This is a genomic window from Prochlorococcus marinus str. MIT 9401, from assembly GCF_000760095.1.
GTDB lineage: Bacteria > Cyanobacteriota > Cyanobacteriia > PCC-6307 > Cyanobiaceae > Prochlorococcus_A > Prochlorococcus_A marinus_I.
In genome coordinates, this window is the sequence record NZ_JNAR01000011.1 from 1 (window position 1) to 57,671 (window position 57,671).

The 57,671-nt window shown below is 32.4% G+C and carries 55 protein-coding genes, 1 tRNA gene and 1 pseudogene (1 of these 57 running past the window's edge); 22 read left to right on the forward strand and 35 right to left on the reverse strand.

The window, feature by feature from the left end:
- A pseudogene (locus EV01_RS0108860) lies at nt 1-893 on the reverse strand (glutamine--fructose-6-phosphate transaminase (isomerizing)); the annotation flags it as partial.
- Nucleotides 894-974: 81 nt separating this feature from the next.
- Nucleotides 975-1,220 carry a photosystem I iron-sulfur center protein PsaC gene (gene psaC / locus EV01_RS0108865; protein ID WP_007099573.1) on the reverse strand — a complete coding sequence of 82 codons (246 nt, stop codon included), beginning with the start codon at nt 1,218-1,220 and terminating at the stop codon, nt 975-977.
- Between the two features lie 133 nt (nt 1,221-1,353).
- Here psaC and acpP point away from each other — a divergent pair, with 133 nt between their 5' ends.
- From acpP to tkt, 3 genes are read left to right on the forward strand one after another with little or no spacing between them, the layout of a single operon-like run.
- Entirely contained in the window at nt 1,354-1,593 is a 240-nt protein-coding gene (acpP, locus tag EV01_RS05275) for an acyl carrier protein (protein ID WP_002808065.1), read from the forward strand.
- Nucleotides 1,594-1,599: 6 nt separating this feature from the next.
- Nucleotides 1,600-2,844 carry a beta-ketoacyl-ACP synthase II gene (fabF, locus tag EV01_RS05270; protein ID WP_032517941.1) on the forward strand — a complete coding sequence of 415 codons (1,245 nt, stop codon included), beginning with the start codon at nt 1,600-1,602 and terminating at the stop codon, nt 2,842-2,844.
- A gap of 43 nt (nt 2,845-2,887) precedes the next feature.
- Nucleotides 2,888-4,894, forward strand: a complete 2,007-nt coding sequence (gene tkt / locus EV01_RS05265; RefSeq protein ID WP_032517943.1) for a transketolase — start codon at nt 2,888-2,890, stop codon at nt 4,892-4,894.
- A gap of 12 nt (nt 4,895-4,906) precedes the next feature.
- On the opposite strand, the gene thiC is transcribed toward tkt, so the two are convergent.
- The 5 genes from thiC to ruvB form a co-directional block, all read right to left on the reverse strand.
- Nucleotides 4,907-6,277 (reverse strand): phosphomethylpyrimidine synthase ThiC, encoded by a 1,371-nt coding sequence (gene thiC, locus EV01_RS05260; protein WP_032518509.1) that lies wholly within the window; start codon nt 6,275-6,277, stop codon nt 4,907-4,909.
- A gap of 203 nt (nt 6,278-6,480) precedes the next feature.
- The gene (locus tag EV01_RS0108870) at nt 6,481-6,696 is read right to left on the reverse strand and encodes a DUF3188 domain-containing protein (RefSeq protein ID WP_032517946.1); all 216 of its coding nucleotides are present in this window, start codon (nt 6,694-6,696) and stop codon (nt 6,481-6,483) included.
- A complete protein-coding gene (locus EV01_RS05255) occupies nt 6,693-7,877 on the reverse strand; it encodes an amidohydrolase (RefSeq protein WP_032517947.1) in 1,185 nt (394 codons plus the stop codon). Before EV01_RS05255 ends, EV01_RS0108870 begins: the two co-directional genes overlap by 4 nt.
- A gap of 3 nt (nt 7,878-7,880) precedes the next feature.
- Nucleotides 7,881-8,669 carry a tetratricopeptide repeat protein gene (locus EV01_RS05250; RefSeq protein ID WP_032517948.1) on the reverse strand — a complete coding sequence of 263 codons (789 nt, stop codon included), beginning with the start codon at nt 8,667-8,669 and terminating at the stop codon, nt 7,881-7,883.
- Nucleotides 8,656-9,714: a Holliday junction branch migration DNA helicase RuvB gene (gene ruvB, locus EV01_RS05245; protein ID WP_032517949.1), complete on the reverse strand. Its 1,059-nt coding sequence runs from the start codon at nt 9,712-9,714 to the stop codon at nt 8,656-8,658. Before ruvB ends, EV01_RS05250 begins: the two co-directional genes overlap by 14 nt.
- Before the next feature lie 52 nt (nt 9,715-9,766).
- Here ruvB and smpB point away from each other — a divergent pair, with 52 nt between their 5' ends.
- Nucleotides 9,767-10,261, forward strand: coding sequence for an SsrA-binding protein SmpB (gene smpB / locus EV01_RS05240; RefSeq protein ID WP_032517951.1), 495 nt, complete (start codon nt 9,767-9,769; stop codon nt 10,259-10,261).
- Nucleotides 10,262-10,285: 24 nt separating this feature from the next.
- Here smpB and EV01_RS05235 read toward each other — a convergent pair whose 3' ends face one another.
- The 6 genes from EV01_RS05235 to EV01_RS05210 all read right to left on the reverse strand — a co-directional run bounded on the left by EV01_RS05235 (nt 10,286) and on the right by EV01_RS05210 (nt 15,407).
- Nucleotides 10,286-10,534: a hypothetical protein gene (locus EV01_RS05235; RefSeq protein WP_011377252.1), complete on the reverse strand. Its 249-nt coding sequence runs from the start codon at nt 10,532-10,534 to the stop codon at nt 10,286-10,288.
- 28 nt (nt 10,535-10,562) lie between these two features.
- Nucleotides 10,563-12,101, reverse strand: a complete 1,539-nt coding sequence (gene lysS / locus EV01_RS05230; protein WP_032517952.1) for a lysine--tRNA ligase — start codon at nt 12,099-12,101, stop codon at nt 10,563-10,565.
- A 50-nt stretch (nt 12,102-12,151) separates the two neighbouring features.
- Nucleotides 12,152-12,898, reverse strand: a complete 747-nt coding sequence (rpaB, locus tag EV01_RS05225; RefSeq protein WP_032517953.1) for a response regulator transcription factor RpaB — start codon at nt 12,896-12,898, stop codon at nt 12,152-12,154.
- A 184-nt stretch (nt 12,899-13,082) separates the two neighbouring features.
- Nucleotides 13,083-13,601 carry a hypothetical protein gene (locus tag EV01_RS05220; protein WP_032518080.1) on the reverse strand — a complete coding sequence of 173 codons (519 nt, stop codon included), beginning with the start codon at nt 13,599-13,601 and terminating at the stop codon, nt 13,083-13,085.
- A complete protein-coding gene (mreC, locus tag EV01_RS05215; protein WP_032517954.1) occupies nt 13,601-14,350 on the reverse strand; it encodes a rod shape-determining protein MreC in 750 nt (249 codons plus the stop codon). Before mreC ends, EV01_RS05220 begins: the two co-directional genes overlap by 1 nt.
- A 4-nt stretch (nt 14,351-14,354) precedes the next feature.
- On the reverse strand, nt 14,355-15,407 hold the full coding sequence (locus EV01_RS05210; RefSeq protein WP_032517955.1) for a rod shape-determining protein: 1,053 nt from the start codon (nt 15,405-15,407) through the stop codon (nt 14,355-14,357).
- 131 nt (nt 15,408-15,538) lie between these two features.
- Here EV01_RS05210 and EV01_RS05205 point away from each other — a divergent pair, with 131 nt between their 5' ends.
- On the forward strand, nt 15,539-15,910 hold the full coding sequence (locus EV01_RS05205; RefSeq protein WP_032517956.1) for a single-stranded DNA-binding protein: 372 nt from the start codon (nt 15,539-15,541) through the stop codon (nt 15,908-15,910).
- Here the strand turns inward: EV01_RS05205 and EV01_RS05200 are convergent.
- Entirely contained in the window at nt 15,907-16,566 is a 660-nt protein-coding gene (locus tag EV01_RS05200; RefSeq protein ID WP_032517957.1) for a DedA family protein, read from the reverse strand. The two genes, EV01_RS05205 and EV01_RS05200, sit on opposite strands and share 4 nt — an antisense overlap.
- A 2-nt stretch (nt 16,567-16,568) precedes the next feature.
- Complete coding sequence (gene ahcY, locus EV01_RS05195; RefSeq protein WP_032517958.1) at nt 16,569-17,987, reverse strand: adenosylhomocysteinase; 1,419 nt, start codon at nt 17,985-17,987, stop codon at nt 16,569-16,571.
- 51 nt (nt 17,988-18,038) lie between these two features.
- On the opposite strand from ahcY, the gene tsaE reads away from it, so the two are divergent.
- On the forward strand, nt 18,039-18,476 hold the full coding sequence (gene tsaE / locus EV01_RS05190) for a tRNA (adenosine(37)-N6)-threonylcarbamoyltransferase complex ATPase subunit type 1 TsaE (protein ID WP_032517959.1): 438 nt from the start codon (nt 18,039-18,041) through the stop codon (nt 18,474-18,476).
- Here tsaE and EV01_RS05185 read toward each other — a convergent pair.
- Complete coding sequence (locus tag EV01_RS05185; protein ID WP_032517960.1) at nt 18,434-19,432, reverse strand: carbohydrate kinase family protein; 999 nt, start codon at nt 19,430-19,432, stop codon at nt 18,434-18,436. The two genes, tsaE and EV01_RS05185, sit on opposite strands and share 43 nt — an antisense overlap.
- Nucleotides 19,433-19,520: 88 nt before the next feature.
- Between EV01_RS05185 and EV01_RS05180 the strand changes: the two genes are divergently transcribed.
- A complete protein-coding gene (locus EV01_RS05180; RefSeq protein ID WP_032517961.1) occupies nt 19,521-20,435 on the forward strand; it encodes an alpha/beta fold hydrolase in 915 nt (304 codons plus the stop codon).
- On the opposite strand, the gene EV01_RS05175 is transcribed toward EV01_RS05180, so the two are convergent.
- The 6 genes from EV01_RS05175 to gyrB form a co-directional block, all read right to left on the reverse strand.
- A complete protein-coding gene (locus EV01_RS05175; protein ID WP_032517962.1) occupies nt 20,420-21,418 on the reverse strand; it encodes an RpoD/SigA family RNA polymerase sigma factor in 999 nt (332 codons plus the stop codon). The genes EV01_RS05180 and EV01_RS05175 overlap by 16 nt on opposite strands.
- A 101-nt stretch (nt 21,419-21,519) precedes the next feature.
- Nucleotides 21,520-22,926 (reverse strand): magnesium transporter, encoded by a 1,407-nt coding sequence (gene mgtE / locus EV01_RS05170; protein ID WP_032517963.1) that lies wholly within the window; start codon nt 22,924-22,926, stop codon nt 21,520-21,522.
- 43 nt (nt 22,927-22,969) lie between these two features.
- Entirely contained in the window at nt 22,970-23,299 is a 330-nt protein-coding gene (locus tag EV01_RS05165; protein WP_032517964.1) for a CrcB family protein, read from the reverse strand.
- A 1-nt stretch (nt 23,300) separates the two neighbouring features.
- The gene (locus tag EV01_RS05160; RefSeq protein ID WP_032517965.1) at nt 23,301-23,666 is read right to left on the reverse strand and encodes a fluoride efflux transporter FluC; all 366 of its coding nucleotides are present in this window, start codon (nt 23,664-23,666) and stop codon (nt 23,301-23,303) included.
- A 3-nt stretch (nt 23,667-23,669) separates the two neighbouring features.
- Nucleotides 23,670-23,999, reverse strand: a complete 330-nt coding sequence (locus EV01_RS05155) for a hypothetical protein (protein ID WP_032517966.1) — start codon at nt 23,997-23,999, stop codon at nt 23,670-23,672.
- Entirely contained in the window at nt 23,996-25,963 is a 1,968-nt protein-coding gene (gene gyrB, locus EV01_RS05150) for a DNA topoisomerase (ATP-hydrolyzing) subunit B (RefSeq protein ID WP_032518508.1), read from the reverse strand. The genes EV01_RS05155 and gyrB overlap by 4 nt, the downstream gene beginning before the upstream one ends.
- Nucleotides 25,964-26,112: 149 nt before the next feature.
- Here gyrB and miaA point away from each other — a divergent pair, with 149 nt between their 5' ends.
- The 4 genes from miaA (at nt 26,113) to cysE (ending at nt 29,446) form a co-directional block, all read left to right on the forward strand.
- Nucleotides 26,113-27,012: a tRNA (adenosine(37)-N6)-dimethylallyltransferase MiaA gene (gene miaA, locus EV01_RS05145; RefSeq protein WP_032517968.1), complete on the forward strand. Its 900-nt coding sequence runs from the start codon at nt 26,113-26,115 to the stop codon at nt 27,010-27,012.
- Nucleotides 27,013-27,064: 52 nt separating this feature from the next.
- Complete coding sequence (gene infC / locus EV01_RS05140) at nt 27,065-27,637, forward strand: translation initiation factor IF-3 (protein WP_032517969.1); 573 nt, start codon at nt 27,065-27,067, stop codon at nt 27,635-27,637.
- Between the two features lie 75 nt (nt 27,638-27,712).
- Nucleotides 27,713-28,699, forward strand: coding sequence for a GntR family transcriptional regulator (locus EV01_RS05135; protein WP_032517970.1), 987 nt, complete (start codon nt 27,713-27,715; stop codon nt 28,697-28,699).
- 12 nt (nt 28,700-28,711) lie between these two features.
- The gene (cysE, locus tag EV01_RS05130) at nt 28,712-29,446 is read left to right on the forward strand and encodes a serine O-acetyltransferase (protein ID WP_032518081.1); all 735 of its coding nucleotides are present in this window, start codon (nt 28,712-28,714) and stop codon (nt 29,444-29,446) included.
- Nucleotides 29,447-29,454: 8 nt separating this feature from the next.
- Here the strand turns inward: cysE and secA are convergent, their stop codons facing one another.
- Nucleotides 29,455-32,286, reverse strand: coding sequence for a preprotein translocase subunit SecA (gene secA, locus EV01_RS05125; RefSeq protein WP_072013472.1), 2,832 nt, complete (start codon nt 32,284-32,286; stop codon nt 29,455-29,457).
- Nucleotides 32,287-32,469: 183 nt separating this feature from the next.
- On the opposite strand from secA, the gene EV01_RS05120 reads away from it, so the two are divergent.
- Entirely contained in the window at nt 32,470-32,925 is a 456-nt protein-coding gene (locus tag EV01_RS05120; RefSeq protein ID WP_032517971.1) for a GNAT family N-acetyltransferase, read from the forward strand.
- Nucleotides 32,926-32,981: 56 nt separating this feature from the next.
- On the opposite strand, the gene EV01_RS05115 is transcribed toward EV01_RS05120, so the two are convergent.
- The 4 genes from EV01_RS05115 to psbZ all read right to left on the reverse strand — a co-directional run bounded on the left by EV01_RS05115 (nt 32,982) and on the right by psbZ (nt 34,315).
- A complete protein-coding gene (locus tag EV01_RS05115) occupies nt 32,982-33,413 on the reverse strand; it encodes a nuclear transport factor 2 family protein (protein WP_032517972.1) in 432 nt (143 codons plus the stop codon).
- 45 nt (nt 33,414-33,458) lie between these two features.
- Nucleotides 33,459-33,530: transfer RNA gene (locus EV01_RS05110), tRNA-Gly, on the reverse strand.
- A gap of 61 nt (nt 33,531-33,591) precedes the next feature.
- Nucleotides 33,592-34,068 carry a 6,7-dimethyl-8-ribityllumazine synthase gene (ribH, locus tag EV01_RS05105; RefSeq protein ID WP_032517973.1) on the reverse strand — a complete coding sequence of 159 codons (477 nt, stop codon included), beginning with the start codon at nt 34,066-34,068 and terminating at the stop codon, nt 33,592-33,594.
- Between the two features lie 49 nt (nt 34,069-34,117).
- Nucleotides 34,118-34,315 (reverse strand): photosystem II reaction center protein PsbZ, encoded by a 198-nt coding sequence (gene psbZ, locus EV01_RS05100; protein WP_002807211.1) that lies wholly within the window; start codon nt 34,313-34,315, stop codon nt 34,118-34,120.
- 141 nt (nt 34,316-34,456) lie between these two features.
- Between psbZ and mutS the strand changes: the two genes are divergently transcribed.
- The gene (gene mutS, locus EV01_RS05095; protein ID WP_032517974.1) at nt 34,457-37,198 is read left to right on the forward strand and encodes a DNA mismatch repair protein MutS; all 2,742 of its coding nucleotides are present in this window, start codon (nt 34,457-34,459) and stop codon (nt 37,196-37,198) included.
- Nucleotides 37,199-37,229: 31 nt separating this feature from the next.
- Here the strand turns inward: mutS and EV01_RS05090 are convergent, their stop codons facing one another.
- A complete protein-coding gene (locus EV01_RS05090; protein WP_032517975.1) occupies nt 37,230-37,853 on the reverse strand; it encodes a precorrin-8X methylmutase in 624 nt (207 codons plus the stop codon).
- Between the two features lie 58 nt (nt 37,854-37,911).
- Between EV01_RS05090 and holA the strand changes: the two genes are divergently transcribed.
- Nucleotides 37,912-38,913, forward strand: a complete 1,002-nt coding sequence (gene holA, locus EV01_RS05085) for a DNA polymerase III subunit delta (RefSeq protein WP_032517976.1) — start codon at nt 37,912-37,914, stop codon at nt 38,911-38,913.
- A gap of 39 nt (nt 38,914-38,952) precedes the next feature.
- Nucleotides 38,953-40,713 (forward strand): aspartate kinase, encoded by a 1,761-nt coding sequence (locus EV01_RS05080; protein WP_032517977.1) that lies wholly within the window; start codon nt 38,953-38,955, stop codon nt 40,711-40,713.
- A 7-nt stretch (nt 40,714-40,720) separates the two neighbouring features.
- Here the strand turns inward: EV01_RS05080 and uvrB are convergent, their stop codons facing one another.
- Both uvrB and EV01_RS05070 read right to left on the reverse strand, forming a co-directional pair.
- Nucleotides 40,721-42,760 carry an excinuclease ABC subunit UvrB gene (gene uvrB, locus EV01_RS05075; protein WP_032517978.1) on the reverse strand — a complete coding sequence of 680 codons (2,040 nt, stop codon included), beginning with the start codon at nt 42,758-42,760 and terminating at the stop codon, nt 40,721-40,723.
- Nucleotides 42,761-42,789: 29 nt separating this feature from the next.
- The gene (locus EV01_RS05070) at nt 42,790-43,566 is read right to left on the reverse strand and encodes a DUF561 domain-containing protein (RefSeq protein WP_032517980.1); all 777 of its coding nucleotides are present in this window, start codon (nt 43,564-43,566) and stop codon (nt 42,790-42,792) included.
- Between the two features lie 85 nt (nt 43,567-43,651).
- Between EV01_RS05070 and tilS the strand changes: the two genes are divergently transcribed.
- The gene (gene tilS, locus EV01_RS05065) at nt 43,652-44,668 is read left to right on the forward strand and encodes a tRNA lysidine(34) synthetase TilS (protein WP_032517981.1); all 1,017 of its coding nucleotides are present in this window, start codon (nt 43,652-43,654) and stop codon (nt 44,666-44,668) included.
- Here tilS and EV01_RS05060 read toward each other — a convergent pair.
- From EV01_RS05060 to EV01_RS05050, 3 genes are all read right to left on the reverse strand, one after another.
- Complete coding sequence (locus tag EV01_RS05060) at nt 44,658-46,646, reverse strand: ribonuclease J (protein WP_032517982.1); 1,989 nt, start codon at nt 46,644-46,646, stop codon at nt 44,658-44,660. The genes tilS and EV01_RS05060 overlap by 11 nt on opposite strands.
- A gap of 77 nt (nt 46,647-46,723) precedes the next feature.
- On the reverse strand, nt 46,724-47,629 hold the full coding sequence (gene dapA, locus EV01_RS05055; protein WP_032517983.1) for a 4-hydroxy-tetrahydrodipicolinate synthase: 906 nt from the start codon (nt 47,627-47,629) through the stop codon (nt 46,724-46,726).
- Entirely contained in the window at nt 47,626-48,657 is a 1,032-nt protein-coding gene (locus EV01_RS05050; protein ID WP_032517985.1) for an aspartate-semialdehyde dehydrogenase, read from the reverse strand. Before EV01_RS05050 ends, dapA begins: the two co-directional genes overlap by 4 nt.
- A gap of 122 nt (nt 48,658-48,779) precedes the next feature.
- Here EV01_RS05050 and tig point away from each other — a divergent pair, with 122 nt between their 5' ends.
- The 4 genes from tig to EV01_RS05030 all read left to right on the forward strand — a co-directional run bounded on the left by tig (nt 48,780) and on the right by EV01_RS05030 (nt 54,216).
- Complete coding sequence (tig, locus tag EV01_RS05045; RefSeq protein ID WP_032517986.1) at nt 48,780-50,213, forward strand: trigger factor; 1,434 nt, start codon at nt 48,780-48,782, stop codon at nt 50,211-50,213.
- Nucleotides 50,214-50,278: 65 nt separating this feature from the next.
- Nucleotides 50,279-50,923: an ATP-dependent Clp endopeptidase proteolytic subunit ClpP gene (gene clpP, locus EV01_RS05040; RefSeq protein WP_032517987.1), complete on the forward strand. Its 645-nt coding sequence runs from the start codon at nt 50,279-50,281 to the stop codon at nt 50,921-50,923.
- Between the two features lie 103 nt (nt 50,924-51,026).
- Entirely contained in the window at nt 51,027-52,394 is a 1,368-nt protein-coding gene (gene clpX / locus EV01_RS05035; protein WP_032517988.1) for an ATP-dependent protease ATP-binding subunit ClpX, read from the forward strand.
- A 58-nt stretch (nt 52,395-52,452) separates the two neighbouring features.
- On the forward strand, nt 52,453-54,216 hold the full coding sequence (locus EV01_RS05030; RefSeq protein WP_032517989.1) for a DNA polymerase III subunit gamma/tau: 1,764 nt from the start codon (nt 52,453-52,455) through the stop codon (nt 54,214-54,216).
- Nucleotide 54,217: 1 nt separating this feature from the next.
- On the opposite strand, the gene EV01_RS05025 is transcribed toward EV01_RS05030, so the two are convergent.
- Both EV01_RS05025 and EV01_RS05020 read right to left on the reverse strand, forming a co-directional pair.
- Complete coding sequence (locus EV01_RS05025; protein ID WP_032517990.1) at nt 54,218-55,519, reverse strand: glycosyltransferase family 2 protein; 1,302 nt, start codon at nt 55,517-55,519, stop codon at nt 54,218-54,220.
- 27 nt (nt 55,520-55,546) lie between these two features.
- The gene (locus EV01_RS05020; protein WP_032517991.1) at nt 55,547-57,085 is read right to left on the reverse strand and encodes a SpoIID/LytB domain-containing protein; all 1,539 of its coding nucleotides are present in this window, start codon (nt 57,083-57,085) and stop codon (nt 55,547-55,549) included.
- A 91-nt stretch (nt 57,086-57,176) separates the two neighbouring features.
- Here EV01_RS05020 and rpmI point away from each other — a divergent pair, with 91 nt between their 5' ends.
- On the forward strand, nt 57,177-57,374 hold the full coding sequence (gene rpmI, locus EV01_RS05015; protein ID WP_011819271.1) for a 50S ribosomal protein L35: 198 nt from the start codon (nt 57,177-57,179) through the stop codon (nt 57,372-57,374).
- A 28-nt stretch (nt 57,375-57,402) separates the two neighbouring features.
- A protein-coding gene (gene rplT / locus EV01_RS05010) for a 50S ribosomal protein L20 (protein ID WP_032517992.1) crosses the window boundary here: on the forward strand, nt 57,403-57,671 show its 5' portion. It continues 79 nt past the right edge of the window; only the first 269 of its 348 coding nucleotides appear in the window; it begins with the start codon at nt 57,403-57,405; its stop codon lies off the right edge, out of view.

Genomic DNA, 57,671 nt, shown 5'->3' on the forward strand with positions numbered 1-57,671 from the left:
GGATAGTTGATTTGATATTGACCATTATCTATATTTTTAGTTAAATAATTTTCCAGCCAGTTTTTTGCAGTCTCAGGCTGATCATATATCTCTTTTAACATGTAATGCTTGAAATTCATCTTATCCATTATTTGATCTGAGACTTTTAAAGAAACTGGATTTCGATATTGTCTCTCGTTATTTGAGTCATATATTTCAATTCCAAGTGGAGTTAGTAAAGCTATTTCTTCATCCTCCATAGGCAGAATAATATTCGTAAAGTTTGCAATAGCTGGAGTATCACTAGCACAAATAAATTCTCCTTCACCCAAACCAATAATCAAGGGCGCTTGTTTTCTTGCAACTACCAAAGAAGTAGGAGCTCCAGCCCATAAAACTGCCAAGGCATAAGATCCTTCTAAATCAGATATTACATTTCTCACAGCTACTAGTAATGTTGAACCATTATTCTCGAGATTAAGTTTATTTAATACATTCAACTCTCTTCGAATTAGATGGGGAATTACTTCAGTATCTGTATCAGAATTAAAAATAATACCCTCTTTCTCTAATTTATTTTTTAAATCTTGAAAATTTTCAATAATACCATTTTGAACCACAGCTATGGTTCCTGAACTATCAGTATGAGGATGAGCATTTTTGACCTCAGGCTTACCATGAGTTGCCCATCTAGTGTGTCCGATCCCGACAGTACCAGGAATATTCTGATAATTAAGATTACTTATTAAATTCTTCAGTTTTCCCTCTGCCTTATTACAAGAAATACAATTTGTCTCCGAATTGATTATTGCAATTCCTGCAGAATCATAACCTCTATATTCAAGTTTTTCTAAACCATTCATTAATAATGGTAAAGCTTTTTTATATCCAGTTACAGCGACTATTCCGCACATACGAATTTTTTTTTTCAATTATATTGAAATAAAATGCGTAATTATTAAAAAATGGACTCTCTTAAAACTGCACTATAAAAACTAATATGCTAAGCCCATGCTTCTTGAAGTCTCATCTCCTAAATAAACACGAATACTTAAGAAATCTGTTGGACATGCCGTTTCACATCTTTTGCAACCTACACAATCTTCTGTTCTAGGAGAAGAAGCTATTTGGCCAGCTTTACAGCCGTCCCAAGGAACCATTTCTAAAACATCAAGTGGGCAAGCCCTTACACATTGGGTACAACCAATGCAAGTGTCGTAAATTTTAACTGCGTGTGACATGTAAAAATTGTCTTTTGAACCTCGTTTTATAATACTATTGTCTTACAAAGAAATTAAAAAAATTAAGATATACTTCACTCTTGTTAACTCTAGGGCATAAAATCATATAGATAATTAGTAAATTTCAGAAACTATGTCACAAGAAATCCTTGAAAAAGTCTGTTCTATTGTTTCAGAACAATTAAGTGTTGAAGCAGGAGAAGTAAAATCAGATTCAAATTTCCAAAATGATTTAGGTGCAGATTCTTTAGATACAGTTGAACTCGTGATGGCTTTAGAAGAAGCATTTGATATTGAAATCCCTGATGAGGCAGCTGAAGGGATTGCAACTGTTGGCGATGCAGTAAAATTCATCGAAGAAAAAAAAGGTTAATAAAGAATGCCAAATTTCCATCGAGTAGTTATTACTGGTATCGGAGCAGTTACTCCAATTGGTAACAACATTGATGAATATTTAGTCGGTCTTCAAACAGGCACTAATGGTGTCTCAGATATTACTCTCTTTGATCCTGAACAACATCCTTGCAAGTTTGCAGCAGAAGTTAAAAATCTTCAATCTGAAAATTTTATAGAAGCAAAAGAATCCAAAAGATGGGATCGTTTTTCCCAGTTTGGAGTTATTGCAGCGAAGCAAGCCTTTACTGATTCTGGACTTGAAATTACTGAAGCTAATGCATCAAGAATTGGAGTAATTATTGGTTCTGGTGTTGGAGGCTTACTAACTATGGAAAGTCAAGCTCAAATATTGAGTCATAAAGGGCCTAAAAGAGTAAGTCCATTTACAGTCCCAATGATGATTCCAAACATGGCAACTGGATTGGCTGCAATCGCTTTAGGTGCAAAAGGACCAAGTTCCTCTGTTTCAACCGCTTGCGCTGCTGGTTCAAATGCAATTGGTGATTCGTTTAGATTACTCCAACTTGGAAAAGCAGATGCAATGATTTGTGGAGGAGCAGAAGCAAGTATCACGCCTCTTGGAGTAGCTGGTTTTGCCAGTGCAAAAGCTCTTTCTTCTAGAAATGACAGTCCTCAAACTGCTAGCAGACCTTTTGATGCAGAAAGAGATGGATTTGTTATTGGAGAAGGATCTGGAATTCTTGTTTTAGAAACTTTAGAAAATGCAAAGAAAAGGAATGCGAGAATTTATGCAGAAATAATTGGGTATGGAACAACATGTGATGCTCATCATATTACTGCTCCATCTCCAGGCGGAATTGGAGGCGCCAAAGCTATCAAATTAGCAATAGAAGACGCTAGTCTTAGCCTTGAAAAAGTTGATTACATTAATGCTCATGGAACAAGTACATCAGCTAATGATAAAAATGAAACTTCTGCAATTAAATCTATTTTTAGAGACAGATCTTACCTCATTCCTGTAAGCTCTACTAAGTCGATGACTGGTCATCTCTTAGGAGGCTCAGGAGGTATAGAAGCTGTAGCTTGTATACTTTCTTTGACACATAATTTTATCCCTCCTACAATTAACTACGTCAATCCAGATCCTGAATGTGATCTTGATTATGTACCAAATAATGCAAGAGAAACTCAAGTAAGAGCTGCTCTTTCTAACTCTTTCGGCTTTGGTGGTCACAATGTTTGCCTTGCTTTTAGCAAAATGAATTGAAGACAACCAATTCTGTATTTCCAACTTAACTTTTTTTAAAACAATGGTCGCTGCATCTGTTTCATTAGAATCACTTTGTGTAAATAGTATAAGAATGCTTGCTGTAGATGCAGTAAATAAATCTAATAGTGGACATCCTGGATTGCCAATGGGGTGTGCTCCTATGGGTTATGCATTATGGCAAAACATTCTTAATCACAACCCTAATAACCCAAAATGGTTCAATAGAGACCGTTTTGTATTATCAGCTGGTCATGGCTGTATGCTGTTATATTCTTTGCTTCATTTGACAGGATACAAATCAGTTTCCATAGAAGATATTAAAGAATTTAGGCAATGGGGATCAAAAACTCCTGGACATCCAGAAACATTTGAAACTGAAGGAGTTGAAGTTACAGCTGGGCCTCTTGGAGCAGGAATTTCAAATGCAGTTGGTTTAGCAATAGCTGAAACTCACTTAGCAGCTAAATTTAATAAGCCTGATTGCAATATCGTTGATCACTATACTTACGTAATAATGGGTGATGGCTGTAATCAAGAAGGCATCGCATCAGAGGCCTGCTCATTAGCTGGGCATCTTAAGCTTGGAAAATTAATTGCACTCTATGACGATAATCAAATTACAATTGATGGGAGAACTGATGTTTCCTTCACCGAAGACGTTTTAAAAAGATACGAAGCTTATGGATGGCATGTACAACATGTTGAAGATGGGAATCATGATATCAAGGGAATAACTGAAGCTATCGAAAAAGCAAAATTAATTACAAACAAACCTTCAATTATAAAAATCTCTACAACCATAGGTTATGGTTCGCCTAATAAATCAGACACGGCTGGAATTCATGGAGCAGCTGTTGGAGAAGAAGAAGCTAAATTAACTAGAGAGTTTCTAAACTGGGAATATCCTCCATTTGAAATACCAGATGAAGTATATGAACATTTTAGAAAATCAATAAATAAAGGCGAAAACTTAGAGAAAGAATGGGAATCTAAATTTGAAGAATATCAAAAAAAATATCCGTCAGAAGGAGCAGAGTTAAATAGGATGCTAAAAGGGCAATTACCTGAGAATTGGGACTCCGATCTTCCTTCTTATACTCCTGAAAATAAAGGGCTAGCAACCAGAAAACATTCACAAATATGTTTAGGTGCTTTAGGACCTAATCTGCCTGAATTAATTGGAGGATCCGCAGATTTAACTCACTCCAACTATACAGATATAAAGGGAGAAACTGGATCATTTCAGCATCATAGTCCTGAAAAAAGATATTTACATTTTGGTGTGCGAGAACACGCCATGGCGGCCATACTTAATGGCATCGCCTATCATAATAGTGGTCTTATTCCTTATGGCGGAACATTCCTTGTTTTCGCTGATTATATGAGAGGTTCAATGAGGCTTTCAGCCCTAAGCGAATTAGGAGTTATTTATGTATTAACTCATGACTCAATTGGTGTTGGAGAAGATGGTCCAACACATCAACCTATCGAGACTATCCCTTCTCTCCGAGCTATGCCAAACATGCTAGTTTTTAGACCAGGAGACGGGAATGAGACGAGTGGGGCTTATAAACTTGCTATTCAAAATCGAAAAAGACCTTCAGCACTTTGTCTAAGTAGACAAGGTATGCCAAATCAAGAAAATACCTCAATTGATAAAGTTGCATTTGGCGGTTATGTAGTTTCTGATTGTGAAGGAACGCCAGATCTAATATTTATTGGTACTGGAAGCGAACTAAATCTTTGTATTGAAGCAAGTAAGGAAATTTCTAAATTAGGTAAAAAAATTAGAGTTGTATCTATGCCTTGTGTAGAACTTTTCGAAGAACAAGAGGAAACTTACAAAGAGAGTGTTTTACCTAATAGTGTGAAAAAGAGAGTTGTGGTTGAAGCAGCCCATTCGTTTGGTTGGCATAAATATACAGGTTTTGATGGGATTTGTATAACTATGGATAGGTTTGGTGCATCAGCGCCAGGTGGAGAATGTATGAATAACTTTGGATTTACTGTCGAAAATGTAGTTAATAAGACGAAAGAAATTCTATAAATATTTTGATTGCTACACTGAAGTATTACATTCTTCAAGTTTACCTTTTAATTGATCAAGAGACTCATCAGAAATTTTTGAATTCATTGGACAATGTTTAGGTCCACACATAGAACAAAATTCAGCTTTTTTAAAGATTTCTTCAGGTAATGTCTCATCATGATATTGCTTTGCTCGTTCTGGATCTAATGACAGTTCAAATTGTTTATTCCAATCAAAGTTATACCTTGCATGACTAAGTTCATCATCTCTATCACGAGCTCCAGCCCTATGTCTTGCTATATCAGCAGCATGGGCAGCTATCTTATAAGCAATTAATCCTTCTCGCACATCTTCTGCATTGGGGAGACCTAAATGTTCTTTTGGGGTTACATAACATAACATAGATGTTCCATACCAACCAGCCATCGCTGCTCCAATAGCACTTGATATATGGTCGTAACCAGGAGATATATCTGTTACCAATGGGCCAAGGACATAAAAGGGAGCTTCTGAACATTCCTCCATTTGCTTTCTAACATTAAACTCAATTTGATCCATAGGTACATGACCAGGACCCTCAACCATAACTTGTACATTATGTGCCCACGCTCTTCGAGTAAGCTCTCCTAAGGTCTTCAATTCAGCTAATTGAGCATCATCAGACGCATCATGCAAACATCCAGGTCTGAGTGAATCTCCTAAAGAAAAAGTGCAATCATATTTCTTGAAAATCTCACATATATCATCAAACCTTGTATATAGTGGATTTTGCTTAAAATGATGCAACATCCATTGAGCCAAAATCCCCCCTCCTCTACTTACAATTCCAGTAATTCTTCCTTTTACTTTTGGCAAATGCTCTATTAATAATCCAGCATGTATAGTTTGATAATCTACGCCTTGCTGGCAATGTTTTTCAATAATATGAAGAAAATCATCTTCAGTTAGTCTATCTATTGAGCCATGTACGCTTTCTAAAGCTTGATATACAGGAACTGTTCCTATCGGAACAGGTGATTCGTGAATAATTGCTTGTCTTACTTCATCTAAATTTACTCCTCCTGTAGAAAGGTCCATCACCGTATCAGCACCATATTTAACAGCTAGCTTAAGTTTTTCTACTTCTTCATTGATATCACTTGCATTAGGGGAAGCACCAATATTTGCATTAACTTTACATCTGGAAGCAATACCTATAGACATTGGCTCAAGATTCAAATGATTAATATTAGCTGGAATGATTAATCTTCCTCTTGCTACCTCTTCCATAATTAAAGAAGAAGGTAGATTCTCTTTTTTAGCAACAAAATCCATCTCTTCAGTAATATAACCGCTCCTTGCAAAGTTCATCTGTGTTACATTGTCTTTCCCAAGGCGAGGCTTAATCCAGGAACTTCTCATAATTTATGAATTTTTAAAAGTGTTATTACTAAAGTTTGATCAAATTTCCACTTCCCTGGATCAAGATTAAGGATTCAAGATTCAGGTTCAAAGGGTATGATCTCAGCTAAGTTAAATTTCTTAGCACCCCTAGTATTAATATTATTATTAGCTCTTTTCTAAAAAATAGTCATCACATATTGCGTAAAAATAAATAAAGTATTTTATTTACCTTTCTGATAAGACTTTATCCTTGTTAAGATATTTTTTCTATCTAATCTTCTTTGTATATCTTTCCCCAAAATAATTGAAATGCCCATTAAACCGATAGGCAAATAGAATATCTTATTATCACCTTCCTTTGAAATAAAGCCAACAGCAGATATCACTATCATAAAGGGAGCCACAAAAGACAGAATTAATTCCTTATTAATTTTCATTTATCACCAGTATTAATTATTTCATTATTTAATTTTACAATGGATTCTGTTATCACTTTAATCCCAACAGCAATAGCTCTTTCATCTGGATCAAATTTAGAACTATGCAGTGGCGCGCATCTATTTGAGTTAGAAACACCAAGCCTAAACATAGCTCCAGGCGTTTCATTCAAAAACTCGGCGAAATCTTCAGCACCTAATGACGGTTTATGTAATTCAATAACATTTTCTTGTCCCAAAACCTTAATTCCCGAATCTCTTAGGACTTTATTAATTTTAAAATCATTATTAACTGGTGGAGTGATTTCTCTAAAAATTATTTTTGCTTCTGCTCCACAACTGCTAGCTAAAGAAGAGATATTTTCACTGAGCCAATTACCAATATTCTTAAATAATTTAAGATTAGTACATCTAACGGTACCAATTAAATTAACCTTTTCTGCAAGGACGTTGAATGCATTTCCACCATTTATCTTACCGAAAGTTATTACTACAGGATCTAAAGGATCTAATTGACGTGTTATTGATTCTTGAATGCCCGATATAACTTTAGCAGCGGCCCAAATAGCATCAACCCCTTCATGAGGTCGAGCACCATGGCCTGATTTACCTTTAATCTCTATCTTTAGCTCTCCAGCTGCTGCAGTTAAACTTCCCTCTTTTATCCCAATAGTCCCTACAGATAAATCGGGGTAGACATGAACCCCAAAAATATGGGTTAAACCATTAGTTGCACCATCCTTAATCATCCATCTAGCTCCACTAGCAATTTCTTCGGCGGGCTGAAAAATTATCCGGGTGCCATAATTAAGTTTTAAATCCTTAACAATATTTGCTACTCCTAATCCAATAGTTATATGTAAATCATGGCCACATGCATGCATAACACCATCAACTTTTGAAGAAAAACTTAACTTAGTTTCTTCAACTATTGGTAAAGCATCCATGTCAACTCTTAAACCTATCATAGGTTTATCTAAGGGCCCAAAATCAGCAACAATTCCAGTCCTACCAACTGATTCTCTAACTTTCCAACCAATTTTTTTTAAGTAACCACTTATCAAAATCGCCGTTTGATTTTCAAGTCCACTTAATTCAGGATGTGCATGGATATGTCTTCTAATATTAATTAATTCATCATTAAACGAATCAATTTTATTTAAAAACTGATCTCTATTCATTACTTATTTTAAATCTATAAAGTTCATTAAATCTTTAGTTGGTTTTGGAGGCCATCTTCTTACTTTTTTTAACCATTCCTCATCACTATACCTAGGATCTAATTCGGTTACTGCTATCCAATTACTTTCTGCCTTACCAGATTCACCCTTAGACCAATATAAAGCTGTTAAAGCTGCCCTAGCATCTGCAAAAGTAGGATATCTTCTAATTAATTTTTTTAATTCTTCTTCCGATTCATACAAATTTCCCAACTGGAAATCTGCTAAAGCCATACTCGACCTTGCCATAGCAAATCCAGGATTATATAAAGAAGCTTTTGAAAATAAATCTCTTGCTTTTTCCCATTGTGATATTGAGCCTTCAACATTAGCCAAATTATACAATGCAGAGAAATTTGTACTATCTTGAGCGATAACAAACATATAATCTTTTTTCGCTTCCAACCATAAACCCAATGCTTCCTCTGCTATACCTTTATTAATATAAGGATCTATTTCACTAGGATTTAAATTTATTGCCTTATTTTGGTCATCGATTGATCCCTCTACATCTCCCATTACAAGTCTTACATTGCCTCTATTACTCAAAGCTGCAGCATCATCTGGATAAGAAGCGAGATAGCGATTCCATTCTTGTAAAGCGATATTAAATTTTCCTCTTGAACTTAAATCTAATGCATTCTGAAACAAATTCTCTCTTAAAGATAATGAATAGCATGGTGCGATATAAAAAATATTGATAAAAACAAAAATTAATACAAAACAAACCTTAACTTTTTTAAAAGTTATCATTCTTTGAATCAATGTACTGTTTCCCTAAAGCAGTAAGCAATCTCCCTCTAGGAGTTCTTGTGAGGAAACCAATTTGGATTAAATATGGCTCAACTACAAATTCTAACATTGAAGAATCCTCACCTAAGCGAGCTGCGATTGCATCGAGGCCAGTTGGAATATTATTGTTTTGGTTTAGAAAAGATAAATATTGTCTATCTATGGCATCCAATCCTTTATCGTCTATTTGGTAAGAATTTAAAGCATTTTTAATTAATTTAACAGAAATATCATTAGTTTTCTTAACAACTTGAGCATAATCTCTAACTCGTCTTAATAATCTCAAAGCAATTCTAGGAGTTCCTCGAGATATCTTTGCTAAATCATATGATGCTTCATCATCTAAATTAAGTTTGATTAATTGGGAGAATTTAACAATTATTTGTTTTAATTCATCAGATGTATAAAATTCAATTTTCTGAGATATGCCAAATCGATCTCTTAGAGGAGCACTAATTGAGGCTAATTTAGTTGTCGCGCCGATCAGAGTAAACCTAGGAAGATTAATTGTTCTGCAACGTGCTCCTCTATTAGCTCCCATAGTTAAATCAATTCTAAAATCCTCCATTGCCGAATATAACAACTCTTCAGTTAATTTATTTAAGCGATGTATCTCATCAATAAATAAAACTTCACCTTCTTTTAATCCAAGCAGTAACCCTACAATATCTCTAGGTCTTTCAATTGAGGGTGCAGTGACTATCCTACATTTTGTTTGCATTTCATGGGCTATTAAGACAGCGAGGGTGGTCTTACCTAAACCAGGCTGTCCATATAAAAGAGTATGCTCCATAGGTTCTTTCCTGTAAATAGAAGCATCTATAGCTATTCTTAAAGAGGACTTAAGTTTTTCTTGGCCAATAAATTCTTTTAGACTAAGAGGCCTAGCTAAATTAAGATTATTATTTCTTCTGTCTTCTGGAATGATTTTTGAATCAACTAGCCTAAGTTCTTTTTTACTAAAAGAAAAGTCATTATTACCTATATTGGAGGAAATTATTGCCATAATGAAAGGTTAATTGCAATTGTTCTGAGTAGAAAGATTTTTAACAAATAAAATGGCAAAAAATTCAAATAAAGCTCAAAAAAATAAAAAAAAAGAAAATAATTATAGACATTTAGCTGAGAATAGATACGCAAAATTTCAATATGCAATATCTGAAACAATCGAAGCTGGAATTGAACTTTTAGGGACTGAAGTAAAGTCAATTAGAAATGGAAAAGCAAATTTAAGAGACGGATACTGTTCATTCAGAGATGGTGAAATTTTATTATTAAATGTTCACATTTCACCACACAAAAATGTGGGTTCTTTTTTTAACCATGATCCATTAAGAAGCAGAAAGTTATTATTACATAAAAAAGAAATAATAAAACTGAAATCCAATGCTGAAAAAAAAGGAATGACTATTGTGCCATTATCTCTTTATTTAAAAGGATCATGGATAAAACTAACTATTGGGGTTGGTAAAGGTAAAAAGTTACATGACAAAAGACAAGACGAAAAACAAAAAACTATGAAAAAAGAAATAAACTCTGCACTAAAAAGATAAAAATATTATTCAGACTTATCCAAACTATGAATCTAAACTTACTGAACTTGGGGGAGGAGAAGGGTCTGGATCCGCAATTAACATATGCTGTAAAACAGTTTCAGGTCTCTCACTATCTCTCCAGCGAATTTTGTACGCAGGCATTTTTGTGCCCCTACTTGTAGTTTGCTCTACTGGTTCAATAACCCATCCTCTTCTTGATCGGCCTTGAGGATTTCTTTTTACTACTGCATCCGCGTGTTTGAAACGGAAACCAACACGTTCACCACTCATTTAAAAAATTCGTATTGGATTGATTTATTTATTTTACTTCATGCAAGGGTAATTTTTCATTTTTTTTCGAAGTTATTTCTGGTTTTAATAATGGGAATGGGATTACGTCCCTAATTGATGGACTGTCCGTAATTATCATAATAAGTCTATCAATGCCTATGCCTAATCCCCCAGTCGGAGGCATGCCAATCTCTAATGCATTCAAAAAATCCTCATCTATGCAATGAGCTTCAAGATCTCCTTCATCTCTCAGAGATTGCTGTAATTGCATTCTTTGTCTTTGATCAACTGGATCTATTAACTCACTAAAAGCATTTGCCAGCTCACGACCAACAATAAACAATTCAAATCTCTGAACCATTTCTTTATTATCAAGATGAGGTCTAGCTAAAGGAGAAATTTCAACAGGATAATCGATAACAAAAGTTGGTTCAATAAGATGTGACTCTACTTTTTGCTCAAAGACCTCATTTAAAAGTCTTCCCATAGTATTTACTTTATTAGAAAATTCAACATTTATACTTTTAACAACTTTTTTTGCTGCTTGAAAGTTTCCATTGAAAGAATCAAAATCAATCCCTGTGTATTTTTTTACAATATCTTTCATAGAAATTCTTGTCCAAGGTTTAGAAAAATCTATTGACTGATTTTGATAATTTATAACCAAAGAACCACATGCATCTGCTACAACATCTTTTATCAATTCCTCTGTTAAATCCATCATATCGATATAGTTAGAAAAAGCCTGATAAATTTCAACTGAAGTAAATTCAGGATTATGCTTTGTACTTATACCTTCATTACGGAAAATTCTTCCTAATTCATAAACTTTCTCAAATCCTCCAACAACCATTCTTTTTAAATGTAATTCTGTAGCTATTCTCAGAAAAAGCGGAATATCTAATGTATTGTGATGAGTAATAAATGGTCTCGCTTCAGCACCACCAGCTTCAGATTGAAGAATTGGAGTCTCTATCTCTAAAAAATTTCTATTATCTAGCCAATTTCTTATAAAACTTATACATTTTGCTCTTGTTTTAAATACATTTTTAGAGTGAGGATTCACTATTAAATCCAGATAACGTTGTCTATATCTTTTTTCAATATCAGTTAATCCATGCCATTTATCAGGTAAAGGCTGCAATGATTTGGATAACATTTCCCAATTTAGGACTTTAATTGAAAGCTCACCCTTATTAGTTTTTTTAATCGTTCCATAAACGCCTATCCAATCACCAATATCTACTATCTCCTTAATATCTTCAAAAGAAAGTAATTTTTGTTTCTCTAAATTGGAATTAATAATCCTTTTATCTAAATAAAGCTGAATCTTACCTTCTTGATCACTTATTGTAAAAAAGGCAATTTTACCCATTACTCTTTTTGCCATCACTCGTCCTGCGAGAGAAACATTGAAGTCTATCTCTTGACCATTTTCTAAATAATCAAATTTTTGAATAAGAAATTTTGTAGTATGTGAAACTTTAAAACTCTCTGCGTAAGAAACAAATCCTTTACTAACGAGTAAATTAACTTTTTGTAGGCGGGCTTCTCTTATTTCAGACAAAATTTACACTTATAATTATGTTTTATTTAATAAAAGTATCAGAATAAAGCTCAACTTGCCAAAGTTGTTGCAGTTTCGCCAACTCTCTGAGATGCATAACCAATACCTCTAACAGTTAGTATTAATTCTGGATTTCTTGGATCTGGTTCCAATTTGCCTCTTAATCTTGCTACATAAACATCTACAACTCTTAAATCTGCAGCTCTACGAGGAGGATAACCCCATAACTGTTCTAATATTTCAGCTCGTGGAACAACCTTACCAGGCTCATCGAATAATAATTCTAGAAGACTAAATTCAGTATAAGTAAGGCTAATTCTTTCGCCTGCTCTAGATACTTGTCTTCGATTAGTATCGACAACTAAACTTCCAAATTTCATAACTCCTTTACCGGAAGGAACCTCTTTAGTTTCGGTAACCGATACAGTAGGACCCATCCTTCTCAAAATGGTGGCTATCCTGGCCTCTAACTCTTTTGGGCTAAATGGTTTAGATAAGTAGTCATCAGCTCCTAAGTCCAAACCTGCGACTCTCTCAGAAATTGCTTCTAAAGCAGTTAGGAATATTATTGGTACAACTGATTCAGCTCTAATTCTTCTGCAAACAGCAAAACCATCCATTTTTGGAAGCATAACATCAAGAACTATCAAGTCTGGAGAATCTCTGTGAAAAGATTCAAGAGCTTCTTCTCCATTAGTGGCCGAATAAACTTGATATCCTGCCAATTGAAGTCTTGTAACTAATACCTTCAATACTGCTGGTTCATCATCAACAACTAAGATTCTTGCTTTTGACATAGTTAAAAAAGATTTCCAGATATTTCAAAGCAAAGAATTATTGCTATGAATATTTATTCTAACAATTAAAAATATAACATTATGTACGCTCAATGAGATATTCCTAAGTTTTACAAAAACTTTTAGATTATACAAAGATATAAATATTAAAAAAAACTTTCTAGTTCTTGGCATAAGTTATTTTTTAATGTAATTTTCTCCTGGAAAATTTAAAAATTCTTATTAGTTGTGAGCAAAATAAGGGAGCAAAAAAACCTGTAAGAAAAACTTCAGCTAAAATATTTTGAAAACTGGGAATAAACATTAAAAAATTACTATCTGAAAAATTTTTAAACAAAATCTGTAAAAAATAAAAAGTCCCACATAAAAAACTTCCAAAAGAACAAACTAAACCATACCTAAAATGTCCTATCCAAAAATCACTGTGTAATTTAATTCTCCCAAACAAAAATCCACATAAAATCAAACCTGGAATTTGGGTAAAATTCCCCGCTAAAGTTATAGAGTCTAAAATTAATCCTAAAAATAAACCAAATACTAGTCCACTCATTGATCCATTAATCATTGACCAAGGCAATAACCAAAATAAGGGCCAATAAGGTTGAAAACCTAAAAATCCAAGCCAACTAGGATGCCATAAAAAAATAATTGGGATAAAAACAAAAAAAATTAATGGAATTTTTTTTTTAAAAAATTTATACATTAAATTTTTAGTTTTAAAATTTGCACCCAATCAATTGAGTGAGGTTTTGCCAAAAGTGATACTTTTATCATTTTTTTTTCTTTAAATGGCTCATCTATAGATTGAACAATCCCGATAGGGATATTTGGAGGCAATAAAGTACTAGCAGGAGAAGATGACACAAAATCTCCAACTTTTATATCCGCATCTTTTGAAAAAAGTATCAAGTTAGGAGAATCATCTCCTACACCGACCAGTAAACCATTAATTTGAATTCTATCCACCCATACACCTAACTTACTATCTGGAGAAGTTACTAAAGTTACTGACGATGTAAATAAAGAAGTATTATTTACTCTCCCTAATAAACCCCCCGGACCAATAACAGAATTACCAACTTCAACTCCATCTTTTGAACCTTTATTTAATATTATTTGTCTCCACCAACCTCCTGTTTTTCTCGAAATAACTGCAGCTGAAATATTATCATCATTAGATACTTCTTGAAGAGATAAGATTTTCCGTAATCTTATATTATCCTGTTCAAGAAGGTTTAACTTTATTAAAAATTCTTGTTCTAAACTATTAACAATAACTTCTTTTTGAAATTGACCAGGCCAAAAAGGCTTTGAAAGAAAATAATAAAAATCCTTATAAATAGATCCTTTTGATATCCTTACAAAAATAAAAAACAAAAAAATTACAAAGAAAATCCAACTTTTCTTTTTATGCCACCAACGACTAGTAGAAATTCGTCGGATATCTAACATATTATTAATCTCTTATCGCGTTCCTAATAAAATCGGGTGTATCAACTACTCTTTTAAGTTTTTTAAAATCATCTAAAACCTCCCCACAGCCATTAACTACACACAGCAGAGGGTTTTCTGCAATGTGAGTAAAAATTCCCGTTTCATCACTTAATAAATCATTAATGCCTCTTACTAAAGCTCCACCTCCTGCAAGCATAATCCCCCTATCAACAATATCTGCGGCGAGTTCTGGGGGAGTTCTTTCTAGAGTTCTTTTTACAGCTTCAACTATTTTACTAAGCGTATCAGCCATGGCTTCTCTAATTTCTCCTGATGTCAAAGTAACTGATCTAGGTAAACCAGATAAAAGATGTAAACCTCTTACCTCTAGAGTAGTTTTATCAAAATCATCATCTGGGAATGCAGATCCTATTTTGATCTTAATGTCTTCTGCAGTTCTCTCTCCAACAACTAGATTATGAACTTTTTTAAGATAAAGGGCAATTGATTCATTTATTTCGTCACCAGCTATTCGAACAGATTCACTTAATACGGTTCCACCTAAACTTAATACTGCAACCTCAGTAGTCCCTCCACCAATATCAACAATCATAGTTCCAATTGGCTCAGTTACTGGTAAAGATGCTCCTATCGCTGCTGCAACAGGTTCATCAATTAAGTGTACTTCTCTTGCACCGGCTAATCCAGCTTCTCTGACTGCTCTTCGCTCAACACTTGTTACTCCACTTGGAATACCAATCACTATTCTTGGGGCTACTAAACCCTTACCTTCATTACATTTTTGAATAAATGTTTTTATCATTTGCTCTGCCGCATCAAAATCTGCAATAACCCCATCTCTTAATGGTCTTACAGCTCTTATATTGCCAGGTGTTCTTCCAAGCATTAACTTTGCTTCTTTACCAACAGCCAATGGGACCCCTTCTTCTAAATCCATAGCTACTACAGAAGGCTCTTGTAAAACAACTCCCTTCCCTGATACATGTATAAGAGTATTGGCCGTTCCCAAATCTATACCAATGTCTCTAGAAAATTTAAATCTGTTAAAAATCACAATAAGAATTCTTTTTTATAAATAATATATCTATTTTCTGTTAAGCTCTCACAATTCTCTCGTTTGGTTATGAATAGCACGCAAAACTTTGAGCAGAAACTCAAAAAGGGAGTAGTATAAAAAAAAAATTTATGGAAATTAACACTATTAACCTAGTTGGTAGAGCAGGTAGAGAACCAGATGTCAGATATTTTGAATCTGGAAGTATCGTAGCTAATTTCACTCTTGCAGTGAACAGAAGAAGCAGAGATGAAGAGCCAGACTGGTTTAATTTAGAAATATGGGGTAAACAAGCCCAAATAGCAGCAGATTATGTTAAGAAAGGATCTTTAATTGGAATTACAGGGAGCTTTAAAATTGATAGTTGGAAAGATAAAAATACTGGTGAAGATAGATTCAAACCAGTTGTTCGAGTTGATAGATTAAACTTACTAGGCTCGAGAAAAGATTCTGAAAATAACCAATATTCAAATAACAATAATTCCAGCGAAATCCCTTTCTAATCTTTATTTTTTCTAACTAATCTAATAAGCAGTTTTATAAAAAAATATAAGAAAATTAAAATTAAAATTGGCTTCACGACATATTTGATTTGATCTAAATAAGTTTCAATTATTTGATAATTTTCACCAAAAAAATAACCTGCATATGTCAGAAGAGCAACCCAAATCAAGCTACCTAATGTAGTCCAAATTAAGAATTTTCTTAATGGCATAAGTTCTATGCCTGCAGGAACTGAAATTAAAGTTCTTATTCCCGGCACTAATCGACCCCAAAAAACCAAAGAGCTCCCATATCTTTCAAACCACCTTTTACTTTTGATTAAATCATTTGAAGAAATTCCTAAAAATTTTCCTTTTTTGTCAAGAAAGTTTGAAAGTCTTTGTTCATTTACTAATTTGCCTAAGTAATACCATGGCAAAGATCCCAGGATCGTTCCTAATAATCCCCAAAAAACTAAAATATAAAAATTTAATTTTTGTTGATAAACAAAAAACCCTCCCAATGGCATAATTATTTCCGAGGGAATTGGAGGAATTATGTTTTCCAAAAACATAGCCAAACCAATAGTGAGGTATGCGATTGTTGAATTCTTTTCAACAGCCAAACTAATGTAGTCAGGAATTGAAGTAAGAAAATTTACAAAAATTAGACTCAAACTTAGTATCTATAAAGTTCTGGTTTATAAGGACCTTCAACAGAAACATTAATATAATCAGCTTGTTCCTTAGTTAATTTTGTTAATTTTGCACCAATTTTATCAAGATGTAATCTAGCTACCATTTCATCTAAATGTTTTGGTAAAACATAAACCTCCTTAGAGTATTCCTCTGACTTATTGAAAAGTTCAATTTGTGCTAATACTTGATTAGTAAAGGAATTACTCATTACAAAACTTGGATGTCCTGTGGCACAACCTAAGTTCACTAATCTACCTTCAGCTAAAAGAATTATCTTATTACCACTCGGTAAAGTTATGTGATCAACCTGAGGCTTAATATTTTCCCATGGATAATCTTTTAATGATGCCACATCAATCTCATTATCGAAATGACCGATATTACAAACAATAGCCTCATCCTTCATCTCTACAAGATGTTGATGGGTTATTACATTGTAGTTCCCAGTGGCTGTAACAAATATATCAATATCTTTTACAACATCATCCAGAGTAACCACACTATAACCTTCCATTGCAGCTTGAAGAGCACAAATTGGATCAACCTCAGCAACCTTTACAATTGCGCCTAGTCCTCTTAGAGACTGAGCTGAACCTTTACCTACATCTCCAAATCCCATTACTAAAGCTACCTTTCCAGCAATCATGACATCGGTGGCACGCTTAATGCTATCAACTAGAGATTCTCGACAGCCATATAAATTATCAAATTTGCTCTTAGTGACTGAATCATTAACGTTAATAGCAGGGAAAGGTAAAGCATTTTGCTTTTGCAGTTGATAAAGTCTTGCAACTCCTGTTGTAGTTTCTTCAGTAACACCAATGATATTATTCTTTATTCTAGAATAGAAGTCACTATCATTTTCTAACTTAGACTTAATTGAATTAAATAAAGCGATTTCTTCTTCATTTCCAGGATTATCTAAAACAGATAAATCTTTCTCTGCTTTACTGCCGAGTATCAATAAGCCAGTTGCATCTCCACCGTCATCAAGAATCATATTTGGAGACTCTACACCCCAATCAAGGATGTAATGGGTATACTGCCAATATTCATCAAGGGTCTCACCTTTTTTTGCATATACAGAAATTCCTTTTTCAGCAATAGCTGCGGCTGCATGATCTTGAGTTGAAAAAATATTGCATGAAGCCCATTTCACTTCCGCACCAAGATCAACAAGAGTTTCTATTAAAACTGCTGTCTGAATAGTCATATGAAGACTTCCAGCTATTTTTGCACCTTTTAGTGGCTTTTCAGATTGATATTTACCTCTAAGTGCCATTAATCCTGGCATTTCTGTTTCGGCAATTTTAATTTCTTTACGACCAAAATCTGATAAGGCGATATCAGCAATTACGTAATTTGGTATGGAGGTTTTAACTGAATTTGCTATTACCATATCTAGTAAATAATTTTTCTATTAAACTATAAATGATTTTTGTGTATTTTTGTGTTTGTTGAGAATTTAAAAGAGACTTTAAATTTAGGAAATAAACTCTCACACATATTAAATCCCCAATCAATTGTTTTATTACAAGGTCCAATTGGGGCCGGTAAAACTTCATTTGTTCAAGGCATTGCCGATGGGCTATCTATCTCTGAGGACATTACAAGCCCTACATTTGCTTTATCACATCACTATAACTCTGGAAAAATTCCGCTAATTCACCTTGATTTATACAGATTAGAGGATGTTTCTTCAGCAAAAGAAGTTTTTTTTTCAGAAGAAGAAGAGGCAATGCAAAACCAAGCTATTTTGGTTATTGAATGGCCAGAATTAATAGAACCATATATTGAAAACTTCTGGAAAATAAAAATTAGTTACGCAAAAAATCATGGAAGATACTACGAGATAAGAGATCCCAAGAATTTATTAACCTTCTCATGATATGGCTGCTGCTCGATGGCGCCTTCACCAAGACAAGTCAATAATCCACAAACACATGCAAACTTAATGCAATCTTCTATCTCTAGTTCGTTTGAAGGATAGCCAGAAGAAATTAATTTTGAAATTAAGCCAGCCAAAAAAGCATCGCCTGCACCAGTTGTATCGATAATTTTTTGTGAAGTAGGAGTTGCTGTAATGCCCTGCAATCCATTGATATACCATGCAACAGGATTTTTTCCATCAGTTACTATTACATCAGGATTATTAGTCATTTGTTGAGATATTATTAAGGGATTTTCATCCCCAAAAAATAAAGTTGCTTCTTCTCTAGCAAGTTTTAAAACATTTGCATGATTTAAAAATTTCTTGATTAAATTAACTCTCGCGGGTTTACTAATTTCTGATGAAAAACTTGAATGATCCCAAAAAACCTCTCTCCAATTTAAATCAATAACTATTTTGACTTCAAATTTTTTAGCATGTTCAATAAGAAAAAAGATAGTCTCTGCTGATATTGGAGATGATAATAAGATCGTTCCCGTAACTAAATATTTTGTTTCTAGAAGATATTTTTCAAAATTTAAAATTTCTTTTTCGATAAATTTCTTGCTAAAAATTTCGTCTGCAAAGAAAGAGTGAGAACTTTCTTCAAAGCCTGAAAAAAAACGATCTCCAAACTGATCTCTATCTACATTAACCACTCGAGTAGATGAATTATTATCTAATTGCAAAAAATTTAAATTAACGTCCAATTCATTAAATTGCATTATAAATTTTTTTCCATAATCATCACTTCCCAAACATCCAATAAATATTGAATCTATTTTTAATTTTCTTAATGCACAAGCAACATTAGCTGGCGCGCCGCCCAAAAAATCTGTAAATCCCTGATTTGACTTATTTCTGATTCTGTCTATTAAGGCCTCTCCAACACACATAACCTTTTTCTTTTTCATAAAGTGAACCCTTTTCTTAACTAAGAATAATTGTTTAAAAACGAATATTTTTTTTTTGAATTAAAGTTTAATTAACAACATATTAATAGTGTCTTTAAATAAAACTGAAACTTGGAAATGGAAAAATTGGGAAATTTCTTGGTCTGTATCAAAAAAATCTCCTTTCGAAAAAAATACTAATATTTTATTAATTCATGGATTTGGGGCATCGAAAAACCACTGGAGACATAATCAAGATTTTCTTGGTAATGTTTCTAACTGCTACGCAATTGATCTATTAGGATTTGGAAAAAGCAGTCAGCCCAATGCTTTATTAGATTACGAACCTTATAAAGAAAACTCAATTAAATATTCATTTAACTTATGGGGTAATCAAATATCAACATTTTGTGCAGAAGTAATAAAATCGCCTGTTTACTTAGTAGGAAATTCAATTGGTGGTGTTATTGCATTAAAAGCTGCTGAAATCCTAAAAGATAATTGCAAAGGTGTCATTTTGATTGATTGTGCACAAAGAACAATGGATGATAAACGTTTAAAAAGAAGTGATATCTTAATGAATCTTCTTAGACCCGTCCTTAAAACGATTGTCAGGCAAAGAGTAATTAGTAATACACTTTTTTCAAGAGCTGCTAATCCAAAAATTATTAAGAAAATACTTAAACAAGCTTATCCCTCAGGAAAAAATATCGATGAAGAATTAATTGAAATATTATATAGACCCTCTAAAAGGAAAAATTCTAAAGAAGCATTTCGTGGCTTTATTAACCTATTTGACGACTATCTTGCAACAGACCTTCTCGACAAGGTTGATACTCCAATCCAATTAATTTGGGGAGAAAAAGATCCTTGGGAGTCTTTAAGCGAAGCAAAAGAGTGGAAGAATAAATTTAGGAATATTAAAAGACTAGATATTGTTAAAAATGCTGGTCACTGTCCTCATGATGAAGAACCAGAAGTAACAAATAAGTTTATATATGAATTTCTTCAGGAAACAAAATAAGCTTCAACATTATCACTAAGTCTTCGCAAACCTCTTAATCCATCTCTCTCTAGGTTTCGAACTCGATCCCTGCTTATCCCTAGTACTCTTCCAATACCTGTAAGAGACATTGGTTCATCACCATCCATGCCATATCTCATCCTCAAAACTCTGCATTGTAAATCTGGTAATTGATGAAGTAGTGAATGAAGATCTCCTCTCATACAATCCATTTCAATTTGTTCATCAGGTAAGTCTTCTCCACCCGCTAAAAGATCTAATAAAACAGTATCTTCACCATCACCAACCTTGGTTTCAAGACTAACTGGCTGTCCCGCTTTACACATCAAATCCTTAACATCTTCTTCAGGAAGTTCTACATATTTGGCAAGTTCGCTAACTGTAGGAGTTCGAGACATTTCTTGGCTCAATTCTCTTTGACCCTTTTTTAATTTATTTAACATTTCAGTTATGTGGATCGGTAATCTTATTGCTCTACTTTTTTCTGCTATCGCTCTTGTAATCCCTTGTCTAATCCACCAATATGCATATGTTGAAAACTTATATCCTCTGGCTGGGTCAAATTTTTCAACTCCCCTAACAAGCCCTATTGTACCTTCTTGTATTAAATCTAGTAACTCCATATTCCTTTTAGTATATTTTTTCGCAACACTGACCACCAATCGTAAATTCGCAGCAACCATTCTTTCTTTAGCTCTCTGTCCAGCTCTTAATCTTTTTTTTATCTGGGAGATAGATAAATTTAATTTTTTTGATAATTCTTCAGTAGTTGGTTTATCTCCCGTAATTTCGATTATTTCTAATTCAGCTCTTTCAACTTCCATGTATTCTTGGACTTGCCTACCAAGTGTAATTTCTTGCTCATGAGATAAAAGTGGTACTCTTCCTATATCTCTCAAGTATGATCGAACTAGATCAACATCGTTACTTGCTTTTAAACTCGATATAGTTGCTAATTTAGTCTCATTTAATGTTTCAGACATGAAAGTTGAATGATGTTTTGTAAACAATACCATTAAGAAATGTAAAGTTAAACAAAAAAATCCACAAATTTACAAAAATGAGAATAAATACCTATTTAATTTTATAGAAATTGGCTAGTTAATAGCCATTTTGCAGTACTCAGGTAAATAAATACACCTGCGATGTCAGTAACAGTCGTTATGAAAGGAGAGGACATCAATGCCGGATCCAACCTCATTCTGTCAAACAGCAAAGGAAGAATTGCTCCTGTGGTTGCTGCTAAGGTTGTTATCGAAATGAGACTTATGCCTACTGCATATGCTATTAAAGGCCCTTCTCCTTGCCACCAAGCGAAAGGAAATATAAATAGCATCATCAAAACCCCAAGGAGAGCCCCTGTTATCGCTTCCCTAACTACTGCTTTAATTGCACCAAGAGACTTCAATTTTTGTGTACTCAAACCCCTAATAACAACAGTAGAGCTTTGAGCGCCAACATTTCCCCCCGTACCTATTAGCAATGGAATAAAAGCAGCTAGCAAAACTATTTCTTTTAAGATTTGATCATTCATTGCAATAACTTTTGTAGTTAAACCGTTTGCTAGAACCAAAATTAACAACCAAAGAATCCTTCTTCTGGCAATTGTGAATAAACTACTTTGGAAATAATCATCCTCATCACCAGATTGAACAGCGCCTGCAGCATAAATATCTCGAGTTGCTTCTTGCTCAATAACGTCAATTAAATCATCGACAGTTACTATTCCAACAAGTCTTTTTTCTTTATCGACAACCGGGAGAGCTAAAAAATCATACCTTTGTATTGCCCTTGCAACTTCTTCTTGATTAGTATTTGTGGAAATATTAACGACATCTTTTGTCATCACATCTCCTATTGGCTTAGAAGGATCTGCTGTTACGAGGTCTCTCAACGAAAGAATACCAGTTAAATGTCTTTCTTTATCTGTTACATATAAACTGTAAATAGTTTCTGTAAATGGAGCTCTTTTTCTTACTAAAGTTAAAGCCTCTGCAGCTGTCTGCATCTCTTTAAGATCAATAAATTCAGTAGTCATCAATCTTCCAGCAGTTTCAGGCTCATATCCAAGCAATTCCGCTGTTACTTTCCTTTCTCCAGGACTAAGGGCAGACAAAAATTTTCTTACGACTTTTGCAGGCAACTCATCAAATAGTTGAACCCTATCGTCAGGTGACATTTTTTCCACAATTTCTAAAACTTCTCCTGAACGAAGCCTGTCCAATAATGTTTGCTGAACTATTGGATCTAAATATTCATAAACTTCTATTGCCTCATTTTTCTTTAATAATCGAAATGCTAACGCTTGCAATATTAATGGAAGACTGCCAATAGCATCAGCAATGTCAACTGGTTGAGAAGGTTCTAGTATTAATTTTGCTTCATCATAATTGCCTGCAACAAGCAATTCTTCAAGTTGGATAGTGATATTTTCTCTAGCACTTAGATCTGAAGATAAGGATGTAATCGACTCTATTTTACTTTCGTTCATAGATATAAATCATTGTCAATGTATTAACAATATTATAAGAAATCTAACTAATTTTTCTACTAATCCAAAACCCCAAATACATCACAAATAAATTTAAAATAATGATCAAATTAGAAAAAATTATAAATTTAATCCAATCTCCTTGATTTAAAAACTGATACAAAAAATATATAAATCCACTAAAAGATGTAAAACAGGGAAAGAAACCATGAAAAAAAAATTTTTCGGCTGAGTAACTTAATCTTCTGCTGATAATAAAACCAAAAAAAAATGACCCAACTATTGAAATAATGAAATTATTATCAAAAAATAATCTAAAAAAAGCGCCTATATAAGATGCAAAAAGAAAATAAATTAAATTTTTTATTTTCATTTTAAAAAGATTTAATAAGAAAATAACCTAAATAAAATAATAGAAAAGAAAAAACTATTACTTCTATGAAGTGAAAAAATAAACTTAAATATTTCTTATTCTGAAATAAAATAAATAACTGATAGATAAAAGAAGAAAATGTACTAAAACATCCTAAAAATCCAGTGTAAAATAACAATAATATATTTTGATTAATAAAATTTAATGCTACTAAAATACCTAATAAAAAAGATGCTATGAAATTGACTATTGAAGTATTTTGAATATCAATTCCTATTCTTATTTTAAAATTATTCTGAATAAATATTCTCAGTATTAATCCAAAAGTACTCCCGAGTAAAAAAATACTTGCTGAAGTCAGATCCAAAATTTACATTTTTATCCAGCCTTTCAAAATCTTATTTGGATCATCTAGTATTTTATTAGAAGCTAATTCCACCCTAAGCCAAATTTCTTTTTCATTAACTTTCCAGTTACGTAGTATTGTAATTGAAGTCCCTGAATCTAAAACCATTAACTTTTTAGCATCTATTTTTGGAAAAGAATAAAGAGAAGCTTTCGAGTTTAATATAATTTCTTTGGTACTATTAAGCAAATTATCTTGATTTAAATTTTTTTGGATCCCTCCAGCAGGAAGGGTTATAGGACCAATTAATGCAAAGATAATTAAGCAAATATTCTTTAGCAGATTGTTTATCATATATCTAAAGTTGCCATATCTAAGTTACTACTATGAGTTTCAATAAACTCTCTTCGTGGAGCAACTTTATCTCCCATCAATATATTAAATATTCTGTCAGCTTCAAATGCATCTTCTATCTCAACCCTCTTCATCATCCTAGTCTGAGGATTCATTGTTGTGTCCCATAATTGTTTTGGCATCATCTCACCTAAACCTTTAAATCTTTGGATATTGTAGTTGGCATTTTCTCCGAAACCTTTAATTGTATCCTTTAATTGATTCTCGTTATAACAGTATTTATGATTTTTTCCTCTTTCTACTTTATAAAGAGGAGGGCAAGCTATATATATAAAACCTCTTTCAACAAGTTCTCTCTGATATCTATAAAAAAATGTCAATAATAATGTTCTAATATGAGCTCCATCGACATCAGCATCTGTCATAATTACTACTCTGTGATATCTCAAAGAATTGGTATCGAACTCTTCACCTTTTATTCCTAATCCTAGAGCTGTTATTAATGACTGAATTTCTGTATTTTTGTATATTTTAGAATCATCAGTTTTTTCAATATTAAGAATTTTTCCTCTTAAAGGCAAAATAGCCTGAAAGTTTCTATCTCTACCTTGTTTTGCCGAGCCTCCAGCAGAATCTCCTTCAACGATATAAATTTCTGATTGTGAGGGATCCCTAGAACTACAATCTGCTAATTTACCCGGTAGAGTTGAACTTTCAAGAACACTTTTCCTTCTAACTAATTCTCTAGCCCTTCTTGCAGCTTCTGCTGCATTAAATGATTGAATAGCTTTTTCAAGAATCAAATCCAAAATTCCAGGATTGAACTCCATATATTTAGTAAGAGCCTCCCCGATCAGAGAATCAACAATCCCTCTTACTTCAGGATTCCCTAATTTTGTTTTTGTTTGGCCTTCAAATTCGGGATCGGGAACTTTTACTGATAAAACTACCGTCAAGCCCTCCCTTATATTTTCTCCAGCTAAATTTTTTTCAATGTCTTTTCTTTTGCCTCTCTTTTTAGCAAGAGTATTGAAAGTTCTTGTCAAAACAGTCTTTAATCCTTCAATATGAGTACCTCCATCAACAGTTCTAATATTATTTGCAAATCCTAAAATATTATCTGAATAAACATCTGAACACCATTGCAAAGCTGCTTCTACATAAACGTTGTCTTTTTGTGAGTCAACATAAATTATCTCAGGATGAATTGACTCCTTTTCTGCATTTATATATTGAACATATTCTCTGATACCTCCTTGATAAAAGTAAATTTCCTCTTTAAAAGAGCCATCTGATAATTCATTTCTCTCATCTCTGAAAACAATTTTTACGCCGCCATTAAGATAAGCGAGTTCTCTTAATCTTGATGAGAGAAGAGCATATTCAAATTCTATTCCTCCAGTAAAAATGGTTTTATCAGGTTTGAAACAAATAGTTGTTCCTTTTTTGAAAGGTTTTGCTGACTGCTTTTTTGTTTGCAATACTCCTTTTGATACACCTTTTTCAAATCTTTGCTGGAACTCGTTGCTATCCCGATAAACAGTTACATCAACCCACTCGCTTAATGCATTAACTACAGATATTCCTACTCCATGTAAGCCGCCTGAAACTTTATAGCCGCCACTTCCGAATTTACCTCCCGCGTGAAGAACAGTCAGTACAGTTTCTAAAGCGCTTTTACCAGTCTTTTGATGAATATCTGTTGGAATACCTCTTCCATTGTCAGAGATTAAAGCTGATCCATCTGCTCGAAGAACTATTTCTATATGATCACAATGTCCAGCTAGTGCTTCGTCAACTGAGTTATCGACAACTTCATATACTAAATGATGTAAACCTCTAGGACCTGTAGAACCTATATACATTCCAGGACGTTTACGAACAGGTTCTAAACCCTCTAAAACCTGAATCTGTTCTGCACCATAGTCGCTTGATATTTTATTAGATCTTTTGTCCTCACTCATTTAATATAAAAAAAAATTAAACTTTTAAAAAATATTTTTTAAAAGTCCTTTTATTAAACTTACCATTGCAATAAGAGAAAGGCTCGAAGTCTATGGAAAATTTAATTTCTTTAATTATATAGCTAATCGATTTTTCTTCAGAAAATTATATGTCTTCTAATAAACCTCGTGTAATAGTTTTAATTGGACCCACAGCAAGTGGTAAAACAGAATTAGCTATTGAAATTGCAGAATATTTAAAAACTCGCATACATAATATTGATTCAAGACAAGTTTATAAGTATATGGATATTGGCACAGCAAAACCATCTGAGAATCAACAAAAAAAAATAGAGCATTTTTTAATAGATATCAAAGAACCTGTTAATCCAATTAATGTAAAACAATTTCAAGAAATTGCTAAAAAATCAATACAAAAAGAAATTGAGAAAAAATTGATCCCCTTTCTTGTTGGAGGGAGTGGTTTATATATGAACTCAATAACAAAAGGTTTTTTTGTACCAAATGTTCCTCCACAAAAGAATTTGAGAAGACAATTAGAAACAGTTGGGCAGAGAAAATGTTGGGAACTTTTAAAAAATTGTGATCCAATATCAACAAAAACAATTAATTATGCTGATCGCATTAGAACAATAAGAGCTTTAGAAGTCTTCTACGTAACGGGTAAACCTTTATCAAGTCAACAAGTTCAAAAACCGCCTGAATGGGAAATACTAGAACTTGGATTAGATAGAGATAACTTAAGAGAAAGAATTATACAAAGAACAAAAAATATGTTTTTATCTGGAATTATTGAAGAGACGCAACAACTAATTTGTCAATATGGCTCTGATTTGCCCATATTAAAAACAATTGGTTATTGTGAAGCAAAAGATGTTTTAAATAACCATTTAACTATTGATAAAGCAATAGAATTAACCGCTATAAAAACGAACCAATTTGCAAAAAGACAAAAAACTTGGTTTCGTAATAAAAATAATCCTCTTTGGCTTAGTAACAAAAACCTGCTAAAAGATGCAATAATTAAAATAGAGTCTTTTTTAGGCTAACTTTAAGAATAATAGATTTTTCATCATCAAAACTACTTATTAACTAAACTGAATGCCACCACGCCCACGCTTTGACCGCCGCGCTCCAGTCAGAGAGCTCCCAAATATAAATGAAAGAATAAAATACCCTCAATTGAGAGTCGTTGATTCAGATGGAAAACAATTAGGAGTAATAGATAGATTACAAGCGTTAGAAATAGCCTCTCAGAGAGAACTTGATTTGGTTTTAGTAAGCGAAAAAGCAAATCCTCCTGTCTGTAGAATTATGGATTATGGTAAATATAAATTTGAACAAGAAAAGAAAGCAAAAGAAGCAAGAAAGAAATCTCATCAAACAGAAGTTAAAGAAGTAAAAATGAGATACAAAATTGATAAGCATGACTATGACGTACGAATAGGGCAAGCTACTAAATTTTTAAAATCAGGAGATAAAGTAAAATGCACTGTGATTTTTAGGGGTAGAGAAATTCAACACTCAAATTTAGCTGAAACACTTCTTTTAAAAATGGCTAATGATTTAGAGGAGCAATCAGAAGTACAACAAAAACCAAAAAGAGAAGGAAGAAATATGATTATGTTTTTAAGCCCTAGAAAAACTCCTCTTATTAAAAAAGATTCAGAGTAAGAAATTTCTATCTAGAAGTATGCCGAATGTTAAAGTGTCACTATAAATAAATATTAATTAGTCAGGATTTTAAAAGTGAAATTTCATATTCAACAAGAAAGTGATATTCCGTCTTCGACACAACTTTATAATCAAATTTGCTTTGCAATAGCAGCAAGGCACTATCCTCCAGGTCACAGGCTTCCAAGTACAAGGCAACTCGCAATGCAAACTGGACTACATCGAAATACCATTAGCAAGGTTTATAGACAGCTTGAAATAGATGGGGTTGTTGAAGCAATAGCTGGATCAGGTATCTATGTAAGAGATAATCTCACAAAAAAAGACTTTAAAAAATCAATTTACTCAAAAGGCAAAAAAAGTAAGCCTCCAGATCAAGAAGCAAAAAAGGCTATTGACAATTTCATAAATCTTGGATGCACCTTACAAGAAACAAGAGAAATATTTACTAATGAAATTGATTGGCGTATTAAGTGCGGAGCAAGAATAATTGTTAGTACTCCTAGAGAGGATATAGGAGCTTCCATGCTAATAGCAGAGGACCTCTCTCCAAAAATAAATGTACCAGTTGAAGTTGTCCCTATGGAAGAATTAGAAAAAGTTTTGAGTAGTTCTAATAATGGGACTATTGTGACAAGCAGATATTTTTTACAGCCTCTAGAAAAAGTTGCTAAGCAATACGGAGTGCGAGCTATTGCTGTTGACCTTAGTGACTTTCAAAAAGAATTGAAAATTCTAAAAGAATTAAATGCTGGAAGTTGTGTTGGTATTGTCAGCATTAGTCCTGGTTTATTAAGAGCAGCGGAAGTTATCATACACAGCATGCGTGGTAATGAATTAATGCTTATGACTGCAATATCAGATAATAACAGTAGACTATTATCGCTTCTAAAGACTTCAAGCCACATAGTTTGTGATGGTCCTAGTTTATCAGTTGTGGAAAATACATTATTAAAAAATCGATCCCAGCTCATTAGATTACCTCATATCATATGCGCTAAAAATTATTTGAGTATAGAAACAATAAATCAACTAAAAAAAGAAATTGGAGTTCTTAATTAGACTATGATCATGATACTAAAAACTTTTAAATCAGATATAGAAATTATCAAAGAAAGAGATCCTGCAGCTCGTGGAATATTGGAGATTTTTCTTTGCTACCCTGGTTTTCAATCAATAGTTATTCATAGGTTTACTCATAAATTATGGAAATTAAAAATTCCGTTAATTCCCCGTTTATTAAGTCATCTAAATAGGACATTAACAGGTATTGAAATCCATCCTGGGGCCAAAATTGGGAAAAGGGTTTTCATAGATCATGGAATGGGAGTTGTAATTGGTGAAACAGCTGAAATAGGAAATAATTGTTTGCTTTATCAGGGAGTGACATTGGGAGGTACGGGTAAAAGTCATGGGAAAAGACACCCAACCTTGATGGAAAATGTTGTCGTTGGCGCTGGTGCAAAAGTTCTTGGATCTATTACTGTAGGAACAAATACACGTATTGGTGCAGGTTCAGTAGTTGTTCGTAATGTAGAGAGTAATAGCACTGTAGTCGGGGTTCCTGGCAGGGTAGTACATCAAAGTGGTGTCAAAGTTAATCCACTAGCTCACTCCGCCCTGCCAGATGCAGAAGCTAATGTGATAAAAAATTTAATGGATAGAATTGATTTACTTGAAAATGAAATTCTTAAATTACAAAAAACACTACAATGTCTAGCTAACTCAGAATCTATTGATATCTCTAAACTAGGAAATGCTCAAAATATAAAAGATAAAGAAATCATAGAATTTCTTGGAGATGATTAAGTATTAATTTATTTCTCATCATCTCTGTCAGTTTTAGGTTGAAACATAAACATTGAATAAATCACATTTCGTCTCATATTTGTCATCATTTCTAAAAACATATCATAACCTTCGTTTTTATACTCTATTAAAGGGTCTTTTTGTCCATAACCTCTCAATCCAACAGATTCCCTTAAAGAGTCCATAGATTGAAGGTGTTCACGCCACAAATTATCAATTTGCTGCAAAATAAAAAATCTTTCAGCTTCTCTCATTAATCCTGGACGAATCTTTTCAATTTGTGATTCCTTTAAATCATAAGCAATTCGTAACTGCTCCTGAAGATAGTTTTTCAATTCATCTATTGACAATAAATTGACATCATCCGCTTTAAGATCGTCTAATAAATAAATAAATTCTTTAACTTTAGAAATTAATTGATCAATATTCCATTCTTCAGGAGGAAGATCAGGATTAATATAAGCCTCTACAATTTCACTCATTGTTCTTTCTCCATATCCTATTACTTGCCTCTTTAAATCAATTCCTTGCAAAACTCTTAGCCTTTCAGAATATACTGCTTTTCTTTGATTATTCATTACCTCATCATACTCAAACACTTGTTTTCTAATATCGTAATAATAGGTCTCTACTTTCTTTTGAGCACTTTCTAAAGACCTAGTAAGCATTCCTGACTCAATAGGCATATCTTCATCAACCCTAAATGCATTCATTAGGTTTGCTACCCTATCGCCTCCAAAAATTCTTAATAGATTATCTTCTAAAGATAAAAAGAATCTGGTACTTCCAAGATCACCTTGTCTTCCTGCTCTTCCTCTAAGTTGATTATCAACTCTTCTTGATTCATGTCTCTCTGTACCAATGACGTGTAAACCACCAGCATTTCTAACTTTTTCCTCTTCATGAATCAAAACTTTTTCATATTCTTCTTTAACCTCTGATAAAGATTCTCTCAAAAGCTCTATCGAGTTATCCTCGGTAGGAGCTTTTTCTGCAGCTGTAGCTATCCTGTCATCTAGCTCTAAGACGGAAAGTTGTCTATCTCCCCAATTCTCGACAAGTTTATTAGATAAAAGAGAAAGCTTCTTTTCAATTCCTTCATCTAATTTGCAAGGGAAAAGACTCGTTGATGAACTTGAAATATTTTTTTTCAAATTTGATCCCAATTTTGAAGAAAACCCACCCTTAGCTTTTGTACTTCTTTGTTTAGGGATGGGTGGCTTATGCTCATTATCTGGTTTTACTAGTAAAGGTATTAAAATTTCTTTCAATTTAAGTCTTGCCATATAATCACTATTACCGCCAAGAATTATATCTGTTCCTCTTCCAGCCATATTAGTAGCAATAGTAACAGCACCTGCTCTTCCTGCCTGAGCAACAATTTCCGCCTCACGTTCAACGTTCTCAGGTTTAGCGTTTAAAAGATTATGCGGGATGTTTTCTCCTGCTAATAATGAACTTAATAACTCACTTTTTTCAACACTTGTTGTACCAACTAACACGGGTCTACCTTGTCTATGAATTTGTATAGTTTCTTTAGCAACAGCTTTCCATTTACCCATCTCTGTCTTAAAAACTTGATCAGACCAATCTTGCCTCTTCCTTATTTGATTTGTCGGTATAACTGTTGATTCTAATTTATATGTTTTCTCAAATTCAACCTCTTCAGTTTTTGCAGTTCCTGTCATACCTGCTAAACCGGGATATAAGAGGAAAAAATTTTGATAAGTGATAGATGCTAATGTTTGAGTTTCAGGCTGAATTTTAAGACTCTCTTTTGCTTCTATTGCTTGATGTTGTCCATCACTCCACCTTCTTCCAGGCATTACCCTTCCAGTAAACTCATCGACTATTACAGCCTCATCATTTTTAATAATATAATTTACGTCTTTGATAAATAATTCTTTAGCTTTTAATGCATTTGTGATGTAATGTGCCCAAGGATCTTGAGGATTATATAAATCCTCTACTCCCAAATATTCTTCACATTTAGCAAAACCCTGATCAGTAAGAATACAACTTCTTTGTTTTTCATCAACTTCATAATCCCCTTCTGGATCAATGCCATCTTTACTTAACTCTTTTGCCTTAACTAGTGCTAAAGCTAATTCTGATGCTTTTTTATATTTTTCTTGAGGTCTTTCAACTTGTCCAGAAATGATTAAAGGTGTTCTAGCTTCATCAATTAGTATTGAATCGACCTCATCAATGACACAGTAATTGAATCTTCTTTGGACTACCTCATTAATATCAGTGGACATATTATCTCTTAGATAATCAAATCCTAATTCGGAATTCGTGGCATAAGTTATATCACATTCGTAATTTTGCTTTCTCTCAACTGGACTCATATCTTGCTGAATCAAACCAACCGACAAACCCAAAAAACGATGAACTTGTCCCATCCACTCAGCATCTCTTCTAGCTAAATAATCATTTACAGTAACAACATGAACGCCTTTTCCAGTTAGAGCATTTAAATAACAGGGTAATGTTGCGACAAGAGTTTTCCCTTCTCCAGTCTTCATCTCAGCTATTTGACACTCATGTAAAACCATCCCGCCTATTAACTGAACATCAAAATGTCTCATGCCAAGTACTCTTTTACTTGCTTCCCGGACAATTGCAAATGCTTTAGGAAGGAATTCTTCTAAAAGTCCCTTTTGTTTTTTAATATCTAATTCTGCTGAAATTTTTGATTTAAGATTATGGGTTTCTCTTCTCAACTCATCATCCGTTAATTTAGAAATTGACTCTTCTAAAAAATTTATCTCTTCCACTATTGGTTGATAGCGCTTTAACTTTCGTGTATTCGGGTCACCCAACAAAAGTTTTAGCATAAGTAACAGTCCTTTAAAAATTCATCCTATTACAAACATTATAAATTAGTGCGTTACAACAGAATGAAGAATGAATATTTCTTTTAAATTTTATAGAAATGATGAACTAAGGTATAAGGTATTTAAATTGAAATCAAAAAGATAACCTAATTATCTTTCACTTTTCTAAAACATTTTTAACAAATGAAAGAAATATCTATAATCAACCATTCTAAAGGAGCTTTTGGATTGAGATTTTTTGGCTTAGGTCCTAATCTAAAACCTACTAGTGGATTAAAAAAGCTAAAAAAATTATTAGATAATAATACCTTCTGGGCAAAAAATAGAAAAGTTAATGAACTAAAGAAGTGTCTTGCTAATAGTGATGTTGTCATAAGTCTCTGGGTGGGCAACGAAATAGTTGGCTTTGGAAGAGCTTTAACTGACGGAATTTACCGTGGAGTGCTTTGGGATATTGTTATAGATAAAAATCATCAAGGAAAAGGTTTTGGGAAATTAATTATAAAAAATCTTTTATCTTCTAAAAAAATTAAAAATACAAAGAAATTATATTTAATGACGACTAATAAAAAATTATTTTATTCGCAACTTGATTTCAAAGAAGTTACTTCTCAAAATTTGTTAATTCGTGAAATATAAAAACTTTTCTCTTTTAAAATAAAGCTTAAATAAAAAAATTAAATTTCTTAGGAAAATTAGGAAACAAATTTACTATAAAGCCATCTTATAAAGGGACCTAAAATAGGAACTGGTCCAAAAGTTGGTCCGCAAAAATCAAAGTAATCTCTATGCTCTTTTATTAATCCATTTTCGCCAAATAATAAACGAGTAGTTCCAGGATAAATAAATTCTTTACCCATAATTTTTAAACCCATTGTCCATTCAACAAATCCACAATTTCCAGTTATGGAAATCGCATGAGTTTCTAAAAAAACATCATCACATCTTTTAACTAGCTTTTCTTGAGCTTTAATATAAGAATCTAACCCCTCAGTTTCCTGCGTTGGGTCTACAAAAATCACATTCTCATTATAAAATTCAGCCCATTTTTGTTTTGTTGGTGCATCCGTACCATAAGGTTTAGTAAATAATCCTTTTAAATCGTCAATAGAAATTACTCTTGTCATTACAAACTCATTATTGTAAATACTTTAGGGGATACAAACATTAAAAGCGGATGAAGAGATTCGAACTCTCGACATTCTCCTTGGCAAGGAGATGCTCTACCACTGAGCTACATCCGCATAACTTCTTTATTTTATCTCAAAGAAGGGATCTATGATAGAAATAATTAAATTTTCTCAATTAATTTAAATTTTTAATCAAGGATCCCATCTCAATTGCTTGTAAAGCATAATTCCAGCCAAGATTATTTTTAATCCCTGCTCTTTCTAGAGCCTGCTGCATAGTATCAGTAGTCAAAACTCCAAAAATAATTGGAACATTATTTTCATATGAAACTTGTGAAATACCTTTGCTCGCCTCAGATATAACTACATCATAGTGGGAAGTTTCCCCACGGATCACAGCTCCAAGTGCAATTACAACGTCATAACTCTTTTTTTTCATGAGGGTTTTAGCTGCGATTGGTAATTCGAATGAACCAGGAACCCAAACTATATCTACTTGATTGCTTGAGTCAGAAGTATCTAAACCATGTCTTTTTAAACAATCAAGACAGCCCGATAAAACTTTATTTGTAATTAAATCATTAAATCTTGCTATTACAATCCCAACTTTTAAAGTAGATGCATTAGTAAAAGATCCCTCAAAAATAGCCATTAAATTTTACTTCGATATATTAATAGACTCTCACGAAAAGGTGTTAAGTTCAAACTAATGAAGAAACAATTCCTGTAACGAAAACCAAAACAACCCAAACAGCTGCAATAGAATAAATTTTTCTCCTACTTTCTCGCTGTCCTTCCTCAGTAGAAGGTTGAGTCACATATAAAACGGGTACTCCAACTACCGCAATTAAAGAAGCAAATAATAAAGCATTTACGAAGAAAAAGTTAACAGCTTGCATAATTCAGTCTTAGGTTTCAAATCATTATAAATACTATAATCTCATGAAAATGATAATTTTTAGAGAAAATTTACATACTTTAGCCACTTTAAATGCAAAAAAAAAATTTCTACCTAATATCTATTTAGGAATTAAAAAAGTATGCAAGAAGATACGATAATTCAAAAGAATTTATTTGCGATTGGTAATGAAAATAATGAGCAAGAAGAAATCACAAAAATTCCAGAAGATTTATCTTGGGAAGATTTAAAAAAAGAATCAAAAAAAAGACCTAGACAAAGAAAAAATTCAACTAATTTAATCAATAAATTTAAGACTGATTTAATTTCAAATAACAAAAATGTTTGCATCAATGAAGAATCTTATAGCTATAAAACAGTTTCAAAACTGAAATTAACTCCTGTAATGAAGCATTATGTAACTCTAAAAGAGGAAAATAAAGATAGGTTATTACTTTATAGATTAGGAGATTTTTTTGAATGTTTTTTTGAAGATGCTGTATTAATATCTAACCTTTTAGAAATAACACTTACCAGTAAAGATGCTGGCAAAGAGATTGGTAAGATCCCGATGGCAGGGGTTCCTTATCATGCAATGGAGAGATACTGTGCTGATTTAATTAAAAAAAATTATTCTGTAGTTATATGCGACCAATTAGAAAAAAGTTCTGGCAATTACGGGACTCCAATTAAAAGAGGAATAACAAGAATAATTACTCCGGGAACTGTAATTGAAGAGGGGATGTTGATAGCAAAGAAAAATAATTGGATTACTGCTATTTTCTTAGCAGAAGAAAACTCAGATGAATCTTATGAATGGGGTATTTCAAAAGCTGATGTAAGCACAGGAGAATTAATAACTTTAGAAGGTCGATCTCTGCCAAAACTATTTGATGAAATTATTAAATTAGATTCTTCAGAAATCATTGTAGGAAGCAATGAAGTAAGAAATTTATTAATTAAAGGAAATAGTCAAATAACATATACTGTTTCTCAAGAGACAAATTTTGGCATTAATGAAGCAAATTATCTAATAAAAAAATATTTCCAAATTGCAAACCTAGAAGGAATAGGACTTAAAAATTTAAATAATGCGACTAGATCTCTTGGAGGTTTATTAAATTATTTAGAAAAAATTAATCCTTCAAATTTAGATAAAGATTCTTCTGTAAAAATCTCATTAGACTTTCCACAAATTCAATTTGGTCACAACAAATTAATCATTGATTATCAAACTCAAAAGAACTTAGAAATCAAAAATACACAACGAGAAAATAATTATGTAGGTTCGCTACTATGGAGCATTGATAGAACTTATACTTGCATGGGTGCGAGGTGTTTAAGAAGGTGGATAGATTCACCATTATTAAACGTTAATGAAATTTATAAAAGACAAAATATAATTAAAAACTTTATTGAATCAAGACAATTACGCATAGATACCCAAAATCTACTTCGAGCAATGGGGGATTTAGAAAGACTTGCTGGCAGAGCTTGTGCAGGTCATGCAAGTCCTAGAGACTTAATTGCAATAGCGGAAGGTTTAAAAAAATTGCCTAAAATAAAATCTATAATTGAATTATTTAAATATGATGTCCCAGATTGGACTAATCAATTAAAAAATATTGATGCAGGACTCTTAGAATTAGCTGACACCATAAGTTTTAAACTAATAGAAAATCCTCCTCTAAATATTAGTGAAGGAGGAATGATCCACGATGGTGTTGACAATGTATTAGATGGTTTACGTAATTTAATGGATGATTACTCAGAGTGGTTAAATCAAGAGGAATTAAAAGAAAGAAAAATTAGCAAAATTTCAAACCTAAAAATTCAATTTCATAAAAATTTTGGTTACTACATTTCTATAAATAAATCAAAAGTTAATTTAGCTCCACAACATTGGATCAAAAGGCAAACACTCACTAATGAAGAAAGGTATATCACTTCAGAAATTAAAAATAAAGAAAATAAGATTTTTCAAATAAAAAGTAGAGCTTCATCAAGAGAATATGAAATTTTCTGCGAATTAAGAAATATAGTTGCTGAAAAAACAAAACAAATAAGATCAATCGCAAAATCTATAGCATCTCTTGATGCATTGCTTGGTTTATCAATTACTTCGGTAGAAAACAATTTTATAAAGCCTTCATTAATACCAATAAATGATACAAAGACAAAAAATAGTACAAAAATTATCGCAGGAAGAAATCCAATTGTTGAGCAATTGTTAAATGATAAAAAATTTATAGCGAACGATATCTCTTTTGATGATAATCAAAAATTAATTATATTAACCGGTCCCAATGCAAGCGGAAAAAGTTGCTTTATAAGACAACTTGGGTTGATTCAAATTCTCGCACAAATTGGTAGCTTTATTCCTGCTAATAATGCTGAAATCAAGATTGCAGATAGGATTTTCACAAGAATTGGGGCGGTTGATGATCAATCATCTGGACAATCAACATTTATGGTAGAAATGTCTGAAACTGCATCAATTTTAAATCAAGCAACCTCTAGCTCACTTGTTTTACTTGATGAGATTGGTAGAGGAACTTCTACTTTTGATGGACTATCAATAGCTTGGTCAGTAAGTGAATATCTTGCAAAGAAAATTCAATGCAATACTATTTTTGCTACGCACTATCATGAGCTGAATTATTTAAAAAATTCAAATAAGAATATACAAAATTTTCAAGTTTTAGTAGAACAAAATAACGATCAGCTAATTTTTAGTCATAGGATTGTCAAAGGGGGCTCAAACAAAAGCTACGGTATAGAAGCAGCTAAATTAGCAGGAGTTCCAAAAGAAGTTATAGAAAAAGCAAAATCAGTTTTAAATTCTTTAGAAGAGAATAATAAATTAAATTATGATATGCATTAGAGTTTTGACATTTTTAAAAGATAAATACTTTTTAAATAGTTTCCCTCAACAAGGCGTTAACTGCAGCAGCTGCCATGGCAGCACCCCCTCTAGTTGAATTCAAAACTATCCTAGGAAAATCAGTAGAAATCAGTTTGTTTTTGCTTTTCTCTACTCCAATAAATCCAACGGGCATTCCGATAATTAAACTAGGTAAATCTTTTCCATTCTCTAAAATATCAATTAAATAAGTTAAAGCTGTAGGCGAACTGCCAATAACTATAATAGGTGATTGCCTTCCAGAATGTATAGCAGATAACTCCTTCCAACCTTCACTTAAGCCAAATGCAGTTTTAGTTAACTCTACGTGCTTATTTTCTCCAAACCACATACTCGCAGTGAATACTTTATTCCTATTGGTATTCTCTGCCATAGATTTTATAGCTGCTGCAGCCATATCAGTATCAGTTAAAATCGGAGCACCATTTTTAAGTGCTTGAAGCCCCTTTTCGCAAGCCCCTTCACTAAAATTAATAAGATTTTGAACTGAAAAATCTCCTGAAGTATGGACTAATCTCTCTAAAACTTTTTTTTCCAAATAATTTAGATCATTGGCTCCTAAATGAGATCTTATAAATCTGATGCTTTCCAAAAATATTGGATGATCTATTACCATTAAATTTAATTTGTGTTAGAAGTAATCATAGTTAATATATGGTTTTTATTGAGCGATTATGCCAATACAAATATTATGGGGAAATGATCTAAATGCTCAAAATACATTTATTCAAAAATTAATTGATAACGAAGTATCCAAAGAATGGAAGGAAATCAACGTAAGTAATTTAAATGGAGATGATAATGAGCAAGTCAATAAAGCTTTTGATGAAGTTCTTTCTCCTCCTTTTGGAAATGGATACAGAATAGTTACATTGAAAAATAATCCAATTTTTACCGCAAAAAATGAAGATTTAAGAATTAAATTTGAAAAAATTCATAACAATATACCTCAAAATACTTATTTCATTTTGCAAAATACAAAAAAACCAGACTCACGACTAAAGAGTACTAAATTTTTACAAAAACTTATCAAAAATAATTTAGCCAAAGAAAAATCATTTTCTTTACCAGAAATCTGGGACTATGAGGGACAAAAAAGATTCTTAGAAGATGCAGCAAATGAAATGAATATTAAAATTGATAAAAATGCAGTAGAGTTAATTATTGATTCTGTTGGGAATGATAGCTTTAAATTAATAAACGAATTAGCTAAAGCAAAAACATACCTTTCTGCAGTAACAAGTGATTTGAATTCACAACTTTTTCTCAACAGTATTGATGTAAAAAAAATATTTAGTGATCATCAATCCAACATTTTCAAAATCATCGATCTGCTCTTACAAAAAAATATTAATGAAAGCCTTATTGAAATAAATTATTCCTTACAGAAAGGAGAGCCTCCCTTAAGACTAAATGCAGGTTTAATTAGTCAGATAAGAATTCATACAATTGTAAAATTAGCAGTTAATTCAGAAAATGATAATGCAGAGAAGATTTGCAATCTTGCAGGCATTTCTAATCCAAAAAGAATTTTTTTTATTCGTAAAAAAGTCAAAAATGTATCACAAGAATATTTAATAAATTTAATGAGTAATTTATTAGATATTGAATCATTACTCAAACAAGGTAATAATCCTATAAATGTTTTTACAGAGAATTTAATTAATTTAAGTTAACCAAATTATAAGTTTAAGAATTTACATTATGATTTAAATATGGCTTTACTAGTAAAAAAATTTGGCGGTACTTCTGTCGGTGATATTAAAAAAATAAAAAATATTGCAAATAACATTTGTCAAAGTAAAGAAGCAGGAAATGAAATTGTCGTAGTTGTCTCCGCAATGGGGCAAACTACAGATGATTTAAATTGTTTAGCAGAATCAATTAGCAAAAATCCTAATCGAAGAGAATTGGATATGCTTCTCTCAACTGGAGAGCAAGTAACCATAGCTCTTCTCTCAATGGCATTAAACGAATATGGAATACCTGCAATTTCAATGACAGGAAGCCAAGTTGGAATTATTACTGAATCAATTCATGGGAAAGCAAGAATTCTGGATATCAAAACGGAAAGAATCCAAAATTATATAAATCAGGGTTTTGTGGTTGTAGTGGCTGGATTTCAAGGAACAACATTAAGCCATACTGGTTCCATGGAAATTACAACTTTGGGTAGAGGCGGTTCAGATACTTCCGCAGTAGCTTTATCAACAGCTTTAGGCGCTGAGACTTGCGAAATTTATACAGACGTTCCAGGTGTTCTTACTACTGATCCAAGAATTGTTCCGAATGCAAAACTCTTAGATGAAATTAGCTGTGAAGAAATGCTTGAACTTGCAAGTGTCGGTGCTTCAGTTCTGCATCCAAGAGCAGTAGAAATTGCACGCAATTATGGAATTAAATTATGTGTCAAATCAAGCCAAAGTGATTCAAGTGGAACTCTCCTAGAAAGTCAAATCCAACCTCTAGCGCTAAAAAGGGGAAGCTTAGAATTAACAAAAACAGTCAATAGTCTTGAAGTATTAGAAAACCAAGCAGTATTCAGTCTCTCAAATATTCCTGATAGGCCTGGGATTGCTGCACAAATATTTGAAAAGCTTTCAGAAGTGAGTATTAATGTAGATCTAATAATACAAGCTACAAATGATGGAAATAATAACGATATTACATTTACTGTTAGTGAATTAGAAGTTAAAAAGACTGCAGAACAATGTGAACTTATAACTAGTCAATTAGGAGGAGAATATAATCTAAAAACAAACATGACTAAATTAAGTATACAAGGAGCGGGCATTATGGGCAGACCTAGTGTTTCAGCTGATTTATTTGATACTTTATCTCAAGCTAATATAAATGTCAGGTTAATAGCTACTAGTGAAATTAAAGTCAGCTGCGTTATTGAAATTAATAATATTCCAAAAACTATTAGATTTGTTGCTGAGAAATTTAAGTTATCCGATACACAAATATTTGTTAATCCAATCAGCGAAATACAAGATCAACCTGAAGTAAGAGGAATTGCATTAGATAAAAATCAAGTTCAAGTAAGTTTTCGTAAACTGCCTGATCGTCCAGGGGTAGCAGCATCAATATGTTTAGCATTAGCTGAAAATAATTTACTTTTCGATACTATCGTGCAGTCTGAAAGAATTTCCTCTTCAAAAACTAAGGATATTAGTCTTACAATGAATAAACAAGATAGAGAAAAAGCTAACTTAGTTTTTGAGGCCATAACAAAAAAATTACCTGGATCATACATTGAAGATGGCCCTTCTATAGCCAAAGTAAGTACTGTTGGAGCAGGAATGGCATTCAAAGTTGGAACGGCTGGAAAAATATTTAGAGCATTGGCTGATCAAAATATTAATATTGAAATGATTGCTACTAGTGAAATCAGAACTTCATGTATTGTCTTAGAAAAAGATTGTGACAAAGCAGTGAATGCTATTCATAATCATTTCGAATTAGAAAAATAAATTTTTTTTAATTATTTCTTGCCAATTTTTGTCTTAATTTTTTGATTCTATCCCGCAAATTTGCTGCCTCTTCAAAATTTAACTCTTTTGCAGCATCCTTCATTTTAATTTCTAACTTTTCTATTAAATCAGGCAATTCTTCTAGCAAACATTGATTATCATTAGAATTAAGAATAGCGTCAGTTTTGTTATTTACTATATTAATTAAATCTTTAGATAAACCATTAGCATCTAATTTTCTGGAAAGTTCTAAAAAAGATAATATCGAATTTTCTATTTTTTTGCCTGCAGGTTTTGGAGTAATACCATGGACTTGGTTATATGTCTTTTGAATAGTTCTTCTTCTTTCAGTTTCAGATATTGCTTTTTTCATTGAATCTGTGAAGTTATCTGCATAAAGCAAGGCAACACCTTCAACATGTCTTGCAGCTCTTCCTATTGTTTGAATCAATGACCTTTCTGCTCTTAGAAAACCTTCTTTATCAGCATCTAAAATGGCAACTAAGGATACTTCAGGAAGATCTAGTCCCTCTCTTAATAAATTAACTCCTACCAAAACATCATATTCGCCTATTCTAAGGTCTTGAATAATTTCAATTCTTTCAATTGAATGAATTTCGGAATGCAAATATCTAACTCTTACTTTATTGTCAGATAAAAAATCAGTTAGATCTTCTGCCATTCTCTTAGTAAGTGTTGTAACTAGCACTCTTTGATTCTTTTCAGCTCTAATCCTTATTTCAGATAAAAGGTCTTCTATTTGGCCCTCACTAGGTCTTACATCAATCACAGGGTCTAATACCCCAGTTGGTCTTATAACTTGCTCAATAAATTCACCATCACATTGATCTAATTCCCATTGACCAGGAGTTGCACTTATAAATAATGTCTGTTTTGATTTTTCCCAAAACTCTTCGCATTTTAAAGGTCTATTATCTGCAGCACTTGGCAGTCTAAAGCCATGATCTATTAAAACTTTTTTTCTAGATTGATCACCGTTGTACATAGCATGAAGTTGAGGGCATGTTACATGACTTTCATCAACTACTAACAACCAATCATCAGGAAAGTAATCTATTAAACATTCTGGGGGTGACCCTTCCTCCCTGCCTGATAAATGACGAGCATAATTCTCAACCCCATTACAATAACCAACCTCTTTCAGCATTTCTAAATCATATTTTGTGCGTTGTTCTAAACGTTGAGCCTCTAATAATTTTCCCTCGTATGTAAATTTATCGAGTTGAGTTTTTAATTCACTTCTAATTGCACTGATTGCACTCTCAAGTCTTTCTTTTGGAGTAACAAAATGCTTCGCGGGGTAAACACTTACTTGTTCTAAACTTTCAAGTATTTCTCCAGTAGTAGGGTCAACATATCTAATAGCCTCAACTTCTTCACCAAATAATTCGATTCTTATTAATCTATCTTCATAGGCTGGACCAATTTCTAAAACATCGCCTTTAATTCTGAATCTACCTCTAGTAATTTCAATATCATTTCTTGTATATTGATTTTGAACAAGAGATCTTAAAGAAGAACGTAGGTTGATAGATTTTCCAACTTCGAATTTAACTGCAGCTTTTAAATATTCACTTGGTATACCCAGACCATAGATGCAACTTATAGAGGCTACAACAATTACATCTTTCCTTTCAAATAAAGAGCGTGTTGCAGAATGCCTGAGCATATCTATTTCTTCATTAATTGAAGCAGTTTTTGCTATGTACGTATCACTTACTGGGACATAAGCTTCAGGTTGATAATAATCGTAGTAAGAAATGAAGTATTCAACAGCATTTTTTGGAAAAAATTCCCTTAATTCATTACATAGTTGTGCGGCTAACGTTTTGTTATGGGCTAATACAAGTGCTGGCCTTCCTGTTTGTTGAATTACATTCGCAATGGTAAATGTTTTACCAGTTCCAGTAGCTCCTAAAAGAGTCTGAAACTCTTTACCCTTATTAACGCCTTTAACTAATTTTTTAATAGCTTCTGGTTGATCTCCATTTGGTTCGTAAGGAGCTTGAAGCTTATAGTTACTCATCAAACTAATAGCTAAAGGATAATGCTATACTAAGAAATTTTTTCTCCGATTATTGAATTTTTCAAAGATTCTTTTAAGCCCCTAACAACCGCAATCATTGATATTAAATCATCTAATTTATTAACTACAGATCCAACGCCAACTGCTGAGGCTCCAGAGGATATTGCTAATGGACAAGTTACTTGGCTTAATCCAGAGGCGCTCATAATTGGTATATTCAGAGATTGTTTCTTAAATTCTCGATGAATAGCATAGGTAGCTGCAAGAGTTGGTACTGATTTTTCAAAAAAGCCTTGAATTCCTGGAGAGTAAGGAGTAGAACTAGTCCCACCTTCAGTTTGAATAATATCAACACCTTCTTCCACTAGCTTTACAGCAAGATCAACTTGTTTATCAATAGGCATAGTATGAGGAACAGTTACTGATAAAGGAACATTAGGCAATAAATCCCTCGTCTCTTTTGTAATGCTTAAAACTTTTTTATCTGAAAAATTAATACCTTTTTCATAAAAAGTATCGTAATTTCCTATCTCAATTAATGATGCTCCTGCTTTTACAGAATCTTGAAAAGATCGAGGCACGACTGAACTAACACACACGGGTAGTGTTGAATTCTTAAGTGCTAAATCAACAAGATCAGGTTTACAAGCAATATCGACAAGATCTGCACCTCCTAATGAAGCAGCCTCAACAATTATTTTCACCGATTGAACATCGAAATTATTCAATCCTGAAATAACTTTGAGTAAGGATTTGCTTCTTAACTCTTCATTGATTTTTTGTGGCAAAAGATTAATCAGACTCATTTACTTAATGAATTTATTACCCGATTGTGACATTGTTTTAGTAAAACAGTGCATTTTTTAAAAAATATTATCTGAGCAACACAAAATGTCTGATAAAAAATTAACTCAGGGAAATTGGTCATCGTGGCATCATAAGCTTCATAAAGAGATTCTTAGCAAAAAAATATTAATTCCCAAAGGATCGAATATTTTAATAAGTGTTTCTGGGGGACAAGATTCGATGGTCTTATTAACCCTAATTAATGACCTAAAAAAGCTTCATAATTGGTCTATTAATGTTTGGCATGGTGATCATAAATGGCACGAAAAATCCTCAGTGTATGCTCTTGAATTAAAAAGTTATTGCGCAGATAAAAATATTTCATTCTATTTTGATCAAGCAAATAAAGAAAATATTTCTTCAGAAGAAAAAGCACGAGAATGGAGATATAAAAAATTATGTGAAAGGGCCAAAACTTTATTAGATAAGAACCAGCAAAAACATAATATTTATTTGTTAACTGGTCACACAAGTAGTGATAACGCAGAAACATTTATCCTCAATTTATCTAGAGGGAGCAATTTTGCCGGTCTGAGTAATATCGAGAGCAAAAGATTACTAGAAAAACAAATTTTTTTAATAAGGCCAATATTAATTTTCAGTAGAGAAGATACAAAACAAATTTGTAATGATATGAAAATCCCAGTCTGGGAAGATCCTACAAATACAGATCTTAAATTAAAAAGAAATTTAGTTAGAAAAAAAATTATTCCTGCTTTAGAGGTTCTCTATCCAGGTTGTTCTCAAAGGATAAATAATTTTTCTCAAAAAATGAGCAACTACAATAATGAACGTAATGATCTTAGTGAACTTGCATACCTATATTGTAAAGACGCAAAAGGTATCAATAGAAATCTCTTAAATAATATGTGTATTGAAGCAAGGTGTACAATCTTAAATAAATTTTTAAAAGAAATATCCCCAAAGCAATGTAGTTCTAAAAATTTAACAGAATTAGCAATTTCAATTTATGAAAAAAATAAAGGTCAAATTAACTTGCAAGAGTTTTTAAAAATTGTTTGGAATAAAAACTATATAAATTTTGAAAAAGTTAAGATGTGACAGCAGATCTTCTTCTTCTTGTTCTACCTTCAAATGAATCTTCTGTAGCAGTCTCAACTGATGGATTCTGTGAAACTTTTGGACTTCTTTGTGTTTTATGCTGGTTATTTGAACTATTCGGAAGATTATTGTTTGATCTCTTTTGGAAATTATGATTATTTCTATTCCTATTAGAGTGGTTATGCTCCTCTGTAATCTTTGGTATATATGCACGAGTTCCACTTGGAGCAGGTTGAACTAAGCACAAAATAAGTGGTTCAACTTGTAGTTCTCTTCTCATTCTTCTAGATAAACCATTTTCAATTTCTCTTTGAACACCAATCCAATCAACTTCAAAATTATTAGGTCCAGTCTGCCTAGATAATTGTTTCCATCTATTTTCTAAGACCCAACTTATTTCTCTTTCTGTCCACATAGACATTTTTCGTGGCTCTGCAGTAGTAACAACTCCTCTTAAATTAACTCTTGGAGGTGCAACCATTTTTCCATCAGTACTTATAGGTGCTAAAACAGTTACAACACCATCACCAGCTAATTGCTGCCTTTCCTTTAATACTCGAGCATCAACAATTCCATTACGAGAATTATCAAGCAACTCTACTCCAGCTTTTACAGGATCTCCTTTTTTAATAGAATCAGAAGTCAATTCAACAACATCTCCATTTTCAATAATTAAAATATTATCTTTTGGAACTCCCATGATCTGAGCACTTTTGCTGTGACAAACGAGCATTCTATGTTCCCCGTGAACCGGAACAAAAAACTTAGGTTTAGCTAATGCCAACATTAATTTTTGATCTTCTTGGAAACCATGTCCAGAAACATGAATATTCTCACCTTTGCCATAAACAACCTTTGCTCCCATTTTCATTAATCTATCTATTGTATTGACTACACCAATAGTATTTCCTGGGATTGGGCTAGCAGAGAATATAACAGTATCAGTAGTCTTAAGACGGACATGTTGATGCTCCCCACGAGAAATTCTACTCAAAGCAGCTAAAGGCTCACCTTGACTACCAGTCATCAATAATAAAGTTTCCCTATCAGGTAAATCTCTAATTTGTTTGATAGGGACAAACAAATCATCTGGGCATTTCATATAACCAATTTCTCTAGCTTTAGCAATAACATTTATCATCGATCTACCTAACAAACCGACCTTTCTTCCATGCTTCATGGCCAACTCTAAGATCATTGTCACCCTATGAACAGAACTAGCAAAAGTGGTAAGGATAACTCGTTCTTTTGCCTCGGCAATATGTTTTTCTAAAGAGGGATAGATAGTCTTCTCAGAAGGACAAAAACCTGGAACTTCGGCATTCGTAGAATCACTAAACATGCATAAAACGCCCTTCTCTCCATAATGCACCATTCTTTCAATATCAAATTGCTCTCCATCTACTGGCATATGATCAAACTTAAAATCTCCAGTGAAAATAATCGTGCCAACAGGTGTTGTAACTGCCAAAGAAAAACTATCGCAAATGGAATGGGTATTGCGTATAAATTCAACAGAAAAATGTTGTCCAACTTTTACAACGTCTCTTGGATTTACTGTCTGTATAGTTGTTCTATCAGATACCCCTGCTTCCTCCATTTTTCCTCTAAGCATTGACATTGCTAACCTTGGGCCATAAATAATGGGAATATTAAAATGCTTTAGATGATGAGAAATACCTCCAATATGATCTTCATGACCGTGTGTGACAATCATTCCTTTTATTCTTCTTTGATTTTCTTTTAAAAAAGTTGTATCTGGCATAACAACATTCACGCCATGCATACCATCAGAGGGGAAAGCTAAGCCAGCATCAACTAGCATTAGTTCATCTGCATATTCAAATACGCAAGTATTTTTTCCTATTTCATGTAAGCCACCTAATGGTATTACTCTTAGAATCGGGCTGTTACTATTTTTAGATCCTGATGAATTATTTGAAGATCTTGTTATAGTTGAATTTGATCTTGATTGCATAATTTAAAAATTTATAAAGTCTTGCTTGTAATCAAACTAATTTTATTTAAATTTAATTATCAAGTTAAACATATTCCTTAATGTAAGGATTCGAGGATAATTGAAAGCTGTTTTCTCATGTTCATTGGTAGTGGAGATAAAGGATTTCTAGGACTTCCTACATTCCATCCCGATAGCTCTAAAGCTGCCTTTATAGGGATTGGATTAGTGGTCATAAAAAGTGCTTTAAAAAGAGGTTGCAGTTTTTCATGAATTGCAAGTGCTTTAGAAACTTTGCCAATTTGAAAGGATTCAATCATCTCTTTCAATTGCAAACCAACCAAATGACTCGCAACACTTACTACTCCTACAGCACCCACAGATAACATTGGAAGCAACAATGAATCGTCACCACTATATACAGATAGTTCCGAGCCACAAATAGCTCTTAGTTCTGATATTTCTTCTATTCTACCGCTTGCCGCTTTAATACTGAGAATATTTGAAAAATCCATAAGTTTCTTCACAGTATCAGGTAATAAATTGCAGCCTGTTCTTCCAGGTATGTTGTAAAGCATTAAAGGCAAATCCTGTGCAGAATTAGCAATAGAACTGAAATGTTTATAAAGACCTTCTTGAGGTGGTTTATTGTAATAAGGAACAACAACCAAAGCACCGTCGGCTCCTGAATTGTAGGCTTTTTTTGTAGCTTCTACAGCTTCGCTTGTACAATTACTACCAGTACCGAGTATTACTTTACAACTTGAATCCAAAGATCCTTTTACTGCAATAAATAAATCATATTGTTCCTGCCATGAAAGAGTCGGAGATTCGCCAGTAGTTCCGCAAAGAACAATGCCATCTGAACCATTTTCAAAAAGATAATTTGAAAGTTTTATAGCTAATTCATAATCCACATCTCCATTTTCAGTAAATGGCGTAACCATTGCGGTCAATATTCGCCCAAATAATGGATTAGTACACTTAGTGTTGTCTGAAATCATTTTTTTGGAATTAATAACTCAGCTATTTGTACAGCATTAAGTGCTGCTCCTTTTCTTATTTGATCTCCACATAACCATAATTCTAATCCATTAGGTTGACTTATATCAGTTCTTATTCTGCCAACAGCAACATTATCCCTTCCCATCACGTCATTTGGCATAGGAAATCTATTATTTTTATAATCCTCAATAATTTCAATTCCGGGAGCATTTTTTAATACTTTAAGAGCGTCTTTAGGTTCAACTACACCAGCAAATTCAATATTGATAGATTCAGAATGTGCTCTCAGCACTGGGACTCGAACACATGTAGCGGAAAGCTTTAAATCAATTATATTCAATATTTTCCTGGTCTCATTAACCATTTTCATCTCTTCTTCACAGTAATTATTTTCAAGCATAGGTGAATTATGCAAAAACAAATTAAAAGCCAGGGAGTATGGCAAAACTTCACTTTTTTGGGGATTACCCTGAAGATATTGTTTAGTTAAAATTTTTAGTTCCTCCATAGCCAATTGGCCTGCACCACTTACAGATTGATATGTGGAGACAATAACCCTTTGAATATTAGAAAGTTTATTTAACGGAGCTAAAACTAATGACAACAAAATAGTAGTGCAATTTGGATTAGCTATTATTCCATCATGATTGAGTGCTTCACTACCATTAACTTCAGGAACTACAAGAGGAACGTTTTTGTCTAATCTGAAAGCACTAGAATTGTCTATCAATAAAGCATTTTGATCCATAATTGTAGACAACCATTGTTTCGAAATACTTCCACCTGCTGAAGCTAAAACTAAATCAAGGTTCAGAAATTCTTCCTTAGTAGTTTTTTTTGTAACTAATTCTTCATCTTTCCAAGTAATTTTTTTCCCTTCTGATCGCTCTGATGAAAGCAAGACCAATTCTGATATTGGAAAATCGCGTTGTTCAAGAATTTTTAGTAACTCAGATCCCACAGCACCTGAAGATCCTAAAACGGCAACTTTTAATGGCCTATTAGGCAAAAACGGAGATTGTCTCACACTTTAAAATGATTTTTATGAATAGATTGACTATTTTTTTTACTTTATCAAAAAATTAACTTTCAAGGAAATCACATAATGTGAAATAATTAAGTTTCGGCTCTTAGTAATAGTTAAAAAACATGGCTAAAGAAGGCTTAAAAGTAAAAACAACTCCTCTGCCTCAAAGTAGAATTTCATTTGAATTAGAAATACCACCCGAGACGTGCAAAACGTGTGTAAATGAGACAATCAATACAATTAGTCGTTCGGCCAAAATACCTGGCTTTAGGCTTGGAAAAATTCCTAAACAAGTCTTAATACAAAGAATTGGTATAACACAATTACATGCTTCTGCTCTAGAAAAGATCATTGATAAATCATGGCAAGAAGCATTAAAAATAAAATCTATAGAGCCACTAAGTGAGCCAGAATTAGTAGATGGATTTGAATCTTTACTTGCAAAGTTCAGTCCTGATAGATCACTTAAGGTTACCTTGCAAACTGATATTGCCCCTGAATTAAAACTAAAAAAATCCAAAGGACTTAGTATTGAAATCGCAAAAACTAAATTTGATCCGAAGTCAATAGATGAAGCACTTGAAAAATCTAGAAATCAATTTGCAAATATTGTTCCAGTAACTAATAGAGCAGCAAAATTAGGAGATATTGCTGTAGTTAGTTTCAAAGGAAAATATAAAGATTCTGGTAAAGAGATTGATGGTGGGACAAGTGAATCAATGGATCTTGAGTTAGAAAAAAATAAAATGATTCCCGGTTTTGTTGAGGGAATTGTAAAGATGAAAATTGGTGATAGTAAAACACTTAACCTTAGATTTCCTGAAGATTATTCTCATGAGGATTCAAGAGGCAAAGAGGCGATCTTTGAAATAACTCTTAAGGATCTTAAAGAAAAAGAATTGCCTGAACTAAATGACGATTTTGCAAAACAATCTGGCAATAAAGAATCATTAAAAGAGTTAAAGAAAGATATTGAAGAACAACTTAAAAACAATTTTGAAAAAACTCAAAAAGATATCAAAATTGAAGCCTTACTAGATGCATTAACAAACGAATTAATTGCTGAAATTCCTAAATCTATGATTGATATAGAAGTGAGGAATAATATTGAACAAACTGCGCAAAGATTTGCTCAGCAAGGTCTTGATGTTAAATCTACTTTTACACCGGAATTAGTTAAGTCGTTAGCAGAGTCCACTAGGCCTCAGGCTGAAAAAAATGTTCAAAGGAATTTAGCTCTAAAAGCATTAGCAGAAAAAGAGAACATAAAAGTTGAAAAAGATGAAATTGATTTAAAAATGAAAGATTATGAAGATGCAATTTCTAACTCTTCAAAACAAATCGATATCAAAAAATTAACAGAAGTTATAAGTAACGATTTACTCAAAGAAAAATTAATTATTTGGCTTGAAGAAAACTCTGAAGTAAAAGAAAAAAATACAAAAGCCGCAAAAACCGCTACAAAAGCTACAAAAGCTGCAAAAACCACAAAAGCTGCAAAAGCTACAAAAGCTACAAAAGCTAAAAAAAACCAAAATAAACAAGAAAAAAAATAATTTATGAAATTTCCTACTAATTAAACAAAAACCTTTTAAATTATTTATAAGTAGAAAACCTTTTTGTGAACTCAGAAAAAAAACATTTAATCCAAAGTTCAATAAGCTCTTACGAAAGCATTAATAAAACTAATGCTGCCGTTCCAACAGTTATAGAACAATCTGGCAGAGGAGATAGAGCCTTCGATATTTATTCAAGGCTATTGAGGGAGAGAATAATTTTTTTAGGTACTGGAATTAATGATCAAGTTTCTGACTCTCTTGTTGCACAATTATTATTTCTTGAAGCTGAAGATCCAGAAAAAGACATTCAAATATACATCAATTCTCCTGGAGGCTCAGTAACGGCAGGAATGGCCATATACGATACTATGCAACAAATATCTCCTGATATAGTGACAATATGTTTTGGTGTAGCAGCAAGTATGGGGGCATTTCTACTTTCTGGGGGAGCCAAAGGTAAAAGATTGGCTTTGCCTAATTCTAGGATAATGATCCATCAACCTCTTGGAGGTGCACAAGGTCAAGCAGTAGAAATTGAAATACAAGCTAAAGAAATACTTTTTCTCAAGAAAACATTAAATTCGCTTTTAGCTGAACATACTGGTCAGCCCTTAGAAAAAATTAATGAAGATACAGAAAGAGATTACTTCTTATCTCCTTCAGAAGCAGTCGAATATGGATTAATTGATAAAGTTATCAAAAAGTGACAAGGGACACTTATTCTTTAAGAATATGATGACGAATCGACATTTATAAGCAATCCTAGTGAATAGGTAATATTTCAAACCTTTCACATTCAATTTATAATCGATGGCTAAATTCGACGCCCATCTTAAATGTTCTTTTTGCGGTAAATCACAAGACCAAGTAAGAAAGCTTATAGCGGGTCCTGGGGTATATATCTGTGATGAATGCATAGATCTTTGTAATGAAATTCTTGATGAAGAACTACTTGATAATCAAGCTAAAATAAATAACTCTCAACAAGTAAAAAAGAAATTACCAACGGATAATCAAAAAAAATCTGTTCCTTTAGAACTAAACTCAATCCCTAAACCATTAGAAATTAAAAGTTTTCTAGATAATCAAGTTGTTGGACAAGAATGTGCAAAAAAAATACTATCAGTGGCTGTATACAACCACTACAAAAGATTAGCTTGGAAAGTTAAAGAAGAAAGTAAAAATGGCAATTCAACAGATTCACAAGCAACGAAATTGCAAAAATCAAATATTTTACTAATCGGTCCTACTGGAAGTGGAAAAACATTATTGGCCCAAACTTTAGCTGAGTTTCTAGATGTTCCTTTTGCAGTAGCTGATGCAACGACTTTGACAGAAGCTGGATATGTTGGGGAAGATGTTGAAAATATACTTTTAAGACTTCTACAAAAATCAGAAATGAATGTAGAGCTAGCTCAAAAAGGAATTATTTATATAGATGAAATAGATAAAATTGCTAGAAAAAGCGAGAATCCCTCAATTACTAGAGATGTCTCTGGTGAAGGCGTACAGCAAGCATTATTAAAAATGCTTGAAGGCACAATAGCTAATGTCCCACCGCAAGGAGGTAGAAAACATCCCTATCATGATTGTATACAAATTGATACGAGTCAAATTTTATTTATTTGTGGTGGAGCTTTTATAGGCTTAGAAGATATCGTACAAAAGCGCATGGGTAAACACTCAATAGGGTTTACAACAAATTCAGATCAAAATAAAGTTGATTCAAAAAAACTTGCAGACCCAAGAGATTCCCTGAAAAATTTAGAGTTAGATGATTTAGTTAAATATGGACTAATTCCAGAATTTATTGGAAGAATACCTGTTTGTGCTGTACTAGATCGTCTCACTAAAGAAACTTTAGAATCTATTCTGACTCAACCAAGAGATGCACTAGTAAAGCAATTTAAAACTTTATTAAGTATGGATAATGTTGAATTAACATTTGAGCCTGATTCTATTGAAGCTATAGCTAATGAAGCATATAAAAGAAAAACTGGTGCAAGGGCATTAAGGTCAATAATTGAAGAACTAATGCTTGATGTAATGTACACATTGCCTTCTGAACAAAATACCAAAGAATTCACAATTACAAAAAAAATGGTAGATAATTTATTTTCATCTAAAATTGTTAAACTACCTTCAGGTTCTAATAGAATAATTAAAGAGTCTGCATAATCATTAGAGTTTCAACTTTACAATTACAAGCCTCAATGTTCTAATTTATGAAAAGTAAATGCCTAATATACATAAACCTTTTCATCAAAAATATAGACCAAAGAAACTAGATGAACTGGTTGGTCAGAATTTTATATCTATTACTCTAAAGCAAGCAATATTAACAAAAAAGATTGCTCCTGCATATCTTTTTAATGGTCCAAGAGGCACTGGCAAAACATCAAGTGCGAGAATATTTGCGAAATCTTTAAACTGTCAAACGTTCGAACAACCCACTATAAATCCATGTGGTAAATGTGACCTATGTAAAGAAATTACGGATGGGAACGCTCTAGATATTATCGAGATTGATGCAGCATCAAATACAGGAGTTGAAAATATAAGAGAAATTATAGAAAGAGCGAGATTTGTGCCTACTCAAGCGAGATGGAAAGTATATGTTATTGATGAATGTCATATGCTTTCGACAGCAGCTTCAAATGCTTTGCTAAAAACTATTGAAGAACCACCCTCAAGAGTTGTCTTTATTCTTGCGACTACAAATCCTGAAAGAGTTCTAAATACAATACAAAGTAGATGTCAAAAGTTTGATTTTAGAAGAATAAGCCCGGATGACATTTTTAAACATTTATCAGAGATATCGGAAAAAGAATCCATTCAGTATGAAGTTCAAGCACTAAAAATGATTGCAAAAAGATCTAATGGAGGGATGAGAGATGCACAAAGTCTTCTTGAACAACTTAATCTTCTACCAGAAGGTATAACAATGAATAATATTCAAAACCTCCTAGGAGAAGTATCAGAAATTGAATTAAAAAATCTTATTAAATCATTAGTTGAAAATAATCCAGAATCATTAATTATCACTTGCAACAAATTATATGATGCTGGAAACGAACCACATCAAATAATTATCGGATTATTAAATATAACAAGAGATCTCTTGCTACATACAGCAAATAATGAATATTCAGATCTTTATTATACTTCTGCTGAATTTCAAGATGAGTTAGATAAGATCTCACAAACTTTAAATAAATCAACAATAATTAAATGGCATAATAATCTGAGAAATATTGAATATCAAATCAAAACAAGTGATAATCCAAGGCTTTGGCTTGAAATACATTTAACTGGTCTTTTAGATAATCAAGAGATTAATAGTTTTGAAAATAAGCAAGAAATCAAAAATATTGCACCTAGAGAGAAGTATGAAAGCAAAAAAAATATCGTAATAACAAATAAACAAAATATTTCTAATGAAATTCCAAAACCAAGCATCAAAAAGGATATAAGTCACAAGGAATCAATTTTAGAAAAAAACGAAAAATTAGAAAAATTTGATGATCTTGAAAAAGAAAATATAGAAAAAATTTACGATAATACCCCAAATGCTAATGAATCAAATGCTCTAAAAGATCATTGGGAATTAATTCTTTCTAAATTAGAGTTACCATCAACAAGAATGTTACTTTCACAACAAGCCGAACTTGAAAGTTTTGATTCGGAAAAAATTACAATAGCACTATCTCCAAACTGGGAAAACATGATAAAAAGCAGAAAAGTTATAATTGAAAATACTGTAAAAAAGATATTTGGAAATCAAATAATACTTAATTTCTCAACCAAAAATTTAAATAAAAGTAACCCATCCAAATCTCCAGAAACAACAAAAAATGAAGTGAATAATTTTCAACCATTAAAAAAAACAGAACCAAAAACTAATTCATCAACAAAAATATCTAATGAGAAGGCTTATGATGATAGCTCAAAAAACTTAGCAAATTTTTTTAATGGAGAAATTATAGACCTTGATGAATAAATTAAAGTCCAGTATGAATAGTTTTTCGCCAGAGTATCTTTTTGGGGAAAATAGACATCTTTATTGTTACCCAAGGGATTACTAAAAACCAATGTGATAAATAAAAAACGGAGACAAATACCATCAAAAAATTGCTTTTTTGCAATACTGGTACTTCGCTTTTACAAGAAGAACCGTACCAAAACGCAATTCCAGATAACATAAAAGCTGTAAATGAAATAGGCCAGTAAATTGGTGAATCTAACGAAGCAATACTGAAAACTAAATCAAAAATAGAAATTATTGGTAGTGCATATTGCAAGATGAAGAAGTAAGTTAAATCAAATTTTTGCAAATAATCAATTTTATTGGTAAATAATTGATCTCCATAATCAAAGAATCTTTGCAAACCCCCCTCTGCCCATCTTTGCCTTTGCGCTAATAAAGCATTTAAATTCTCGACTGCTTCCTCCATAACTGGAGGGTCCCACAAGATTCCAATTCTAGATTTTGATAATAATAATCTTAAACTCAAATCAAGATCATCTGTAACTGTATCTTCATTAAAAGAACCACATGCCAATAATGTTTCTTTCTTAATTAATTGGCCATTTCCCCTTAATTCAGAAACTCCAGAAACTGATAATCTTCCATATTGAAAGATTGCGTCCATAGCCATTTCCATTGACTGACAGGAAGTTAAAAAATTCTTACTAACATTTGTTACTGATTTTCTTAGTTGAACTGCAGACCAATCACCCTCTTCTACAAAACTAAATAACCTTATCAAAGAATCTTGTTTTAATTCAGCATCAGCATCCAAAACCAGTAACCATTCACCATGAGTAAACTTCAAGGCATAATTCAAAGCTCCTGACTTTCCTCCTCCTGCATTTGGAGAACGACTTATGACTTTTAGCTTGTCATATTGTCTAGCTAATCTATCTAAAATTAAAGGCGTCTTATCAGAGCTACCATCATTGATTATGTAAATATTTAATTTATTTGTTGGATAATCTAAATTAAATAATCTTTCAACTAATCTTGCTATGACATTCTCTTCATCTCTAGCTGCGACTAAAATATCAAGCACAGGTAACTCTTTATTGATAATTCTTCTGCCTAAAGTATTTAAAACGTTGTTCCTTTTGAAATTTCTAGAAATAACTATTAAACCGTAAAAAACAATCACAAAAGAAAGAGTCAATAAAATGTAAAAGAAATTGTTGATATTGTAAGCATGAGGAATAAAAGCTACTAAAAAACAAGCACTAAGAAATATAAACGACTTCAATCTTCGATTTTTATAAAAACCCTTACTCATAAAAGTAAATTTTTAATTACTTAACTTTCATTGAGACAATATCTCAAATTTTTTTAGTTTTGCATCTCGATAGTAATGATTCAATATTTCTTCATAAGAGAATCCTAATTTAGCCATTTCAATTGCTCCTGACTGAGATAAACCTACACCATGACCGAAGCCTCCTCCTCTCAAAAGCCATAAATCATCATTTAATTTATTAATAGTAAACAAATTACTGGGTATAAAATTTAATACCCGTCGAATATCATCTTTAACAAGAACAATAGATTTATTACCTTTGTCCGTTTGTATTTCCAATTTTTTCACTCTGCCACTAGACCCACGTTCAATAGAATTTAAATTCAAAACATCTTGATTAATATTTATAAGTTTGTTTTTGAGTAACTTTTCTTTAATTTCAACACTAGAAATTTTCTTATTCCATCGAAAAAGAGAATGGTTACTCCCATAAAAATGTTCTTTATCAAAATCTAAAAATTTATTTAAATCAGATTCATTTGTAATTGGAAGTTTAAAAATTTTATTTAATGATTTAGAACCATCAATGATTGAATTAAAATAAGAAAAATCTTGAATTTGCCAAGACTCTCCTGCAGTAGCAGATACGCCTCCATTAGAACCATGGTAAAAAGCATTTATTGGTTTATTTCCATAAGTTAGGATTAAATCTGAAGTTGCTTCTATAGCTTGTAGTACTTTTTTATTTGTAATTTTAGGAGGCTTATAAACTTGACATTGAGTGGTGATACATAAATGATATTTATCCATATTAAATCTGTCAGAATTAAAAATTCCCCAAGTTCTTGCTATAACTGCTTGTGCCTTGAGTGCTTCTAAAGGAGAATTCGGTCCAATTTCGTATGGCAAAACACCTGCCAAATAATCGTCAAACTCAATTTTTTGAACTAATGTCCAAGTTCCATATAAATCTTTTAATAAATAAAAATTTTTACCAAAATTAACACCGTTTATTTTTATTTCCTCTTGAGCATAAATATATATAGGTCCTTCGAGTTTCATAACACTATATTCACTTCTAAGAACCGGCGTAATTTGAAAATTTTTTATTTTTTTGAAAATTTTATTTTTCAATTCAAACTCTGGAATATCATCTTCAAATGGAATCCATACTTCCCAATTTTTAGGATAAGCAACAGTCGTCTCAAATCCTTTATCTTTAAGATTCTCTGCTTGTTTTTTTGCTGATTCATAGCTAGCAAAAGGACCAAAAACAATTCTTTCGATTGTTTTTGGATTTTTGATGGGTATATCCACCCAGCTAATATTAATCTGTTTTGCTTTATGTTTAATACCGTTGGACGATATCAGGTTTAAAAACCCTTTATCAGTAATAAAATTGATATTCTTTTTTTTTGAAAAACTGTCATTCTCCCCACCTAAATATTGCTTTAAACCAATTAAAAATTTTCCTTTTTTAATTTCATTATTGAGTTCAACCTTTTGCAATTCTTCTCCTTTTACATTTGAAGTAAATTTAGTGTTTATTAATAAAAAAGAAATGCATCCTAAAAATAAGTTTAAAAAGGCAAATTTAAGTTTCATAAGTTAGAACTTTCTTAATCAATTAAAAACTTTAATTTGCACCAATGCATATAAAGGTTTAGATTATCCTAATTAAACACATTTGACTTAAATGTCTAAACTAAAAACTCGTAAATCAGCTGCCAAAAGATTTAAAGCTACTGCGACGGGTAAATTTATGAGAAGAAGAGCTTTCCATAATCATTTACTTGATCATAAAAGCTCAAAATTAAAAAGACATCTATCAACAAAAGCCGTAGTTGATGAAAGAGATGCTGATAATGTAAGATTAATGATTCCATACGCATAAATCTTTAACCAATTTTTATTAGATATTCATGGCACGCGTAAAAAGAGGCAACATAGCCAGAAAAAGAAGAAACAAAATCTTAAATCTTGCAAAAGGTTTTAGAGGCGGCAACAAAAATCTTTTCAGAACAGCAAATCAAAGAGTGATGAAAGCTCTTTGTAATGCTTACAGGGATAGAAGAAGAAGAAAAAGAGATTTTAGAAGACTTTGGATTTCTAGAATTAACGCATCTGCAAGGATAAATGGAATGAACTATAGCAAGTTGATAAATGGCATGAAAAATTCAGAAATTATTAT

Bases quoted from the DNA above. Each gene is read 5' to 3' on its own strand.
- psaC (WP_007099573.1), bottom strand. From the start codon at position 1,220: ATGTCACACGCAGTTAAAATTTACGACACTTGCATTGGTTGTACCCAA.
- acpP (WP_002808065.1), top strand. From the start codon at position 1,354: ATGTCACAAGAAATCCTTGAAAAAGTCTGTTCTATTGTTTCAGAACAA.
- fabF (WP_032517941.1), top strand. From the start codon at position 1,600: ATGCCAAATTTCCATCGAGTAGTTATTACTGGTATCGGAGCAGTTACT.
- tkt (WP_032517943.1), top strand. From the start codon at position 2,888: ATGGTCGCTGCATCTGTTTCATTAGAATCACTTTGTGTAAATAGTATA.
- thiC (WP_032518509.1), bottom strand. From the start codon at position 6,277: ATGAGAAGTTCCTGGATTAAGCCTCGCCTTGGGAAAGACAATGTAACA.
- EV01_RS0108870 (WP_032517946.1), bottom strand. From the start codon at position 6,696: ATGAAAATTAATAAGGAATTAATTCTGTCTTTTGTGGCTCCCTTTATG.
- EV01_RS05255 (WP_032517947.1), bottom strand. From the start codon at position 7,877: ATGAATAGAGATCAGTTTTTAAATAAAATTGATTCGTTTAATGATGAA.
- EV01_RS05250 (WP_032517948.1), bottom strand. From the start codon at position 8,669: ATGATAACTTTTAAAAAAGTTAAGGTTTGTTTTGTATTAATTTTTGTT.
- ruvB (WP_032517949.1), bottom strand. From the start codon at position 9,714: ATGGCAATAATTTCCTCCAATATAGGTAATAATGACTTTTCTTTTAGT.
- smpB (WP_032517951.1), top strand. From the start codon at position 9,767: ATGGCAAAAAATTCAAATAAAGCTCAAAAAAATAAAAAAAAAGAAAAT.
- EV01_RS05235 (WP_011377252.1), bottom strand. From the start codon at position 10,534: ATGAGTGGTGAACGTGTTGGTTTCCGTTTCAAACACGCGGATGCAGTA.
- rpaB (WP_032517953.1), bottom strand. From the start codon at position 12,898: ATGTCAAAAGCAAGAATCTTAGTTGTTGATGATGAACCAGCAGTATTG.
- EV01_RS05220 (WP_032518080.1), bottom strand. From the start codon at position 13,601: ATGTATAAATTTTTTAAAAAAAAAATTCCATTAATTTTTTTTGTTTTT.
- mreC (WP_032517954.1), bottom strand. From the start codon at position 14,350: ATGTTAGATATCCGACGAATTTCTACTAGTCGTTGGTGGCATAAAAAG.
- EV01_RS05205 (WP_032517956.1), top strand. From the start codon at position 15,539: ATGGAAATTAACACTATTAACCTAGTTGGTAGAGCAGGTAGAGAACCA.
- ahcY (WP_032517958.1), bottom strand. From the start codon at position 17,987: ATGGTAATAGCAAATTCAGTTAAAACCTCCATACCAAATTACGTAATT.
- EV01_RS05185 (WP_032517960.1), bottom strand. From the start codon at position 19,432: ATGAAAAAGAAAAAGGTTATGTGTGTTGGAGAGGCCTTAATAGACAGA.
- EV01_RS05175 (WP_032517962.1), bottom strand. From the start codon at position 21,418: ATGTCTGAAACATTAAATGAGACTAAATTAGCAACTATATCGAGTTTA.
- mgtE (WP_032517963.1), bottom strand. From the start codon at position 22,926: ATGAACGAAAGTAAAATAGAGTCGATTACATCCTTATCTTCAGATCTA.
- EV01_RS05165 (WP_032517964.1), bottom strand. From the start codon at position 23,299: ATGAAAATAAAAAATTTAATTTATTTTCTTTTTGCATCTTATATAGGC.
- EV01_RS05155 (WP_032517966.1), bottom strand. From the start codon at position 23,999: ATGATAAACAATCTGCTAAAGAATATTTGCTTAATTATCTTTGCATTA.
- gyrB (WP_032518508.1), bottom strand. From the start codon at position 25,963: ATGAGTGAGGACAAAAGATCTAATAAAATATCAAGCGACTATGGTGCA.
- miaA (WP_032517968.1), top strand. From the start codon at position 26,113: ATGTCTTCTAATAAACCTCGTGTAATAGTTTTAATTGGACCCACAGCA.
- infC (WP_032517969.1), top strand. From the start codon at position 27,065: ATGCCACCACGCCCACGCTTTGACCGCCGCGCTCCAGTCAGAGAGCTC.
- secA (WP_072013472.1), bottom strand. From the start codon at position 32,286: ATGCTAAAACTTTTGTTGGGTGACCCGAATACACGAAAGTTAAAGCGC.
- EV01_RS05120 (WP_032517971.1), top strand. From the start codon at position 32,470: ATGAAAGAAATATCTATAATCAACCATTCTAAAGGAGCTTTTGGATTG.
- EV01_RS05115 (WP_032517972.1), bottom strand. From the start codon at position 33,413: ATGACAAGAGTAATTTCTATTGACGATTTAAAAGGATTATTTACTAAA.
- ribH (WP_032517973.1), bottom strand. From the start codon at position 34,068: ATGGCTATTTTTGAGGGATCTTTTACTAATGCATCTACTTTAAAAGTT.
- psbZ (WP_002807211.1), bottom strand. From the start codon at position 34,315: ATGCAAGCTGTTAACTTTTTCTTCGTAAATGCTTTATTATTTGCTTCT.
- mutS (WP_032517974.1), top strand. From the start codon at position 34,457: ATGCAAGAAGATACGATAATTCAAAAGAATTTATTTGCGATTGGTAAT.
- EV01_RS05090 (WP_032517975.1), bottom strand. From the start codon at position 37,853: ATGGTAATAGATCATCCAATATTTTTGGAAAGCATCAGATTTATAAGA.
- holA (WP_032517976.1), top strand. From the start codon at position 37,912: ATGCCAATACAAATATTATGGGGAAATGATCTAAATGCTCAAAATACA.
- EV01_RS05080 (WP_032517977.1), top strand. From the start codon at position 38,953: ATGGCTTTACTAGTAAAAAAATTTGGCGGTACTTCTGTCGGTGATATT.
- uvrB (WP_032517978.1), bottom strand. From the start codon at position 42,760: ATGAGTAACTATAAGCTTCAAGCTCCTTACGAACCAAATGGAGATCAA.
- EV01_RS05070 (WP_032517980.1), bottom strand. From the start codon at position 43,566: ATGAGTCTGATTAATCTTTTGCCACAAAAAATCAATGAAGAGTTAAGA.
- tilS (WP_032517981.1), top strand. From the start codon at position 43,652: ATGTCTGATAAAAAATTAACTCAGGGAAATTGGTCATCGTGGCATCAT.
- EV01_RS05060 (WP_032517982.1), bottom strand. From the start codon at position 46,646: ATGCAATCAAGATCAAATTCAACTATAACAAGATCTTCAAATAATTCA.
- dapA (WP_032517983.1), bottom strand. From the start codon at position 47,629: ATGATTTCAGACAACACTAAGTGTACTAATCCATTATTTGGGCGAATA.
- tig (WP_032517986.1), top strand. From the start codon at position 48,780: ATGGCTAAAGAAGGCTTAAAAGTAAAAACAACTCCTCTGCCTCAAAGT.
- clpX (WP_032517988.1), top strand. From the start codon at position 51,027: ATGGCTAAATTCGACGCCCATCTTAAATGTTCTTTTTGCGGTAAATCA.
- EV01_RS05030 (WP_032517989.1), top strand. From the start codon at position 52,453: ATGCCTAATATACATAAACCTTTTCATCAAAAATATAGACCAAAGAAA.
- EV01_RS05025 (WP_032517990.1), bottom strand. From the start codon at position 55,519: ATGAGTAAGGGTTTTTATAAAAATCGAAGATTGAAGTCGTTTATATTT.
- EV01_RS05020 (WP_032517991.1), bottom strand. From the start codon at position 57,085: ATGAAACTTAAATTTGCCTTTTTAAACTTATTTTTAGGATGCATTTCT.
- rpmI (WP_011819271.1), top strand. From the start codon at position 57,177: ATGTCTAAACTAAAAACTCGTAAATCAGCTGCCAAAAGATTTAAAGCT.